Raw genomic sequence first — 55,513 nt, 5'->3', positions numbered from 1 at the left:
ATAAACCGCACCTTACAGCGCGCCGACCAGATCGAGACTTCGGAAGGCAACGGGCTGTCGGTCGGCACCTGGTTCGCGCCGATCGTCGCCGACGCGGAAGCCGGCTTCGGCGGGCCGCTCAACGCCTTCGAGATCATGAAGGCGTTCATCGAGGCGGGTGCGGCCGGCGTCCATTACGAGGACCAGCTGGCTTCGGAGAAGAAATGCGGTCATCTCGGCGGCAAGGTACTGATCCCGACCGCCGCACACATCCGCAACCTCAACGCCGCGCGGCTTGCCGCCGACGTCATGGGCACGCCGACGCTGGTCGTGGCGCGCACCGACGCTGAAGCGGCAAAGCTCTTGACCTCCGACATCGACGAATGCGACCGGCCCTTCGTCGATTATGGCGCCGGCCGCACGGCGGAGGGCTTCTACCATGTCAGCAACGGCATCGAGCCCTGCATCGCCCGCGCCGTCGCCTATGCGCCCTATGCGGACCTGATCTGGTGCGAGACTTCCAAGCCCGATCTGGCGCAGGCCAGGACGTTTGCCGAGGGTGTGCGCAAGCACCATCCTGGCAAGCTGCTTGCCTATAATTGCTCGCCGTCTTTCAACTGGAAGAAGAATCTCGACGACGCGACGATTGCGAACTTCCAGAAGGAACTCGGCGCCATGGGTTACAAGTTCCAGTTCATTACGCTGGCAGGTTTCCACCAGCTCAACTTCGGCATGTTCGAGCTCGCCCGCGGCTACAAGGAGCGGCAGATGGCCGCCTATTCGGAACTGCAGCAGGCGGAATTCGCCGCGGAAGCCAATGGCTATACCGCCAGCAAGCACCAGCGCGAGGTCGGCACCGGCTATTTCGATGCCGTCTCGATGGCGATCACCGGTGGCCAGTCTTCGACCACGGCCATGCAGGGATCGACCGAGCGCGCCCAATTCAGGCCGGCGGCGGAATAGCAGACAAACAGAGGGAACGCCCAAACGGGCATGGCAACACAACAGTCATGGCAACACAGGGAGAAGACCAATGGCTTCGATAAGCCGCGTCAAGGAACGGGCCGAAGAGCAGGCCACCAGCATGAATGTCGACCAGCAGGCGACCATCCGCATGCTGGCGAACGATCTGCACAGGCTCAATCAGTCGGTGATGAAGGCGGTCGAGGCAGGCGTCTCGGTCGAACTGGTGCGCTCGGCACGACACCATGGCGGCGACGGCAACTGGGGCGATCTGCTGATCCCGGTCATCGTCACACAGCGGAGCCACGACAGACAAACTCGATAGCACCGCGCCTCTTTTGAGCGCATGCTATCGCACCTTGCACGCCGCGGCTTTGCCTAATCCGGCAGAGCCGCTAATGCAACGATTTCAATGACAAGATCAGGCTGCGCAAGCGCTGCAACGCCAATAACTTCCGAGGGCGGCGGGTTGTTGTAGCTGCAGTGCTTCGGGCAGTGCACGGCAAAGAATTCGTCCAAGACGTCCAAGCGAAAATTGGGCGAGCTCAGCACGCCGCCATCTGGAAATGGCCCCTTAACAAAGAAGGTCAGCCGGATGAGATGCTCGAGCGCACTGCCAAGCTCCTCCAGATCTGATTTGATATTGGTGAGAATTGCGCGCCACTGTGCCGCTGCATCGCCAATGGCGGCGCCGCCGCTTTTGCCGATCGGATCGTAGTCCTCGGCCGTCGCGGTGTTTCCGGAAAGGTAGACAAACCCCTTTGCGCCGGTAACGACCGTACCCTTTCCCCATGGCATCAACCGGCCATTTTTGAATTTCTTGTGAGTCACGAGTTCCATCGTCATCTCCCGTCGGTCAAAGAGACGTGCTTAGCCAACGAGGAAGGGTAGTTCGGCGAGGCGATACGACAAGCTCGCGACAGGCCTGACTCGCCTTCGTCCAACCTTACGTCAACCCGGCTACGGCTGCGAGTTGGTGCGTTCGCGCTGCAAAGCCAAACTTAGCTGAGCCTGCCCGGTTGTGGTGGCAACTTCTTCTTCGGGCGGCGGCAAAGAAAAGCACTTAATTTTAATTTTAATGTTTCTTGCGATATTCTCCTGATACGCCATTTGAGCTTGACATGAGCAGTGATCTCACGCCAATTACCTCTCGAGTTTCAACCCTGCATTGAAACATTGAACAACGGCCTGCCCCGCCATGTGCCCAGCGAATCGCGATATCGAGACTGCAAAACAGCTGCCTTTCGTTAGCCGGGACATGGAGACGCGGATGCTCCCGGATTTTTCGCGGGTGCTGGTGGTCGGAAAATCACCGATCAACCGCGTCGTGGTTTCAAAAATAGTGGAGCGGTCCGGCCTCAAACCGATCTCGGAAACTCCCGAAACCGCGGCAAAGGCGTTGCACGCGCTGATTCCCGGGACTGTCGTTCTCGACGGCGGTGCGGAGAATGGGGACTGCGACGCCTTGCTGTCGGGTATCGATGCACTGCGAAGGGCGTCAGGCAGATCGCTTCCGTCGGTGATCCTGCTTTCAGTCAAGACCGGCACGCCGGAGAGCCTGGGCCTGTCCAGCGTCATCGATGCAGTGGTCGTCAAGCCGATCACCACCGAACGGCTGCAGCCGGTGATCGACCGGCTGATCGCAATTAGCCGCAATTGACGCCTACCGTGATGCCTCGGCTGCAGACCTGATCAATCAATCTCGCCGATACGCTCGATCAAGCCCGGCAGTTCACCGAGATTGGCTATCTGGCGAAAGCGTGGTGCCGAGACCGGCGGCTCGACATGTTCCAGCACCCAGGTCAGATCATGCGGAACGTGGATGCCCCAACTGCCGGCTTCGATGGCCGGCACGACGTCCGATTTGAGCGAGTTGCCGACCATCATGCCCTTTTCCGGGCCGTCGCCGTGGCGGCTGAAGATGCGGCTATAGGTGGCCGCGCTCTTGTCGCTGACGATCTCGACGGCATCAAACAGCTCGCCCAGCCCGGATTGCGCGAGCTTGCGTTCCTGGTCGAACAGGTCGCCCTTGGTGATCAGCACCAGGCGGTAGGCGCCGGCCAGCTTTTCCACGGTTTCGCGCGCATGCGGAAGCGGCTCGATCGGATGGTTGAGCATCTCGCGGCCCGCGGCGAGAATTTCGGCGATAGTCGAGGCCGGCACCTGGCCGTTGGTGACCTCAATCGCCGTCTCGATCATCGACAGCGTGAACCCCTTGATGCCGAAGCCGTAGACCGCGAGGTTGCGCTTCTCGGCCTCCAGCAATCTTGCTGAAATCCGGTCCTCCTCGGCGTGATCGGCGAGCAGTGCGGCAAAGCGCTTCTCGGTCACGCGGAAGAACTGTTCGTTCTGCCACAGCGTGTCATCGGCGTCGAAGCCGATCGTCGTCAGTTTGCGGCTGTGTTGCATGGGGACCATTAATTGCAGCGTTGCGGGAGGCCGACCCTAGACCAGGAGGCTTTTATCCGGAAGTCGTTGTGTTCCCCCGGTTATCGAGGCGCACGCCAGCCGGCTCCCCTTCCCTTTCGTCGTCGGCAACGGCTATACTCCACAATCTGCAACAAATCTGGTGATTGATGCCGCCTGCAAAAAAGGAAGTCCGTCCGTCGAGCCGCGGAGGACGCGCCCGCACGCCTGCCTTCGTGAAAAACCAACGTGGCGTCAAGAACTGGAAGGAAGTCAGCGCCTGGCTGGAATGGCGCGGCATCGAAGATATCGAATGCATCACACCCGACCAGGCCGGGGTTGCGCGCGGCAAGATGATGCCATCGAAGAAGTTCACCTCCAACACCTCGCTGGCGCTGCCTTCGGCGGTGTTCATGACAACGATTTCCGGCGGCTATCCGGAGGACGGCAACGGCTTCCACTATCCGGAGGACGACGGCGACCTCAAGCTGATGCCTGACCTCTCGACGCTGACGGTGGTGCCGTGGGAGGAGGACCCTACCGCGGCGGTTATCTGCGACCTCGTCCACCAGGACGGCCGCTCGGTCGAGTTCACGCCGCGCAACGTGCTGAAGCGCGTGCTTGCCGCCTATGACAAGCGTGGGCTGAGGCCGGTCGTGGCACCCGAGATCGAGTTCTACCTGGTGCGCAAGAACCCCGATCCGGACTATCCGCTGACCCCGCCGGTAGGTCGATCGGGACGGCCGATCGGCGGCGGCGCCGGCTATTCGATCGCCGGGGTTAACGAATTCGACGAATTGATCGACGACATCTACCATTTCTCCGAAAGCCAGGGCCTGGAGATCGACACGCTGATCCACGAGGAGGGCGCCGGCCAGCTCGAAATCAATCTGCGTCACGGCGATCCGATCGAGCTCGCCGACCAGGTGTTCATGTTCAAGCGAACCATCCGCGAGGCGGCGCTCAAGCACGAGATCTACGCCACGTTTATGGCCAAGCCGATCCAAGGGCAGCCCGGTTCGGCCATGCATATCCATCAGTCGATCATCGACAAGAAGACCGGCAAGAACGTTTTTTCGGCGGAGGACGGCTCGGAGACCGAGGCCTTCTTCCATTTCATCGGCGGCATGCAGAAACATGTGCCGAACGCGCTGGTGATGTTTGCGCCCTACGTCAATTCCTACCGGCGGCTGACGCAGTCGGCCTCGGCGCCGGTCAACAACAAATGGGGCTACGACAACCGCACCACGGCCTTCCGCGTGCCCCGCTCCGACCCGGCGGCGCGGCGCGTCGAGAACCGCATCCCCTCCTCCGACGCCAACCCCTATCTGGCGCTGGCGGCATCGCTTGCCTGCGGGCTGATCGGCATGACCAACAAGATCAAGGCCGAGCCGCCGGTTCTGACGACCGCCAACGAGGACCAGATCGACCTGCCGCGCAGCCTGCTCGAAGCCGTCGACCTGTTCGAGGCTGACGAAGAACTCGGCGCGATGCTCGGCAAGTCATTTGCCGCCACCTATGCGGCGATCAAGCGAGCGGAATTCGAGACCTTCATGGAAGTGATCAGCCCGTGGGAGAGGGAGTATTTGCTGCTGAATGTGTAGTAGGGGAGTAGGGGAGTAGGGGAGTAGGGGAGTAGGGGAGTAGGGGAGTAGGGCAATATGGCAGTAGGGCAGTAGGGCAAGGATGACGGACAAGATCGCATCGTACAGGGATCTGATCGTTTGGCAGCAAGCCATGGACCTAACAGTTGCAATCTACCAAGTAACAAGGACTTGGCCGAAAGACGAGATCTACGGGCTGACGAGTCAGGTGCGTCGGGCAGCAACGTCGGTGCCCGCCAACATCGCCGAGGGTTACGGCCGAGAAAGCCGAGCTTCCTACCAGCAGTTTCTCAGGATCGCCCAGGGATCACTCAAGGAACTGGAGACACACCTTTTAATCGCGCAAAGGGTTGGAATTACCTCTCGCGAGGCGGTCGAGTCATTGATGCCCCACAGCGAGAGCGTAGGAAAGCTCTTGCGGCTTCTGATCCGCAAGCTGTCGGCTGAATAGACACCTACTGCCCTACTGCCCTAGCCGAGCATCATGACTTACCAATCCCCAATCTCCCCCGGCCGCTCCTGGTACGAAGACACGGCCGGGCCAAGGCCCGAATATCCGACGCTCGACGGCGACCGGACATGCGATGTGGTGATCGTCGGCGGCGGCTTTACCGGCCTGTCGGCGGCTGCTCATCTCGCCAAGACAGGCGCGGATGTCGTGCTGATCGAAACGCATCGTTTCGGTGACGGCGCATCGGGCCGCAATGGTGGCCAGCTCGGCACCGGCCAGCGGGCCTGGGCAGAGGAGCTTGAGGCGGAATACGGCTTTTCCCGCGCCAAGGCGCTGTTCGACCTGGCCGAAGAGGCCAAGGCGCATCTCCTCGACTTCGCCGCGGTGCACCAGATCGAGATCGACTATATGCCCGGCCAGATGTCGGTGGCGCACAAGAAGCGCTATGTCGACGACTACAAGGCGCATGCCGAGATCATGGCAAACCGGTTCGGTTATCCGCACATCTCATTCATGGATGCCGCGGAGACAGCCGAGCGGCTGGGCTCGACGCATTATTTCGGCGGCACCCGCGACACCGGCACCGGCCACATCCATCCGCTGAAACTGGTCATCGGCACCGCAAAGGTGGCGGCAGAGGCCGGCGCAAAGCTATTCGAGCAGACGCCGTCGACCGGCATCACCTCCGGCGGCGGCAAGGTGAGGGTTGTGACGCCGAAGGGCACGATCACCGCCGCTAAATGCCTGATCGGGGTCAATGCCTATGGCGGCACGCTCGAACCGGCGAGTGCCGCGCATATCATGCCGATCGGCTCCTTCATCGGCGCAACGGTGCCGCTGGGAGCCGATTCCAAAGTGTTGCCGGGTGGCGAGGCGGTCGATGATTCGCGCTTCGTCGTGCGCTATTTCCGCAAATCGAAGGACGGGCGGCTGCTGTTTGGCGGGCGCGAGATCTATGCGGTCAACGATCCCAAGGACATCCACATCCACATCCGCCGGCAGATTGCCGAGATTTATCCGGCACTGAAGGACGTCGAGATCACCCATGGCTGGGGCGGCTATGTCGGCATCACCGTGCCGAGAAAGCCGTTCGTGCGCGAAGTGATGCCCAATGTGACCTCGATCGGCGGTTATTCCGGCCACGGCGTCATGCTGTCGAACTTTTTCGGCAAGCTTTATGCCGAGACGGTCGCCGGCAACCGCGACCGGCTGAAGCTGATCGAGGACCTGAAAATTCCACCCTTCCCCGGCGGCCGGCGTTTGCGCGCGCCACTGCTCTTTCTTGCGCTCAACTGGTACGCGTTGCGGGACAGGATTTAACCAGACGTTGCAGAATCCTTAACCAGGGCGCAGAATTCCCGCCAAGGGCGCAGTGATGCCACAATCGCGGGCGAAAGATGATGCTCGTGGGCAGCTGAACGGGGAATTTTTGCGGGCCTGCCCGCTTTTGGTTTGGGACCGATGCCGATCGAAATGCCGGCTCTCCGGCATGGGTCGTAAGAACATCGGCCCGCAAATGGAGGTGGCAAGTGTGAGAGAGCCCTTCAGTTTCGGCGCGCCGGAACGACGGCGCCTTGCGATGCAATTCGGTTACGATATGCGGCCGACGTTCTGGCACGGGGTCCGGTCGAACGCGCATCTGGTGATAGCCGCGCTTGGCACGGCCGCACTGCTCGGCGTTGCCGCGGTGGCACTGTGGCTGGCATTGCCGGCAAATGAGCGACAAGCGGCCGCAAGTCCTGAGCAGATCGTTCCGACCATCCCGGTCAAGACGACGAAGATCATGCCTGCCAAGCTTGCTGCGGCGCCGCGGACGACGGGCAAGGCAGATGCGGTTTCCCCAGCGGTGGCCGCAGCGGAAGCCGAGATACCAGCGCTGGCTCCCAACGATCCGCGCTGGACGGGGCCAAAGACGGCATCGGCCGCCGCCACGGCAGCATCCGACCAACTGGCAAGCCAGACCGAGCAGGCGACCGATAAATCGTCTGCTTCGGTGGCATTCGCCGACCCGGCAGCAAAACCCGACGCTGCGGCATTGTTTGCCAAGGTAGCGGCTCCCGGCAGCTCAACGAAAAACAGCGGGCCCGATGGCGCGCAGACCGCCGCCATCCCCACGCCCAAGCCGCAACTGCCGACGCAGACCGCGAGCGAAGACGACAACAGCACCAAGGCAAAATCCGGAAGAGCCAATACTGCCGGTACCGGACGCATCCTGAGATCCGTCACCATGCGCACCGGCCCAAAAAAGAATGCGGCCGCCATTCTCACCGTGCCGGCCAAGACATCGGTGCAAGTGATGAGCTGCAAGCAATGGTGCCAGATCGTCTACAACGGCAAGCGCGGCTGGATCTACAAGAGCTACGTCAAAACCGGGGCGTAGGCCGGCAGAGCGATTGCGGGTCGCTCGCCATCAGCCGGTCCTCCGCCGGATAACCGGACCGTTCAAATACAACGCCCGCCGTCGACTTCCAGCGCCACGCCGGTGATGAAAGCCGCCTCGTCCGAAGCGAGCCAAAGCGCGGCATTGGCTATGTCGAGCGGCGTCGAAAGCCGGCCGAGCGGGATCGACGCGCGGAACTTCTCGCGGATCTCGGGTGTGTCGGCGCCCATGAATTTCGCGAGCATGCCGGTCTCGCCGGCAACTGGGCAGAGGCAGTTGACCCGGATGTTCTTCGGCGCGAGTTCCACCGCCATCGATTTGGTCGCGGTGATCGCCCAGCCCTTCGATGCATTGTACCAGGTGAGGCCGGGCCGCGGTCTGATACCGGCCGTGGAGGCCGTCGTCAGGATGACGCCACCGCCTTGCCGCTCCATCACCGGTACCACGGCAAGCGCTGCGTGGTAGATCGCCTTCATGTTGACTGACGTGATCAGGTCGAAGGTCGCCTCGTCGACTTCCAGCATGTCACCGTTGCGATGGGTATAACCGGCGTTGTTGAGCATGATGTCGATGCGGCCGAAGGCGCTCATTGCAGCATGGACCATGTCGTCGAATTCGGACCGCAGCGAGACGTCGGTCTGGGTCCAGATCGCCTTTTCGCCGATCTCGCCGGCAACGCGCTCTGCGCCCTTGGCGTTCAGATCGGCGACGACTACGCGCGCGCCCTCCTCGGCAAAGCGCCTGGCCATCCCCTCGCCAAAACCCGAGGCAGCGCCGGTGATGATGGCGACCTTGTTTTTGAGGCGCATGCTTTTCTCACTCATCGTTGAAGACGATCGAAAACGCGTTTGGCCATGGCCATCGAAAGATGTGTGTCCATTGCCGATTTCTCCTTTGGCTTTCGCCTTGATCCCGCTCTATGCTGCACCTGCGAACGCTCCCGGAAGCATCGCTTGCCGACAAGCCTCCGGCCAGCGCCGGTGTCAAGAGCACACGCGGATGTGACGCAATGGCACTGGCAAGTTTAAATCGATTAGATTATATCAGCCGCGTTATCGCGACCGGCGTCAGAGCGGACAGACCATGACCAGCCAGATCATCCCCGTCGATCCTTTCGACTTCATCATTTTCGGCGGCACCGGCGATCTGTCGGAACGCAAGCTTCTGCCGTCGCTATACTACCGCCAGCGCGACCACCAGTTTTCCGAGCCGACGCGCATCATCGGCACATCGCGTTCGAAGATGACAGACGAGGAGTTCCAGTCTTTCGCCAAGCAGGCGATTGCCGACCACGTGAAGCCGGAAGATATCGACGCCACGGAACTGAAGACGTTCCTCGCACGGCTTTCCTATGTCCCGGCAGATGCAACCACAGGTGCCGGCTTCGACAGGCTGAAGCAGGCGATCGGCGACAGCGAACACATCCGCGCTTTCTATCTGGCGGTGGCGCCGGCACTGTTCGGCGACATCTCGCACAAGCTGAAGGAGCACGGGCTGATCACGCCGAATTCGCGCATCGTGCTGGAAAAGCCGATCGGCCGCGATCTAGCTTCGGCGCGCGCGCTCAATGACCTGGTCGGCGACGACTTCCATGAAAGCCAGATTTTCCGCATCGATCACTATCTCGGCAAGGAGACGGTGCAGAATTTGATGGCGCTGCGCTTTGCCAACGCGCTCTACGAGCCGCTCTGGAATTCCGCCAATGTCGATCATGTGCAGATCACCGTGGCCGAGACAGTCGGCCTGGAAGACCGCGTCACTTATTACGACAAGGCCGGCGCATTGCGCGACATGGTGCAGAACCACATGCTGCAACTGCTCTGCCTCGTCGCCATGGAGGCGCCGTCGTCGATGGACGCCGATGCCGTCCGTGACGAAAAGCTGAAGGTGCTGCGGGCGCTGAAGCGCATCAACGGCAACGAAGCGCCGAAGCACACGGTGCGCGGACAATACCGTGCCGGCGCCTCGGCCGGCGGGCCGGTGAAAGGCTATGTCGAGGAGCTCGGCAAGAACAGCAACACCGAGACTTTCGTTGCGCTCAAGGCCGAGATCGGCAACTGGCGCTGGGCGGGCGTGCCGTTCTACCTCCGAACCGGCAAGCGGCTGGCGACCCGCGTTTCGGAGATCGTCATCGAATTCAAGCCGATCCCGCATTCGATCTTCGGCGAGAGCGCCGGGCCGATTTCCGCCAACCAGCTGGTCATCAGGCTGCAGCCCGACGAGGGCGTCAAGCAGTTCATCATGATCAAGGATCCGGGGCCGGGCGGCATGCGGCTGCGCCAGATTCCGCTCGACATGAGTTTTGCGCAATCCTTCGACGGCCGCGCCCCCGATGCCTATGAGCGGCTGATCATGGACGTCATCCGTGGCAACCAGACGCTGTTCATGCGCCGCGACGAGGTCGAGGCGGCGTGGAAATGGATCGACCCGATCCAGGACGCCTGGGAAAGCGGCAGGCAAGAGGCGCAAGGCTACACCGCCGGCACATGGGGCCCCTCGGCCTCGATTGCGCTGATCGAACGCGACGGGCGGACATGGCACGAGAGCAATTAGGCGGCGCCTACAACTGGCACGAATTTGCCGGACGCCAGGAGTTGGCGACAGCGCTTGCCGGCCACGTCGCCGGCCGTCTCTCAAAGGCGATCGCCGAGCGCGGCATGGCGCTGCTTGCGGTCTCGGGCGGCACGACGCCGGCGAAATTCTTCGCGGCGCTTTCGACCGTTCCGATCGCCTGGGAAAAGGTGACGATAACATTGGTCGACGAGCGCTTCGTGCCGCCCTCATCGCCGCGCTCCAATGCCGGCCTGGTTGCCGCCAACCTGCTGCAGAACGCGGCCGCCGCCGCGAATTTCGTGCCGCTCTACCACGCCGCGGCAACGATCGAGGGTGCAGCGGTCTCCGACAGTGAGGCGCTGCAAGTGCTGCCCTGGCCACTCGACGTTGTTGTGCTCGGCATGGGAACTGATGGCCACACCGCCTCGTTCTTTCCGGATGCCGACAACCTGGCAAGATTGCTCGATCCGTCGTCGCAAAAGATCGTGCTTCCGGTTCACGCGGCAAGCGCCGGCGAGCCACGGCTGACGCTATCACTGGCGCGGATCATCAATGCCGCCTTCATCGCGCTGCATATCGAGGGCGCGGAAAAACGCACCGCATTCGAGGCCGCGCTTGGAACTGGAGCACGAAAGCCCATTCGCGCCGTGCTCGATGCCACTCAAAAGCCCGTAGAGGTTTTCTGGGCACCCTGATCTCAACTTGGCTGCAGGTCCCGGCAATAGCCGGAAGGTGTTTGCGGGACCTCGCCTGAAAGGACCGACCGCCATGACCGCAAGACGCGATATCGAAGCCATCACCCAGCGCATCCGTGAGCGCTCCAAGCCCGGTCGCGAGGCCTATCTCGGCCGCATCACCGAAGCCTCGAACCGCACCGCCAACCGGGCCGTGCTGTCCTGCGGCAACCTGGCCCATGGCTTTGCCGTCTGCAGCCCTTCCGAAAAGGTAGCGCTTGGCGGGGACCGGGTGCCGAATCTCGGCATTATCACCTCCTATAACGATATGCTGTCGGCACATCAGCCTTTCGAGACGTTTCCGGCGCTGATCAAGGATGCGGCGCGCGAGGCCGGCGGCATCGCCCAGGTGGCCGGCGGCGTGCCGGCGATGTGTGACGGCGTCACCCAGGGCCAGCCCGGAATGGAGCTGTCGCTGTTCTCGCGCGACGTGATCGCCATGGCCGCGGCAATCGGCCTGTCGCACAACATGTTCGATGCCGCCGTCTATCTCGGCGTCTGCGACAAAATCGTGCCCGGGCTGGTGATCGCGGCGCTGACCTTCGGCCATCTGCCGGCGGTCTTCATCCCGGCCGGGCCCATGACGACCGGCATTCCGAACGACGAAAAGGCCAAGATCCGCCAGCTCTATGCCGAGGGCAAGGCCGGGCGGGCCGAACTGCTCGAAGCCGAATCAAAATCCTATCACGGGCCGGGAACCTGCACTTTCTACGGTACCGCCAATTCCAACCAGATGCTGATGGAGATCATGGGCCTGCACACGCCTGGCGCTTCCTTCGTCAATCCCGGCACGCCGCTGCGCGACGCGCTGACCAGGGAAGCGACGAAGCGGGCGCTGGCGATCACCGCGCTCGGCAACGCCTACACGCCGGTCGGGCGGATGATCGACGAGCGCTCGATCGTCAACGGCATCGTCGGCCTGCACGCCACCGGCGGTTCGACCAACCACACCATCCACCTGATCGCCATGGCAGCGGCGGCCGGCATCGCCATTACCTGGCAGGATATTTCCGACATCTCGGAAGCCGTGCCGCTGCTGGCGCGAGTCTATCCGAACGGCCTTGCCGATGTGAACCACTTCCACGCCGCCGGCGGGCTCGGCTTCCTGATCCGCGAACTGCTCGACGCAGGCATCCTGCACGAGGATGTGCAGACGGTGTGGGGCGAAGGGCTGCGCCCCTACGCGGTCGAGGCCAGGCTCGGCGCCGACGGCGGCGTCGTGCGCGAGGCTTCGCCGCGCGAGAGCGGGGACGAGAAGGTGCTGGCGCCGTTCAAGAAGGCGTTCCAGCCGAGCGGCGGTCTGAAAGTGCTTTCGGGCAATCTCGGCCACGCCGTCATCAAGACATCGGCGGTCAAGCCGGAGCGGCGCGTCATCGAGGCGCCGGCCAAGGTGTTCGACAGCCAGCAAGGCCTGAACGAGGCGTTCAAGGCGGGGTCGCTGACCGGCGACTTCATCGCCGTCATTCGGTTCCAGGGACCGAAGGCCAACGGCATGCCGGAATTGCACAGGCTGACCACCGTGCTCGGCATCCTGCAGGACCGCGGCCAGCATGTGGCGTTGGTCACCGACGGCCGCATGTCGGGCGCTTCAGGCAAGGTGCCAGCGGCGATTCACGTGACGCCGGAAGCGGCGGAGGACGGGCCTATCGCCAGGATCCATGACGGCGATATCATCAGGCTCGACGCCGAGGCCGGGACGCTGGAGGTACTGGTGCCAGCCGGCGATTTCGCACTGCGCCGCCCCGCGGACAGCGACCTCATAGGCAATGAATTCGGCTTCGGCCGCGAGCTTTTCGCCGGGTTCCGGCAGTTGGTGGGACGCGCCGACCATGGCGCCAGCGCCTTCGGTACGGCGTGACTTTTCGACCATGGAAGAGCGGCTGGCGGCCCCCTTAGATCTACTGAACGGTCAGCTCGGCTCGCGCGCCGGCCCTGACCGTTACCGTGCCTTCCCTCGAGCTGTTGTCCGATTTCTCCGAAACCACCGCGTAGTCGCCGGCCGACAGAGTAGCTTGATACTTCTGGTCGTAGGCGTAGCCGACCGACTTGCGGGTTCCGTCGATGGCCTTCCTGGCCTCGAATATCTCGATCTTCGAGGCCCCTGGCGCGGTTATCGTCAGCATGCCGGCGTTCATCGCGATCTTCAGATCCTGATGGTCGCCAACCTTGACGCTGAACGGCTGCTCGGCCACCGCAAGGTCGACCGTCGCGACCATTACATAATCGTCGGGCGGCAGATCGAACTTGCTGTCCGGACCGTAGGCATAAGTCACCTCCTGCCTGGTTCCGTCGACGTTCTTTTTCGCCTGGAGCACTTTGAAGCCGACGCCCGAACCCTCGGCCTTGTCGCCGCCGGCAGCATAATAGGCGTTGGCGACGATACGCCCGACGCCGACGATGATGTCCTTGTCGATGACCCTGCCGGCGGCAAGCGGGATCGTCTCGATAACCATGCCCTGGCCGATCGTGACCGTCACCTTCTGGTCACCGGCCGGCAGCACGACTTTCGTGTCACCGTAATAGGTCGGCGGGGTGTCGACGCCGGGATAGCCAATTACGACAGCCGCGCCGTCATCAACGTCCGCTCCTTCGCTTGGCCGCGGGTGGATGACCAGCGTGCCGGCATTCAAGTTGAAGTGCGGTTTGGCGACCTGGCCAGGCTCTATCTTGATCTTCTGTTCGGCCCTGGCCTCGCCGGCACGCGCGACGACGATATAGTCGCCCGGCTCCAGATTGCCCTTGTAGGTGCCATATTCGGTGGTGACGGGATCGCCGCGCGTGCCGTCGGAATTCGCCTTGTAGATCTCCCAGGCATTGCCGTCGGTGACGGGATCGCCACCCTCGGCAAGCACGACGGTGGGCACGAAATTGGACTCCGCCGGCTGGGCGGGCGCCGGCTGGGGAGCAGGCTGCGGGGCGGGAGTCGGTTCAGGGGCGGGTGGCGGAGGCGCAACGGTCTCGACGAGGGCGTCCTGCAATGCCTTTTCATCCGACGCTTCGATATATTTGCCGCCGGTATTGTCGGCGAGGCAACCGACCTGCTTGCCCTCGGCCGCCGTCAGGCCGAAGCCGACGACATTGACGGTGAAGTCGACGCCAGCAGCCTCCAGTTCCTTGCCGAGCGCACAGGGATCGCCGCTACATGTCTCGATGCCATCGGTGATGAGAACGACCGTCGCCTTGTCCTCGGTGTATTTCAATGCTTCCGCCGCTTGCTTGACCGCAGCGGTCAGCGGCGTCTTGCCCTGAAATTTCAAGCTGTCGGCCGCGGCTGAGATCGCACTTGCCGAGCCTGCCTGCGGTGGCACGATGAGTTCGATGTCGTCGCAACTGGCCTTCTCGCGATGGCCATAGGCCATGAAGCCTATTTCCTCCTCGGCCGGGACCGATTGCAGCACGTTCCGCAGCGATTGACGGGCGATTTCGAGCTTGGGCTTGCCGTCGATCTGCGCCCACATCGAGCCGGAGGCATCGAGAATGACGATGACGCGATCGGCGGCGAAGCCGAACCCCGTCGTCCACAGCAAGGCCGCCGCAGCGACGCTCTGCACAAATCCCGCCATCAAAAATCTCCCCCGTCAGTCGCCGCCGCTCGGCGCCGGAAAGCTATTTGACGCCGGGTCGCGACACAAGCCCGGACGGAGTACGAAGCTGCGTCGCCTCTCTGCCAAACCCTCAATAGGCCGTGCGGCGTTCCTCGGAAGGCGGCCGGCCGAATTGCAGCCGGTAGCTCTGGGCAAAATAGGAATGCGAGGTGAAGCCGGTGGCGATTGCCACGTCGAGGATCGGCATGTTTGTCTGGCGCAGCAATTCGCGCGCCCGCTCGAGCCTGAGCCGCATATAATAGCGCCCGGGCGTCACACTGAGATGGCGCAGGAACAGGCGCTCGACCTGGCGCACCGACAGGCCCGCCGACTTGGCGAGCTGCACCGCCGACAGCGGCTCGTCGAGATGGTCGGCCATCAGCTCGACGATGCGGCGCAGCTTCTCCGACTTGCCGGTGAGGTCGCGTTCCGGGCCGACGCGCTGGCGGTCCCCGGCCGAGCGGATGCGCTCATGCTGGAACTGGTTGGCGACGCCATTGGCGAGGCTCGAGCCGAAATCACCGCGCACGATCTCCAGCATCAGGTCGATCGATGTGGTGCCGCCGGCGCAGGTGTAGCGCTTGCGGTCGATCTCGAAGACGTTGCCGGTGCAGTTGATGTCCGGAAAGCGTTCGAGGAAGCCGGCGCGGTTTTCCCAATGGATGGTGCAGCGATAGCCATCGAGCTGGCCTGCTTCGGCAAGCAAATAGGAGCCGACCGAAAGCGCGCCGAGCGCATTGCCGCGCCGGCCCCAACTGCGCAGCGCTGCCAGCACCTTGCTCTTGCCGGGAAATTCCGTCGTCAGCCCGACCGAGACGAACAGGATATCGACCGGCGGCAGATCGGCAACCGCGTAGTCGATCTTGAGCGGCAGGCCGTTGGACGCCATGACGGCGTCGCCGTCGGCCGACACCGTAGTCCAGCCATAGAAATCGCGGCCGAGCAGCCGGTTCGCCGACCGGAACGTGTCGATTGCCGCGGCCAGCGAGAACATGGAGAACTTGTCGACCAACAGAAACCCGAACTGCCGCCCGCCCTGAACGGGATCATTGGTGACCGGCCGTTCTAAGGGAACAGTGAGGTTCGGCAAGGACGCTGCTTTCTGGTCAGAAGGAAGGCCGTTTCAATCCGGCTGCGAGATAGGCGGAAGCTAGCGTGTTGGCCATCAGCATGGCAATGGTCATCGGTCCGACGCCGCCAGGCACCGGCGTGATGGCGCCGGCCGCCTTCGCTGCTTCGGCAAAGGCGACGTCGCCGACGAGGCGCGTCTTGCCTTCGCCCTTTTCAGGTGCGGCGACGCGGTTGATGCCGACATCGATGACGGTGGCGCCAGGCTTGACCCAGTCGCCGCGGACCATTTCAGACCGGCCGACGGCGGCGACCAGAATATCGGCGGTGCGGGCAAGCGCCGGCAGGTCCCTGGTCCGGCTGTGTGCGATGGTGACGGTGCAGTTGGCGGCAAGCAGAAGATTGGCCATCGGTTTGCCGACGATGTTCGAACGCCCGACGACGACCGCATTGAGACCGGACAGGTCCTTGCCGCGCACGCGTTCGATCAGCAGCATCGAGCCGGCCGGCGTGCAAGGCACGAAGGCGGTCTCGAGTTCGCCGGTGCCGAGCTTGCCGACATTGATGAAGTGGAAGCCGTCGACATCCTTCTCCGGCGCGATGGTCTGGATGATCTTGCCGGAATCGATATGGCCGGGAAGCGGAAGCTGCACGAGGATGCCGTTGATGGCCGGATCGGCGTTGAGCTGGCCGATGATCTTCAACAGGTCCGGCTCGGAGGTTTCGGCCGGCAGCGTGTGCTGAACCGAATGGAAGCCGCATTCCTTGGCGGTGCGGGATTTGGAGGCGACATAGACCTGGCTCGCCGGATCCTCGCCGACGATGACCACGGCGAGACCGGGCTGCCGTCCGCCCTTTTCCGCCAGTTCGGCGGTCAGGGCCTTGACCCGCCGCACCACGTCTTCGGCGACGCTTTTTCCGTCAATCAACTCAGCCATGAACCACCCTCGACGCCTATCGCGCAAGCCTGCCGCGTTAAAACATCCATGCGGCGCGCTCCAGATATCTTTTATGCAGGCCGTTGCCCAGAACCATGCGCTGCGGGCGGACATGCAGCGCGGCATTTTCACGAAAATCGAGCCGGGCAATCCCGTCAATGCGCCGTCCCATGCCGTTAACTCGAAACCGGCATGTTTTATTCGACGCTCAGAAATAGCGGCGGCGCGCGCGGTTTTCGGTGAGCTCGCGAACGACCTCGCGGAATTCGCGCAGGCTGGCGCGGATTTCCTCGATCTGGCTTTGCTGATCGGCGGCTTCCGAGGCCTGATTTGCCTTCCTCGACCAGGCCTGAGTACGGGCCGAATGCGGCGGCGGGGGTTGCTGCGGATAAGGTGCCCGACCGGCATAGAACGGCTGCGGGTGGAACGCAGGCGGCATCGCTGCGGTGGAATTTGTCGCGGCGGAAGTCTCACCGGACGCCATCTCCTCCGGCGCTCTGCCAGGCACGAGCCGGCGCAGCGCCGACAACACGGCACCGATCGCGCCTGGACGTTTGGTGCGCGCGACCTCGACCGACGGAGCGGCAGGCGGTGCTGCCCGGTACGCGGCGCGATCGGCGGAACCGGCATCGGGGCCGCCATGGGAGCCAGCGGGGTCGAAAAACCCATCGGCAGCTGCAGCCTCTTCCATCAGTATGGTGCCGCCCTTTGGCTCATCAGGATCGGGCTGGCTTATGCCGGCGGCTGCCAACAGGATCGGACTGGCACACGCTTCGCGGCGCGAGCGGGCAAGACGATGGCGTGTGGCGGCATCCTCGCGCCATGACGGGCCTGCGCGGTCCTCTAGCAAAACCAGCGATGCTTCGTCCTCGCCGCGCACCGCCTCGACGAGCGACAGCAAGGACTGCTCGTTCCTCCAGTGTTCACGATTTTTCCTATAAGCCATGGTTTCTGGAGCCTTCCCCTCGGGCTGGGACCTAGCGACCGCCACTGGTTAGGCGATGCTAAACAGGCATAGGAAATAAAAGGTTAATTTGGTCGCCGCGCGGCTGCGCGACTACATGCGCATCCAACCGCAAGGTCGGGGTTTCCGCCTGATCACGGTCCCAACAGGGCTTCCCCGCCCTGCCGCGAACGTCTATGGGGAAGCCATCTCTATGGGAGGCTTTCGATGACGATCAGGCTTGTTCTCGCCGGTTGCGGCAATATGGGCTATGCCATGCTCTCGGGCTGGCTGAAAGCCGGCAAGCTCGCTCCGGCTGCGGTGTTCGTGGTCGAGCCCAATGCCGAGTTGCGCAAGCGTGCCGAAGCACTGGGCTGCGCTGCTGCCGCGGATGCCGGCGCCATCCCGGCGGACGCCGTGCCGACCGTCGTCGTCATTGCGGTGAAGCCGCAGGTGATCCGCGACGTGACGGCTGGTTACATCCGCTTCAACGATGGCCGGACCACCTTCCTCAGCATCGCCGCCGGAGCGCCGGTGGCCACGTTTGAAGGTATTCTCGGCGACCGCGCGCCGATCGTGCGCTGCATGCCCAACACGCCGGCGGCGATCGGCAAGGGCATGATGGTGGTGTTTTCCAACAGGCTGGTTTCCGACGAGACTAAACGCTTCGTCGCCGACCTGCTTTCGGCGGGCGGGCAAGTGGCCGATATCGACGACGAAGCCCTGATGGATGCGGTGACGGCGGTTTCCGGGTCGGGGCCGGCGTATATCTTCCATTTCATCGAAGCGCTGACCGTGGCCGCCGAGAAGGCCGGCCTGCCGACCGGGACTGCCAAGCTCTTGGCCATGCAGACGGTCTACGGCGCCGCCTCGCTGGCCGCCGAAAGCGGCGAGGAGCCGGGCGTGCTCAGACAGCAGGTGACCAGCCCCAACGGCACCACGGCTGCGGCCCTTGCAGTACTGATGGGCGAGGACCGGCTGACGCGCCTGCTCACCGAGGCGGTGGAAGCGGCGCGGCTGCGGTCTATCGAGCTGGGGAAGTAGGGCTTCTGGGGGAGCCGGTCGGCGGTGATGGCCGACCGTTCCTTTCGGCAATAGCAACCGGTAGAAACGTTACGCGGCGTTCCTTCGCGCCCTCCACTGTCCTGCCGACATCAAAATCGCGATAGCCTAGAATGTCGACAGATATCAGCGATGTCCCCACAAGTCGTCGATCTCGTCCTTGTTCACGGGCCGCCCGTCTTTGCCGGCTTTGGCTTTGAGATCATCGGCAATGGCCGCGAGCCGCTCTGCCAGAGAAGGGCGTCCATTTTCCCGCTTCAACTCGGATTCACGGACCTCAGCCATCACCAAGATTCCCATACAGCATCTCGTCCTGCAGCCGGCGCAAGGCGAACAGCCCGGTCGTCGGGTCGGGCGCGGCATTGTCGGCGGTGAGCAATTCGCCTTTCCTCACCGGTTTCAGCACCTTGCCGCCTTCGAGCAGACCGACCGGCACGGCGCGATGGGCGCGGGCCTGTTCGACGGTCATGGTCCAGGAGCGGTAGCAGGTCTCGCCGATCGCATCGAAAACCTCGCCTGCCGCCAGATCGCGCTTGGCCACGGCGCAGACCTCGGCCACCGGCCGCGGCAGCGGCACCATGTCGGGCTTGCCGTAAAGCGCGATGCGAGCGGCCGTCAGCGGCACTTCCAGCGAGGTCAGATGGTAGGGCCTGAAGAAGCTGTAATAAGGGCCGTGGCCGATATGCAGATCGTCCATGCGCTCGATGATGCGCGGATGCGTCGCCTCGACGATGACGAAGACACCGGGCGCCACCCCCTTGCCGACGGTGTAGTCGACGACGCCCTTCTTCGACAGGATGCCGCCCTGCTCGCGCGGGATCAGCACCTTGACCAGCTCGTCGCGATCGGCCTTGGGGCCGTGCATGCCGGGAACGTCGGGCACCAGCCCGGTGGCGTTGGCAATGGCGCACATCTCGACCATGGTTTTCGAGCCGTCGACGAACTCGACCAGCATGCGCGGATTCATGTTGCGGCGCAGCGCCTCCTCGCGGTAGTCGTCGGGAACGGCGTCGTGGTTGAGCGGGTTGTTCTTGCCCTTGCCGGCGGAGACGATGGTGTAGCCGAGCGCCGAGGCGAACTCGATCAGCTCCATGCAGCTCGACGGCTCGTCGCCGGCACCGACCGAATAGACGACGCCGAGCCGGTCGGCCTGCTGCTTCAGATAGCAGCCGATGGTGACGTCGGCCTCGACATTCATCATCACCAGATGCTTGCCGTGCTGCATCGCCATCAGGTCGAAATCGGCGGCGACGCCGGGCTTGCCGGTGGCGTCGATGACGACATCGATGAGCGGATTGGTGACCAGCATCTCGTTCGAGGTGATGGCGATCTTGCCGCTTTCGATCGCCTGGCCGACCTTCGAAGCGCTGTCCGCTTCGGCCGCCATCGCCTCATCACCATAGGCGATGCGGATGGCGTCACGCGCCGTATGCGGACGGCGCGTCGAGATCGCGCAAACCGAAATGCCCGGCATCAGCATGCCTTGCGTCACCAGGTCGGTGCCCATCTCGCCCGAACCGATAACGCCGATGCGCACCGGGCGGCCTTCCGCGGCGCGCTTGGCAAGATCGCGGGCAAGCCCGGTCAAGGCGACATTGGTCATACTGGAACGTCCACTGCTTTTTGATTTGAAGCGGGAATAGCAGGGAACGGCAACCCATTGCCAATCGAAACCGGCCGCGGCGGTCTTTTCTTGCGCATGACCCCGGAAACCAGAATTGTTCCTATGAAGACATGCTCCCGGCCGAAGGACTAACGAGGGTCCTGTGGCGCCAAAGGCCCGCGTTGAAGCGGCGGAACGGGCCGTTAAGCCCGGATGGATCGCAGCCAAGAAATGTACGGAAATTCTTAGTCATTCTTTTATGCAATCCTGCTTTAATAGGGAAATGGACTGGCGTGCCCGCATTTTTAGGTGTTTTTTCCGCGCTATGCGACCGATCGGCGAGAGCGGCAACGTTGCTACTATTTTTGCTCTGTCTTTGCCGATTGTCGTCGGCGGTGCGGGCCTTGGTATCGAGACTTCCTATTGGTATTACAGCAGCCTGAAGCTACAAGCGGTGGCGGATGCGGCGGCCTATGCTGGCGCTTTGGAAAAGGTTTCGGGATCCGACACGCCAAAGATTGTCTCCGCAGCGACAGCGTCAGCGACCACGAACGGCTGGGGACCGTCAGCAGGTACAATAGAGGTCTTCTCGCCTCCGTCAGCCGGTCCAAATGTCGGAAAAAAGGCGGTTGAGGTAGTCGTTCATCAGAACCTCGATCGGTTCTTTACGTCGATATTCACGCAAAACGCAGTTGGCGCACAAGCAAGGGCGGTGGCTCTTATTACGGATGCTTCAAAAGCCTGCATTTTGACGGTCGATCCTTCCGCTTCGAAAGCGGCGCTCTTTTCCGGCAGTTCGACCACAAAACTGACAGGCTGCTCCGTCATGTCGAATTCGATAGCTCCGGACGCCATCAAACTTCAGGGATCGGCAAGCCTTGATGTCGATTGCCTGATATCGGCAGGCGGTGTTTCGTTGAGCAACGTCGTGAAGACCGTTTGCGCCAGCCTGATAACTCAGGCGCTGCCCGCTGCTGATCCTTTTGCCGACCTGCCGGCGCCGCCGGCCACGAACCCTTGTCAAAACGGCAATCAGTCAACCTTGCAACCTGGAACATACTGCAAGGGGCTCAGCTTGAGCGGCAATGTAACCCTCTCGCCCGGGATATACGTCATTGAGGGAGGCGATTTCAAAGCGAGCTCGAATGCAAATATTTCCGGCGAGGGTGTCGTCATTTATCTGGCCGATACCTCCGGCGTTAGCATGAACGGCACGGCGACCGTCAAGCTCAGCGCACCGACGTCGGGCACCTATTCAGGTGTGCTGTTCTATGGCGACAGAGCCAACCTGGCGGGATCCAACACGTTTAATGGCACGGCGGATTCGCTATTGACCGGCGCTCTGTATTTTCCAACACAGGGCGTCAATTATCTCGGCAATTTCTCGGGCAAAGGTGGTTGCACGCAGGTCGTCGCAAGTACCGTGCAATGGTCCGGCAACGCAAACATCATTCAGGATTGCACGAGCCTTGGAATGCGAGACATTCCGGCCACGCAAACCGTTCAGCTTGTCGAGTAGTTTTCGTGGATCGGCTACAAGTCCGGATGTTCCGGAGTGATTCGGGTGTTGCCGCGGTAGAGTTTGCGCTGGTTCTGCCCATCCTTTGCCTGGTACTTCTTGGCATCATCGACGGCTGGTCTTTTGTCTCGAGCGCATTGTCGATGCGTGCAGGCGTCAAAACCGCGGCGAACCTCGTGATGCAAGGAGCAGTCGAGGATACGACCATCCAAGCTGTCGCTCTTTCGAGCTGGGAAAACCATCCTGATGGCGCGCAGGTGGCAGTGAGCCGGAAATACATGTGCGGGAACATCGTGGCCGATCCATCGGTCCTGTGCGACACTTTGAAAGCCCCCTCGGTCTTCCTCGTAATACAGGCGACAGCCACCTGGTCACCGCCCTTCAGTTTTGGCGCGTTTTCCCTCTCGCGCGAACTCAGTCATCAACAGGTGATTCGTGTCCGCTAAGTCGAGAGCTTTCACGGGGGATGCATCAGGCGGAGCTGCATTAGAGTTCGCGCTGATCGCGCCTTTTCTGATAATGCTTTTGATCGGCATCTTTGCATTCGGCTGGGCTCTGAACGCTATGTCGAGTGTTCGGTACACGCTGGAAACGTCGTCACGTGCGCTGCAAATGAAGAACTCGCTGACTCAGGCCCAGATCCAAGCCATTGCCACGGAAAAATTACTGGATTTGGGATTGAAAGACGTCGACGTAACAATAGCAATCGACGTCGCCAGCGGCGGCTTTCGCATGGCACATCTGACCGCCCAATATGCGTTCGTGATCGAGTTCCCGTATTTCAACCGATATCCGATACATTATCAGACAACTGTCACAGTTCCCCTGATTGCATCGTGAGCACGTCCCCGGCCAGTCGAGCGGCACCTTTCGCAGGATGTTCGCTGCACGCCGCCTTTATAGGCGATCGCCTTGTACGGCGTGCCGTTGCCGGCTTTGTTCCGGCCGAGCCCCCACCCCTCGCCCAGCGCTGCGCCGCCGCTACTTGTTTGTTGACAGGCATGCGAGGCCTACATGTGGAATTTGGCAGCAGAGGGCTGGAGGCTCCTCAAGCAGAGCGTCATCGGCTTCATCGACGACAATGCGCTGAGCCATGGGGCGGCGATAGCGTTTTATGCCACGACCTCGCTTGCGCCGATCCTGCTCATCGTTGTCGCTATTGCCGGCATGGCCTTCGGGCACGAGGCGGCGCAACTCGCCCTTTCGGCACAGATCGCTGGCCTGATGGGGCCGCAAAGTGCCGAGCTGCTGCGAGCTACGATCGAAAACGCCTCGCAGAAGGAAGCCGGAACCCTCGCCAGCATTCTGGGGCTGGTCACGCTGTTCGTCGCCGCATCCGGCGTGTTCGGCGAGATGCAGCTGGGGTTGAACGAAATCTGGAAAGTCAAACCGACCGGGGCAACGATTTCACGAATGGTTCGGGCACGCATTGCAAGCCTGGGCCTGGTCGCCGCCCTCGGTTTTCTGCTCCTGGTGTCGCTGGTCGTAAGCGCTGCAATTTCGGCGCTCGGAGAAGTCATCAACGCCTACCTGCCGTTCGGCACCATCATCCTGAGCGCCATCAACGGGATCGTCTCGTTTGCCCTGATCACGCTGCTGTTTGCCGCAATCTACAAGGTGCTGCCGGACCGCAGCCTGCAATGGCGCGATGTCGGCATCGGCGCCGTGGTCACCGGGTTTCTGTTCACCATCGGCAAGTCGCTGATTGGCTGGTATATCGGAACCAGCGCCATCTCATCGTCATACGGCGCGGCCGGCGCCCTGCTCGTCGTGCTGTTATGGGTCTATTATTCGGCCGAGATATTTCTGCTGGGCGCCGAATTCACGCGAGCCTATTCGGTTCGACACGGCAGCCGGTCCGATTTGAAGAACAAGGTGGAATCGCATGACAAATGAGTTCACGCCGAAATTCGACCTCGCCGGCAAGGTGGTGCTGGTCACCGGGGCCTCGCGCGGCAGCGGCCGCGCCTGCGCACTCGCCTGCATGTGCTGGCCACATTCCGCTCGGCCGCATCGGCGACCCGATCGACGTCGCGGGCACCGTGGTGTTCCTCGCCTCGCCGCCGGCGTCACTGATCACTGGCGCGAAAATAATTGGTGGATGGCGGTTGGTCGGTAGCGTGATAGGACTCTTTGGCTGGTAGTGCGACACCGCTTCGCGAGCGCCGTCTCCCCACACCAGGAAGAAGCGCGCGGACTTCGCAAGGTTAGTCCAAGAGGTCTTTTATGAGCGAAAAATCTCAATCGAACGGTGAATTCGACGAACCGCGGAATGAGCCACTCTTCGCGGCTATCTCGCAGACAGACCCCGCCTTCCTAGCAGCTTACGATCGCGCGCTTGCGAGTGTGCCGACATTTGTCGAACATATCGAGGGAAATGCAGATGCCTTCTGTTCCGCGAAGCTTCGGTTTCGCGATCCCGACGAGTCCGTACGTCTTCGGGAGGACCACTTTGTTTTCCTTTGGCTTGCCGCTGTGCATTATCATGCTGAGGAGCGGCTATTTTCAGGTGCGTTTTTCGAGGTGCCACCCGAGCTTCAGAAATGGCATCAAGTCGGACAGCGACTTTCGTTTGAAGGCGATGATATTTTCGATTGGATGGTTCTCGACGCGGGGCACTTGCAGGGGGGATTCACATTACGTGTAACCCGAGACAAGCTTCCTGAGAAAGATCGTGGCTCATACGATCGATACATCGGGGTTTCGGTTTATCAGCCACTGCCGTCCTGATTCAACGCATGCTTGATAGCCTGGTCTTTCGTTGGAGGATTGGGCAGCCGCACTGGTCAAACCAGCTTTCTCATCCATCGCCGGCGAGCCAACCGACCATGTTCGCCATCAGTCTTCCGTAGAACGGCCATCCGAGGAAATCCTGCGAGAGCCAATGCGGGCCGATATCGGTTGCCCAGGCAATCGTGCGGCCGCGGCCATGGCTACCGACGGCAAGGAGCGGCCAGTCGGTGCCGCGATGGTGGCAGGTCGCCAGAAGCCGGGACGAACCGTCGCGCCTGAATTCCAGCTTGTTCATGCCGAGAATCGGCGGCAAAGGCCCCTCCACCCCGGAAAAAATCGGATGTGACGACTGCAGGATGGAGGCCTGCACGCCTTGCGGCACCTCCATGCCGTCGCAGTAGGGTAGGCAACGGACCGGCAGAACGTCCTCGACCGGGGTGTCGTGGAAACGCGCCGTCCCGAACATGCCCTGAAAGCCCATGTAACCGCCGGCCAGCATCAGCCCGCCGCCACCTTCGACATAGGCCTTGAGCACATCGAGGCGGTTGACGCCGACACGCCCGGCGCGGGCATCCGGCGTCACCAGCAATGTCAGGGCGCCGACGTCGGAGATCACCACCGCCTGATATTGGGCGAGCCCATCGAGGTCATAGGGAAACGCCGCGCTGCAACGCTCGCCGCCGATCTGCGTGACCGCGATGCCTTCAGTGGCCAGCGCGGCATTGAAGGCCGTCGCACCATTTGTCGAGGCCGCACTTGTAAGCACGTCGCTGCCGATGGCAACCGAGGTCGTCGCTGCAAAGGTTTCGCCTGCAAGCAATATCTTCATTGCCGCCCCGCACTGTTTTCATTCGAGAGGTTTTTAGGAAGGGCGCCGGATGGACCGGCGCCCCCTAGAACTCAAGCTCTATAGGATCAGAATTTGAACTCGGCCAGATTTTCGGGAGTCACGATCTTGGCCGGACCAAGGATCAGTTCGCCGCCGGCGCCAATCGTGTATTCGCCGAGCCTGCCTGCCGTGAACTTCTCACCCTCCTTGCCGGTGATCTTGCATTGCGCAAACGCCTGGGCCGTCTGATAAGTAAGATAGCCAAGATCGGTGACGTTCCACCAGATATCCTGAGCCGCTTCGTCCTTGATGTATTTCGAGATCAGAGTGGCCGGCGCGAGCCCGGTCAGCTTGACCTTGCCGATCATGCCCGCTTCCTCGAGTGCACGCGCGGCCGCCGGAAGGCCGATGCCTGCCGGGACGATGATCACCTTGAGATCGGGAAACGCCTGCACCAGCGCCAATGCCTGCTGCTGGTTGATCTGTTCGCTTTCTTCGCCATAGGCCACCTGCACCAGCTTCATTTTGGAGAACTTCGGCTCGGCCGCCATCTTCGCCTTCATGAAGTCGATCCAGGCATTCTGGTTGGTCGCCGTCGGCGTCGACGACAGGATCGCGAATTCGCCTTCACCGCCGCTGAGGGCGAATGCACTTTCGAGCATCATCTCGGCGAGGCTGTCGCCCTTCACCTGATTGACGAACACCGCACGCGCATCGGCGGCCACATCGGAGTCATACGAAATCACCCTGACCCCCTGCTGAACGGCGCGCTTCAGCGCAGGCGCGACGGCATTGGCGTCGTTGCCGGCAATTGCGATGACTCCGACCTTCTGCGACACGAGGCTGTTGATGAATTCGATCTGCGCCTCGGCGGTCGCCTGCGATGGGGCGACCTGCGTAGCGGTGCCGCCAATTTCCTTGGCTGCCTCTTGTGCGCCTCCGAAGGCCACTTTGAAGTAGGGATCCGTGTCGAGCTTGGGCAGGAAACCGACCGTTACGGGTTCCTTGGCGCACTCCTGGCTGAAGGCCAGCGAGCTTGGCGCAAGCAGAACCGCGGATGCGAGCAGGGCTAATCTAAACGCTTTCATTGTGACTCCTCCGTCAAAATTCGGGCTTGAAGGAAGGGGCCCGAGATCACCCCTTTGTCTCGCGCATTGCGCGGGATCTGCTGAGCATCTCCTGTGTGGAGCGCCAGTAATTGCCGACCAGCAGCGAGCCGATCAGAAGCAGGCCGATGATCATGCCCTGCGCGTCGCCACCGATCTGGTTCAGCGCCAGCACGTTGCGGATGATGGCGATCAGGACCAGTGCCAGCATGACGCCGGTCAGGCGGCCCTTGCCGCCAAAGACGCTGACGCCGCCGAGCAGCACGATGGTGATGACGTCGAGCTCCATGCCGAGCGCATTGTTGGCGCGGGCGTTGGAAAGGCGCGCGGTATAAACGATGCCGGCTATCGCCGCGACGACGCCCGAGACGACGAACAGGTTCAGCACCATCCGGCGCGTGTTTATGCCGGAATAGCGCGCCACTTCGGGGCTGCCGCCGAGCGCGTAGATGCGCTTGCCGGTCGGCGTCTTCTGCAGCACGACCGCAAACACCGGCGCCAGCACCAGGAAGGGCACGATGGTCCACGGTATCTCGGTGCCAGGCAGGTTGTTGATGCCGAAATCGACGAGCGCGGGCGGCAGGATGTTGACCGAGCCGGTGCCGAGCAGGATGTAGCCAATGCCTCGGTAGAGCGCCATGGTGCCGAGCGTCACAACCAACGACTGCAGTCCAAGGCCCGAGACCAGATAGCCGTTGAAGGCGCCGAGCAGGCCGCCGATGACGAGCGTCAGCGGGATTGCGGCAAGCGTCGGCACACCGGCCTGGACCAGCAAGCCAAAGACGACGGAGGTCAGCGCCAGCACCGAGGCGATCGACAGGTCGATCTCGCGGGTGATGATGAGCAGCGTCATCGGCAGGATCAGCAATGCCTTTTCCGAGGCGCTGGCGGCCAGTTGCGAGAGATTGAAGCCGGAAACGAAATTCGGCACGAAGATCGCGGCATAGAGGAAGATGGCCACGCAAGAGGTCGCCAGCAGCAGATCCCAGAAGTCGATCGAACGGAGGAACTTTTTCACCGCGCCCTCGCCTGTCTTGCCTGCTCGGCACGCCGCACGATGAAGGTGTCGATGCCGATGGCCACCAGGATAACCAGGCCGTAGACGCCCTGCAGCCACAGCGGGTCGACGCGCACCAGCGTCAGCCCGTTCTTGATGACGAGCAGCGTGAGCGCGCCGAGGATGATACCGAGCAGCGTGCCCGAACCACCGCGGATGGCGACGCCGCCGACCACCGCCGACGCGATCACGGTGAGTTCGAAGCCGAGCGCGACGCGGGCATCGATGGTCGCATAGCGCGATGCCCACAGCGCACCGCACAGGCCGCCGAGCAGGCCGGCCATGCCAAAGGCCAGCAGAATGCGCCGGTCGACGGGGATGCCGATAAGACGGGCGCCGTCGGGATTGGAGCCGGCGGCGAACAGTTCGCGCCCGATGGCCGTGCGATAGAGCAGCACATAACCCAGGCACAGGATGACGATCGCGATGACGACGATCAGCGGCACGCCGGCGATCTTCAGGCCGGTCATGTCGAGCCAGGCTTGCGTGACTTCGTCGGCGCTGATCTGGTCACCGGCTGCCCAGATCGAGTTGAAGCCGCGGAAGATCGACATCGAGGCCAGCGTGACGACGATCGCCGGGATCTTTCCCCTGGTGACGACGAGGCCGTTGATCAGGCCGGCGACGCCACCGACGGCGCATGCGGTTATCAGGCCAATGCCGATGTCGAGCCCTGGATAGGCCTGGACCATGCTGGCCGCCATGTAAGCCGACAGGCCGATCACCGCAGCGATCGAAAGGTCGATGTTGCGGGTGATCAGCACCAGCATCTGCGCGAGTGCTGCAACGACGAGCAAGGCGGCATCCATCGACACGGCGGTCAGGTTAGCAGCGCTCACCATGCGCGGGTTGATGATGGTGACCGGGATGGCGACCGCCAGCATCGCGGCGAGCAGACCGAACTCCCGCCGCTTCAGTATGTCGAGCGGTCCTTTTCTCTTCTCCTCGCCGGCGGCCTGTGCCGCCGCATCGGCGCTTTCGCCGGCCTTGGTCGCTGCTTCCAGCACCTTTTCCTGAGTGGCTTCGCCCCTGCTGAATTCGGCCGTCCGATGGCCTTCGCGCAGGACGATGACGCGGTCGCACATGCCGATGAGCTCGGGCATTTCGGAGGAGATCAAGATAATGGCCATGCCTTGCGCGGCAAGGTCGGCGATCATCGCATGCACTTCCGCCTTGGTGCCGACATCGATGCCTTGCGTCGGCTCGTCGAGGATGAGGACGCGCGGTTCGGTGCGCAGCCATTTGGCCAACACCACCTTCTGCTGGTTGCCGCCGGACAGTTCCTTTACCGGCTGCGCGTAGCCGGAAAAGCGAAGCTTCATGCGCTTCAGCCAGTCCGAAACCAGATTGATCGCGCGGTTCGTGCCGTAGAAGCCGGAGCGGGCTGCCTTGTCGAGGACTGGCAGCACCGCGTTGTCGAGGATGGAAAAATCCATCACCAGGCTCTGGCCCATGCGGTCTTCAGAGACATAGGCGATACGCGCACCCATGGCGTCGCGTGCCGACGCGAAGCGCACAGCTTCGCCGTCGATCAGGATTTCGCCGGCATCGGGCTGGTCGATTCCGAACAGCACGCGCGCGATCTCGGTCCGCCCGCTGCCGACCAGGCCGCCGAGCCCGAGCACCTCGCCGGCATGGAGCTTGAGGTCGATATTGGAAAAGCCACCGGCGTGCGAAAGCCCCCTCGCCTCCAGCACCAGTGCACCGGTCGCGTGGCTTCGTTGCGGATAGAGGTCGGTGACCTCGCGGCCGACCATCATGCCGATGGCGGCGGCGCGGCCAAGCTCGGCCCTCGGCTTGACGCCAATGAGACGCCCGTCGCGCAGCACGGCGATGCGGTCGGCGATGCGGAAGATCTCGTCCATGCGGTGGCCGACGAACATCATCGCCACGCCGTGCAGCCGCAGGTCGGCGACGACGGTGAACAGCCGCTCGACCTCGCGCTGCGACAGGGCGGCCGTCGGCTCGTCCATGATCAGCACCCGCGCGTCGAGCGACAGGGCGCGGGCGATCTCGACCAGTTGCTGTTCGGAGGTGCGCAACGTTCCGAGCCGGGTTTCGGCCGGCACGTCGAGGCCGGCTGTCGCCAGCACCCTGCGCGCGCCGGCAAGCATGGCGGCGTTGTCGATGCCGCCGAAGCGGTCGCGCGGCATATGGCCGAGATAGATGTTCTCCGCCACCGAAAGATCAGGGAAAAGACCGGGGTGCTGGTGCATGACCGAGATGCCGGCAGCCTGGGCGTCGTGCGGCGAATGGAAGACCACAGGCTTGCCATCGACTTCGACATGGCCGCCGGTCGGGAGATACACGCCGGCCAGCAGCTTTACGCAGGTGCTCTTGCCGGCGCCGTTTTCGCCAAGCAGAGCCAGCACCTCGCCTGAGCGCAATTCGAAGGACGCGTCCTTGAGGGCAATCGTGCCGCCGAAGGCTTTTGTCGCCTGAACCAGGGCAACGGGGACAGCCGCGTCGCTCTTCACCATGGCGTCGGCTTCGCCTAATGCGCCCAAGTGCAGCACCTTTCCTCCCTGGTCCTGTTTTTTCAATTTGCTATATTAAATGGCCGAATGCCGCAACTGGAAAATTGACTTCCATGGCCGCGAAGGGCACTGTCGCGTCGCGCACGGGTGCGATTGGAGTGCTCGACCCCGCGGCAGCCTCAAAGCTGCAAGCGGCTGGAGTGGCTCTGCGGGAATGAATGGGGAGGCGCCGGTTTTGTCCGGAAAAGGCAGCAATTCGGTCAAGGTTCGGCATTATAACGAGCGCTTCGTGCTTGATGCCATTCGCCGCCTGAAGGAGGCATCCAAGTCCGATCTGGCGCGCGCCGCAAATCTGACGCCGGCCGCGGTCGCCACCATTGTCGACGGGCTGGAATCGTCCGGATTCGTAAAGCAAGTGGGGAAAAGGTTCGGGCAACGCGGATCGCCATCCACTCTCTACCGACTTGCACCTGAGCGTATCTACAGCGTCGGCATCAAGATCGGCCGGCGCGCGCTGGAAGCCGTGCTCGTCGACTTTGCCGGCGAGGTCCGCTCGCGCGAGTCGCACGAATATCGCTTTCCGGATCCCGACATGGTGCTCAAGGCCGGCAACATGTCGCTGGCCAATTTCGACAAGCTGGTCGAGGGGCTTGGCGATGCCAGCATCGTCGGCGTCGGCATCGCCTCGCCATATTTCCTCGGCGGCTGGAGCGAAGAGCTCGGCTTTCCCGACGATCTCGGCAGCCGCTGGGAAGCAATCGATCTGACGACGTTCTTCGCCACAAAGCCGAAGACCCCGGTCTTCGTGGAAAACGACGCATCATCGGCCGCACTCGCCGAACTCATCCAGGGGACCGGCGCGCGGTTCCGCGACTTCATGCATATCTCGATCGACACCTTTGTCGGCGGCGGACTGGTGCAAGGCGGCAAGGTCCATACCGGGCCGCACGGCAACAGCGCCGCGCTCGGTCCTTTGCCGGTCTCGCCTTCAAGCCTCGATTCGGTGGCGGCCAAGCCGGCGCGCTACCAGAGCCTGCTGCATCGCGCTTCGATCTATGTGCTGGTCAATCATCTCAAATCGCGCGGCATCGAGATCAACCGTGTGCGCGAACTCGATCCCTTGCCGCCGGGGGCGCGCGAGCCGCTGTCCGAATGGATCGACGATTGCGCCAATGCGCTGGTCGAGGCGATCATCGCCATCACCTCCGTCATCGACATCGAGGCGATCGTTCTCGACAGCATCCTGCCGCGGCCGATTCATCTCGAGCTGTTGGCAAAGGTGCAGACCCAGTTCAACAGGATCAGCGCCATCGGCATCGTGGCGCCGGAAATCGTGTCGGGACAATTCGGCCCCGAGGCTTCGCCGATCGGCGCGGCGATGCTGCCGTTCTCGGCACTGTTGGCGCCCGACAGCGGCGTGCTGATGATCGGCAAGGACAGAACAATGCTGCCGGGTAGCCTTTCGAGGCTTGCCAGCCAAGGCCAACCAGCAAGAAGCTCGGCGACTTCAACGGCATAAGATAGTGCCGCGAAAGAGCATCAAGCTCCGGACATCATCAACATCAGCTCACAGTCAGGCACGGGCACGGCGGGCTTTTTGCGCCGGCACCGGAACTTTTAGCGGCCGCTAATCTTCATTCGTCACCGACATGCAATGCTGATCGGTCCGCGCTCCGCTTTAGTGCGGGCCTAGGAAGCAAGGAGGAACATATGAACTGGGATCAAATCAAGGGAAAATGGACGCAGTTCAAAGGCAAGGCGAAAGAGCAGTGGGGTGACCTCACCGACGATGATCTTGATCGCATCGAGGGCAACCGAGACCAGCTTTTGGGACGCATCCAGGAGCGATATGGCATCGCCAAGGAAGAGGCGGAGCGCCAGGTTGATAACTGGTCCAGAAGCATCAGCTGAGCCTTTGGATGCAATGCCGTTTGCTGCCCACCACCGGGGTGAAACTCTGCGTCGCCCGCCGTGCCGACTGGTGCGGTGGGCTCTTTCGACAGCGAGGCGAGCGAGGAACCTTTAGCCATATCTGATGTTCTACTTGCGTGGCGGGCTTCGCCTCGGCGTGCACCCCACCCGGAGGCGAAGGAGTGCAATCATGAACAACATTATCTGGCTGGTCGGCGCGATCGTGATCGTAATAGCCATTTTGAGCTTTTTGGGTCTGCGATAGGCCTTAGCCCTCTCCTCGACCTCTTCGATTCAGCAACGGCTCCCTCTCGGCGTGGCCTCACTGCCCGTTGCATTCAAGCAGGTCAGACTTAGGTCCCAAGCAAGATACTCCAGGATTGGACCGAAGCCCCGGCTGGGAACGTAGCCGGCTGGCTCACGTTGTGGTGAGCTTTGGCGCGACGAAGATGCGTCCGGGCGGAAGAGTTCAAGCCAGGGAGGAGAGGCCCGACGCTCCGAACGGGCGGCGGGCCTGGGCGTAAATGCAAACGATCAGCAGGCTGTTCAATTCCCATGCCCAGGCAGCACGTGCCGTTGCGAGGCTTCAGGCTGCCGGGATTCGTCGCCGGCAAATCAGCGTGGTCGGATCTTACAACGACAATGATGAACCGATCAGCGTTGCTGGATATTACGACGATGAGATGAGCGCTCTCTGGCGGGGTGCGGTTGCTGGTGCCGCACTTGGCGCCACGGCTGGTCTGTTGGCCGGCTTCAGCGCTTTTGGAGCTCAAGACGTTGATCCTGCGGGGATGACCGGCATGGCCCTGGTCGGTGCGGCTTGGGGCGGCTTTGCCGGCGTGCTTCTCGGAACTTTCGCCAATTTCGCCCAGAAGCCGCGCAAGCCGAAGATCGCAGAAGGTGTCGTACTGGTGATGGCCCGCGTCGATGAAAGGCAGGCCGGCGCCGCGCATACGGTGCTCCGGAGTTTCGCGGAGATGCCTTCCGGGCCGATGAAGAGGAGCGCTTTGCCAAATTCAAGCCGGCTCCGCGTCCGATCTAGTGCCCGATGAAGTTTGTTTCGCGAAACGGGAATTCAAACCGGAGGCGCCCGACGAAAGCTTGGCAAACCAACACTTTGGAAGCATGCGGGCTACTTGCCGTCGTGTTGTCCTTTATTCTTACCGTTCTGTTGGTTGGTCTCATCCTTGGCTGAACCCATGCCCTTGCCAACGGCGACACTATGCCCGGCAATTGGCGAAGGTTATGGCCCGTTCGAAGGATTAAACCATTCGTGCTAAGCGTTAATAGCTTGTAGCCATAGGAGAGGACGCCAACGTGGACAAACGGGCTGAAGGAGACGCGGAGAAATTGGCTCGAGGCGAGTTCGAGCTCAAAGCCGAACGATATGGTGTGAACGCCTTTCTTCTCGTTGTCGAACTCGTAAATCTGCTGGAAAAGCGTGGAACGATCAGCAGCGACGACGTCGCGAAAATAGCCGAAGCCGCCGCACTTGCCGTTGCCGCATCCAGCGAACCCGACGTGAACAGCATCAATCTGTTGCAGGCCATCGCTGCCGCACGCCGGCCCAAATAGGCTTATATCAAACCCGCCAGCAATCGGCGCCCACCGATAAACGCTATGTTGAACTGATCTCGGTCGAGCGTACGGAGCCTTTCCATGTGCAATGACTACGAGCAGCACATCGCCTGGGCCGAATACTGCCGGATGATGGAATCGCTGGCGCTCAAAATCCCCAGCCATCAAACCGAACTGGATCTGCCGCAGGCGGATGACATCCACATCAACGACCCCGCGCCTGTAATGCGCGCCGCCGGCGACGCAATCGAACTGGCGTCGATGACATTCGGCTTTCCCCCGGCCGGGCCAAAAGGCGGACCTGTATTCAACTTTCGCTCGGAGGGCCGGCAGTTCGGCAACAGCAAGCGCTGTCTCGTTCCGGCGTCGGCATTCTTCGAATTCACGGGAACGAAATATCCAAAGACCAAGCACAGGTTCTCGCTGAATGGCCATTCGTTCATGGCGATTGCCGGGCTGTGGCGCGAGGGTGTCGGCAACAAGCCGCCGACGTTCACGATGCTGACGACCGATCCGGGGCCGGACGTCGCGCCATATCACAATCGGCAAGTGGTTGTGCTGCGGCCATCGGACTGGGCGGCCTGGATCCATCTCACGAGGTCCGAGGCTGAACTCCTGCGGCCGCTGCCGGAGGGGTCGCTCAGTGTGGAAACAGCTCGGGCAGGTTTGGAGTAGGAACCATCGGATAATTGCGCGCTGAGCTGCGGCCGCGCCGCATAGTCACGGCGACGCGCGCCATGTTCAGAACGAATGCCCATACGATATAGACGCTTCAGCCCGGCTTGACGTAGCCAGCGGTGACCTCGTTCTTGTGGGCGGCGAAAGCTTCCAGGACTTCGGTTTTCTCAGGCTTCGGAATCTTGAAATGATCCAAGGTCCGCCCGAGTTCGGCTGCGACCTCATCGAATTCCGCGGGGGCAATCCGCAGGTCGCGATGCGCCTCCTCGAGGCCGAGCGGCGTCGTGCCGGGCTTGGTGGCGACGAACTTGAAGGGCCCGCCAGAAACGTCGCAGACCCACAGCGTGCGCATGAACTTGAGGCCGGGCAACCTTTCCAGGTTCTTGGTGTGCCATTTGCGCAGCTGCGGATTCTTGGATTTCTTGCCGACGATCGGGTTCTTCACGACGGCGTCGCTGAAGTGATCGATCACCGCTGCGATGGCAAACACGCCGCCCAGCCGCTCATACAGACTTTTCTCAGCTGTGGTTTTCTTGGCCTGGGCGAGCGCGTTGTCGGCAGGCAATACCGCCGTCGATGCCGCGGTCAGCGCCAGCGCGGCGACAACACTTCGTCTTGTCAAAGAGGTCGAAACAGCCGTTTTCATTCCTGGTTCCCTTCGCGGTTAGGCCAGAGCGAGCGGCAGCCTGTCTGGCGGGCTTCATGAAATGACATTCGGACACTTTGCCGTATTTTAGCACCGTCTAACGAACTAACGAGCCGTTCGCCCGAATTATTCCGATTGGGGCGCATTGTCATGGTCAACATGCGTCAAAAGGGGCGAAGGCCGCGCGGATGAGGAAGGCTTAGCAGGCGTCGCTGCACGCGAAGCCACTTCGGCCGCATCTGTGCCCCTGACCTTGGGCACTTTCCTTCTGTGTCGTGTTGTCGGCGGCAATCAGCCCCGGTAGGGGGCGTACAATCGCTTCCCGCGGCTTTGCCGGCTGCTTGCGGCCAATAGCTTGTGCTTTTCGAAGATCGCGAGCTTCTGCGGATAGGTCATCCGCACCTTGGCGTTGCACCCGTCGCATCTGAAGTGCGCGATTGTTCTTAGTGCGGAGCCCTTTCTTACCGCCGGGTGTGAGCAATCCGGACATTCGAATGTGAGCGCGACATCAGATAAGTCTTCGGCCAAACCCATTTCTATCCCCTTCGCAAGCTCGGTGGCTACACTCTGGCGATCATCAATGGGCAATTCAGATGCCAATCCGATTGTGCCAATGCGGGACTAGAACAATTCGCCCCGGAACGCCGCCAAGCTAGTGCGCCTTCTCTGCGCCTTTTGAGCGACGAAGAGACCTAACTTCCTCCAGCAGTTCGCGCTCATTGGTAGTCACGTTTCGGAAGATTGCGACAATCATCACCGCCAAGGCTTCGGCATCCAGGCTTAGAGGGTCAATGTGCTCATCTGCGCAAACCTGATCAAACACGCGTTCACAAATAGCCAAATCGTGAGGGCTGAGGCGAGTGCGATTGAAACGCCGGCGCGACATTTGCGAGCCTTCGAGGCCCGCTGCCCGTGCAAAAGAAGCGGGCCTTGGCAAGAAACGCGAGTCATTGAGCGATTGTTCCCGGCTGCAAGCTTTGTTAAGCAGCCTGCAGCAGGGCAGACTAGAACGCTTTCCCCGCGCGCATCATGGCGCGTGCGAGCGCCGGGAGGTGCGCGTGCAAGACCACTGTTTCGACGAGCTTGTGCGCGTGGCACTCGGCAGGTCGCGGGGCGCCATATTTTTCGGCAACCTCGCCAACCGCGCACAATCACCATCGAGCAGGTCAAGGAGGCCTTGGAAGATGCGCCAGCGAAACAATCTGGTGCTGCGAGAGAGGATTGAACTCTCGACCTCTCCCTTACCAAGGGAGTGCTCTACCACTGAGCTACCGCAGCCGCCGATGGCGGGGCTTCTGCCATATCGAACCGGCAAGCGCAAGGCCAAGACAAAGACGGGTTGAAAGGCCGCACCGGGCGATCGTTGCGGACATGGCCGTGCCACAATGTTGGCTATCCCTTGATACGCACCGGCGGGTCGCCGGCCGGGGACAGAACGATGAACGGCACGACAGTTTCTCCGAACAAGGATGGATCACCGAAGAAGGATGGTTCAGCGAAAAAGGCCGGAACGGGCCGCAAGGACCGGCTTGCCGAGCAGTTGCGCGCCAACCTGCAGAAGCGCAAGGCGCAATCGCGCTCACGAAGGACCGGCGACGCCGACAAGCGGCTCGCTGGCGAGGCCGACGAGCGGCCGGAGGGGCTGCAGGCGGCGATGAAAAAAGATTAACGCGAATCGGCTATGTTGGTCGCCGGTACTTTGGCCAAGTCGGCCTGGGCCAAAGTGGGGAGTAGCCTGTTTCTTGAACCAAGCCGGCCAATGGTCTAGATGGCCGCAACAGACTCAACCGATTTAAACCGGCCTTGGCGCCGAGGGGACGCTCTTCATGGATCGCATCAGAATTGTCGGCGGCAACAAGCTTGCCGGAAGCATTCCGATCTCGGGCGCGAAAAACGCTGCGCTGCCGCTGATGATCGCCGCGCTTTTGACCGATGACACGCTGACGCTGGAAAACGTGCCGCATCTGGCCGATGTCGAGCAGCTGATCCGCATCCTCGGCAATCACGGCGTCGACTATTCGGTCAATGGCCGCCGCGAAAAGCAGCAGGAAGGCTATTCGCGCACCATCACTTTCTCCGCCCGCAACATCGTCGACACGACGGCGCCTTACGAGCTGGTGTCGAAGATGCGCGCGTCGTTCTGGGTGATCGGCCCGCTGCTGGCCCGCATGGGCGAAGCCAAGGTATCGCTGCCCGGCGGCTGCGCCATCGGCACACGGCCGGTTGACCTCTTCCTGGAAGGCCTGCAGGCGCTGGGCGCCGATATCGACGTCGACACCGGCTATGTCATTGCCAAAACCAGGAACGGCCGGCTTGTCGGCAACCGTTATGTGTTCCCGAAAGTCTCGGTCGGCGCCACCCATGTGCTGATGATGGCGGCCTCGCTGGCCAAGGGCGAGACGGTGCTCGAAAACGCCGCGCGCGAGCCGGAGATCGTCAACCTCGCCGAATGCCTCAACGCCATGGGCGCGAAGATCTCCGGCGCCGGCACGGCGACCATCACCATCGACGGCGTCGAGGCGCTGTCGGGCGCCCGCGTGAGGGTGATCCCCGACCGTATCGAGACCGGCACCTATGCGATGGCGGTGGCGATGACCGGCGGCGACGTCGTGCTGGAAGGCGCCCGGCCCGACCTGTTGCAGACGGCGCTCGACATCATTTCGCAGACCGGCGCCGAGATCACGCAGACCAATTCCGGCATCCGCGTCAGGCGCAACGGCGCCGGCATTTCGCCGGTCGACGTGACGACGGCGCCCTTCCCGGCTTTCCCGACCGATCTGCAGGCGCAGTTCATGGGCCTGATGACGATGGCCAAGGGCAAGTCGCGCATCACCGAGACGATCTTCGAAAACCGCTTCATGCACGTCCAGGAACTCGCCCGGCTCGGCGCCCACATCACGCTGTCCGGCCAGACGGCGATTGTCGACGGCGTAGCGAAGCTGAAGGGCGCGCCAGTCATGGCGACCGATCTTCGGGCCTCGGTGTCGCTGGTCATTGCCGGCCTTGCTGCCGAAGGCGAAACCACGGTCAACCGCGTCTATCATCTCGACCGCGGCTTCGAGCGGCTGGAGGAAAAGCTGTCCGGCTGCGGCGCGGAAATCGAGCGCATTTCGGGGTAATGATAGCAGGCTCAGGTCGGCGCTGCCCCTCACCTGCCTGCCGGCATCTTCTCGCCGTATAGGGACGGGGAGTAGGACCGCCTCGCGAAGGATTTCGCCAATCTCCGGCGTTGCGGAGAGGGTGCCGAGGTTGCGGCCAGCCCCTACACCCGTCCCTATACGGGAGAAGGTCCCGGCAGGAGGATGAGGGGCGGCGCCGACCGGAGCGATTGCCTGGCCAAGACCTCCGGCGCGGTTGCACGAGCCGGAAAGACCGCCTAACAGAAGGTCGAATAATCAACTCGCAGGTGCGAATTCCGCATGAATGGCCTCAAGCTTGTCGCGCTCGACGATCAGGATCTGAGCATCATCTCGGCGCATGTCCAGGATGCCGTCATGAAGGTCAGCGATCTCGAATACCTGCCTTCTGTAAAGCGCTTCGTGCTGACCATGAACCGCTTCGTGTGGGAGGCGAAATCCGGCTTCTTGCGCCAGCACAATGAGCGGCGGCAGGCCGTGCTGCATTTCGACCGGGTGCTCGGCGCCAAGACCGGCGGCATTGCCCGCGACAAGCCGGACGAAGTGCTGTCGTTGCTGGCGATCAGCTTTCTCGCGCTCGACAAGCCGGCCGGCATCGTCGAGCTGATCTTTTCGGGCGGCGGCGCGATCATGCTCGATGTCGAATGCATCGAGGCGCGGCTTGCCGATGTCGGCGGCGCCTGGGAAGCGACGTCGCGCCCGGTCCACAGGGTCTGATGTGATGGCCATCACGCTTCGCCAGTCCGACGCCGATTTCGAGCAGCGCTTTGCCGCGTTCCTGCTGACCAAGCGGGAAGTCTCGGCCGATGTCGACGCCGTGGTGCGCGAGATCATCGCCAAGGTGCGTGCCGAGGGCGACGCGGCGCTGGTCGGGTACACGCAGAAATTCGGCGGCGGCGACCTGGCCAGGCTCGGCATCGCCGTCTCCAGGGACGACATTGCCAAGGCTTACGAGGCCGCCGATCCGCAGACGGTCGAGGCGCTGAAATTCGCGCGCGAGCGCATCCGCGCTCATCACCAGCGGCAGCTGCCGCAGGACGACCGCTACACCGATGCCGCCGGCGTCGAGCTCGGCTCGCGCTGGACGGCAATCGAGGCCGTCGGGCTCTACGTGCCGGGCGGCACGGCGAGCTATCCGAGCTCGGTGCTGATGAACGCGGTACCGGCCAAGGTCGCCGGCGTCGAGCGCATCGCCATGGTGGTGCCGGCCTCCGGCGGCGAGGTGCCGCCGCTGGTGCTGGTGGCAGCCGACCTTGCCGGTGTCTCCGAAATCTACCGCGTTGGTGGCGCCCAGGCGATCGCGGCCCTTGCCTATGGTACCGAAACGATAAAGCCCGTCGCCAAGATCGTCGGCCCCGGCAATGCCTATGTCGCGGCGGCCAAGCGCCAGGTGTTCGGCACGGTGGGCATCGACATGATCGCCGGGCCGTCGGAAGTGCTGATTGTCGCCGACGGCAGCAACGATCCGGACTGGATCGCCGCCGACCTGCTCGCCCAGGCCGAACACGACGTGTCGGCGCAGTCGATCCTGATCACCGACGACCGTGCCTTTGGCGTAGCGGTCGAACAGGCGGTGGAGCGGCAGTTGCAGAACCTGCCGCGCGGAGAAACGGCGGCGGCGAGCTGGCGCGATTTTGGCGCCATAGTCCTGGTGCCGACGATCGAGGCAGCACTGCCGCTGGTCGACCGCATCGCGGCCGAACATGTCGAGCTTGCCATCGACGACCCAGAGGCCTTCCTGGCGCGGATGCGCAATGCCGGTGCGGTGTTTCTCGGCCGTCATACGCCGGAAGCCATCGGCGACTATGTCGCCGGCTCCAACCACGTGCTGCCGACGGCGCGCTCGGCGCGCTTTTCGTCCGGGCTTTCGGTGCTCGATTTCGTCAAGCGCACCTCGGTCCTGAAGCTCGGGCCGGAGCAGTTGCGGGCGCTGGCGCCGGCGGCGATCACGCTCGCCAAGGCGGAAGGGCTCGATGCACATGGACGCTCCGTCGGCATTCGGCTGAACATGTAGAAATGTCCGACTACGACCAAACCCGCGCCAGGCTGATCGATGTCGAGCTCGACGAGACGATCGGCCGCTCGACGCCCGATGTCGAGCATGAGCGGGCGGTGGCGATCTTCGACCTGATCGAGGAGAACCGCTTCCAGCCGGTCAATGACGACGGCGCCGGCCCGTACCGGCTGAAACTGTCGCTGGCCGAATCCCGGCTGGTGTTTGCGGTGGCGCGCGAGGACGGCGCAGCCGTGGTCACCCACATCCTGTCGCTGACGCCGCTTCGGCGCATCGTCAAGGATTACTACATGATCTGCGAAAGCTATTACGATGCCATCCGCACCGCGACACCCAGCCACATCGAGGCGATCGACATGGGCCGGCGCGGCCTGCACAATGAAGGCTCGCAGACGCTGATGGACCGGCTTGCCGGCAAGATCGAGATTGACTTCGACACGGCGCGCCGGCTGTTCACGCTGGTTTGCGTGCTGCACTGGCGAGGCTGAACTGGCCGCCCCGCTGCCCCGCCCGATCCTGCCCCGCTCGATCCTGTTTGTCTGCGGTATGAACGCCGTGCGCTCGCCGATGGCCGAATTGCTGGCGCGCAAGGTGCTTCCGCCCACCACCTTCGTCGCCTCGGCCGGGGTGCGCGGCGGCGAACGCGATCCGTTCGTCGATGCCGTGCTGGCCGAAGAAGGGCTGTCGCTGGGCGAACGGCACCCGAGAACGATGGACGACCTCGAGGACGACTATTTCGACCTGATCGTGACGCTGGCGCCGGAAGCTCACCACACCGCGCTCGAGCTCACCCGCTCGCTGGCCGTCGAGGTCGAGTATTGGCCTATGCCCGACCCGACCGGCGTCAGCGGCACGCGCGAGCAGATCATGGCCGCCTACCGCGACGTGCGCGAGCGGCTGAAGGCGCGGATCGGCCGCCGTTTTCTCGGCACCGGGGCTGAAAACGCCGCGGATTAAGCATGTTCACAAGCGGACGTTTATCATATAGGTTCCGCGCAACTTTCCGGCCGGGGCGCTGGAAGTACCCATCCAAGCAAAGGTATCGAATGCCGAAGGAAGAAGTCCTCGAGTTTCCGGGTGTCGTGACGGAACTGCTGCCCAACGCGATGTTCAGGGTCAAGCTCGAAAACGAACATGAAATCATCGCCCATACGGCCGGCCGCATGCGCAAGAACCGCATCCGCGTTTTGACCGGCGACAAGGTCCTGGTCGAGATGACGCCCTACGACCTGACCAAGGGCCGCATCACCTACCGCTTCAAGTAAGTTCAAGAACCCGGCCGGGATCGCGATGGGCATTTTGCAGAAGCTCGTGCTTGCCTCGGGTTCGCCGCGCCGGATCGAGCTGCTGCAGCAGGCCGGCATCGAGCCGGACCGTGTGCTGCCGGCCGATGTCGACGAGACGCCGCTGCGCGCCGAACACCCGCGCTCGCTGGCCAAGCGCCTGGCAACACAAAAGGCCGAGAAGGCGCTGGCTTCGCTGAAGACCGAAGCCGACTACCTGCCGAGCTTCGTGCTGGCCGCCGACACGGTGGTTGCCGTCGGGCGGCGCATCCTGCCCAAGGCCGAGACGCTCGACGACGCCGCCAACTGCCTCGGGCTTTTGTCCGGCCGTTCGCACCGGGTCTATTCCGGCATCTGCCTGATCACGCCGGGCGGCAAGCAGCGCTTGCGGCTGGTCGAGACCAGGGTGCGTTTCAAGCGGCTGCCGCGCGAGGAGATCGAGGCCTACATCGCATCGGGAGAATGGCGCGGCAAGGCCGGCGGCTATGGCGTCCAGGGGCTCGCCGGCGCCTTCGTCGTCAAGCTTGTCGGCTCCTACACCAACGTCGTCGGCCTGCCGCTCTACGAGACGGTAGCGCTTTTGAGCGGCGAAGGGTTTAAGGTGCACGCCAACTGGCTGTCGGGTGCGCGGATATGAGCCCGGACGACAAGGTCACGCCATTGCGGCCCAAGCGGCCCTGCCCCGAATGCGGCAAGCCATCGGCGCGCGAAACCTACCCGTTCTGCTCGACGCGCTGCAAGGACATCGACCTCAACCGCTGGCTGAAGGGGGTCTACGTCATCCCGGGACGCGACGACGAGGACGAGAACGACGACCAGAAATAGCGCCGTCCACCTGCGGTTTTCCACAGGCTTGGGACGGTTTCGCAGCCGCGATCGTGACCGATGATCGGCCTTGCGGACTGCCTGTCGTTTCGCGCCTGAAATCAATGTCCAGAACTTGTTCCATCCGGGCACTGTCGGACGGAACAGGTTCTGGCGTTTTGTTTGAGCATAATCTTTTCCGAAAACCGGATTCCACTTTTCGGGATCATGCTTTTTGTTTGAGCATGATCTTATCCGAAAACCGGATTCCACTTTTCGGGATCATGCTCTAAGCGCTGGACAGGCCGAATTCCCGTGCTATAACCCACGCGCTTTCAAGGGGTGCCGACGGCGCTTTCATGAACCCGGTGTGCAGATTGCCGCCCGCCGGAGCAGGCCCAGATAGCTCAGTTGGTAGAGCAGCGGACTGAAAATCCGCGTGTCGGTGGTTCGAATCCGCCTCTGGGCACCACTACTTCCTCATATAAAATCAACGGCTTGCGGTGTCGCCAACTTGGCGACTTACGGCATTTCATGTCGCGCCGTGTTGCGAACTGTTACCGTTGATTTTCAAGGGTTTCCTGCGACTGTCGGCAACTCCACGCGACATGAACGCGACATGAGCACGCGTAAAGCGCGCCGATGTTGCCGTCCGATCAATCGGCTGCTCGATGAGCGAGCACGGACTGTAGGAAGCGAAGCGAATGAGGTCTGGTATGACTTTTGTACGCGGGGCAAAGGCCATACCAGAGGATTCGGTCAGGCCGCCTCAACAGGGCGAACGATAGAGGTCAGCGACGAAGACGTCTCTCAATTCTGGGATGCGATAGGTGTCGCCGACCGCAAAAGGCAGATCCTCATCGCTGCATACACGCAATCCATGCCGAAATCCGCTGAGGAAGAGGCGCTTGAGGCGGATCAGCAGGATATTGCCGATGGCTTCGAGAGGCGGTTCGCCAGCGCTGAGCTAAGGCCCGAGCAAGCCGCTTTCAGACGTTCTCTCATGCGTTTCTATGGTTCGAGATGCGTGAGCACTGGTTACGAGAGGCTTACAGGCCGGCAGGTGCGGCATCGGGCCAAACCGGAGTTCATACGCAGGCATTACGAGGAATTCGCGTCCCGCAATCGGCAGGGAGATACTTGAACCTCAAGACGTCTGGAAATTACAGCGCGAACCCGCGTTGCGTTGCCGGAATCCCCCAATCTACGAAAGTACCTCGCGACGTCTGGATGCTTGCGATCGTCCTGCCTCAAAAGGGCAAGTGCATCGTTGGTCACCGGCGAGCGCCGTCGCCAAAGGCACTGATGAGCAGAGGCGAGCAGCGCTTTGTCCGATTGAGCCAAGCGAAGCGCAGCCAAAACCGACACTCGATACTTTCCTGCCATAGCTTCAACAAAGACCAGCCTCATGGCAAATGCTCGGTTTCAAATTTCATGTGCCCGCCGGCTTTACCGCTTTCTGGCAACCACCAGGAAATTCTGCGCAAGCTCCGCCGGAATCCTGGCACTTGCGCAGATCCTTTCAAACGGCACGATCAATATTTCGCAGAGTCTTGGCAGCAATTTCCCGGGTCGCGGCAAAAAACCGTACCCAACTATCCGCTCGACAATAAAGCCATTTGCAATGAGCGTCTGCTCGTATCCTTTAATGCTCAAAGTGTGGCGGACTGTCCCTCCTGCATAACGGTTCAGAATGCGGCAGACCAGCCCTATTGGCGAGGTCGCATTCATGTGGATATTCGAGATTAGCAATCCACCTTCGTTCAAATGCGCGCTGATGGCCGACAGTGCATCCTTCCTGAGCTCATCTTCAGCATTGAGGAAGAATCTGAATGCCGTGACCACGTCGAACCTTTCGGCAAGCGGAGAGAGCGTAATATCAGCGCGGACCAATTTCACGTTCTTCGGAACCCGTGCGCTAGCCAGCATAGATTGGGAGATGTCAACGCCGACGACTTCACCAAAAAATTGAGCTGCGATATTTGCTATGCGGCCTGTGCCGCATGCGAAGTCCAGGCATTTCCGGTTCGGCCCGCCGACAGGCAGGAGAATACGTTCGACCAAGGGCTTTTCGATACCCGACCACAGAGCTGCATAGTAGCCGGACCGGAACGTGTCGGAGTAATGGGCACCGTACCCATCCGTCTGGTGGCTTGCTCGGTAATCCCGACGAGCGGGTGCACGGTTCTCATGGACGCTGCCTAACGGTCGCCGCTGCGCCCGCAGAAATCTGCGAATGCCAACGAACGATCTCACCGTGAGCACCATGCAACTCGCGCCTCTAGTCTGGCCCGACGCATGCCGTCGCGGGCAATCCGTGCCCCACGATGCGCGCGACGACCTGTTCGAAATTGCGTGGGTCGAGGCCGTCGACACGCATCAGCGGCCATTTGTCTTGCAGGCATTGGCCGATCTCCCTCGCTATATCCGCTTGCTTCAGGCCCCTGACCACTCCGACTTCGAGAAGGCGCTCGAGGTACGGCTGCCGCGCATACCGCTCAATGAGGCGGTGGCGCAGCGTTTCCCCGGGCGCGTCGACTTGAATGAGGAGATCCGGTCGCGGCAGGAACGTCATGCAATTACGAACCATGTCGATACTTGGATTTCGTGCCAACAGGACGAGCGCACACAACGCCTGAACGATGCCCTCTTCGAAAATGAAGTACCCTTCTGAGGCCTGCGCCGTATTCCAGGCTTCGAAGAGCAAAACGACGTCGATCTTCAGACGCAACGCCCATATTCGACTTTTTGGAGGGATCGATGCCAAAAGCCGCGCAGCGGCCCCCTCGCTCGGCGGGGTCGAGAACAAGACCGGACTCGCGGTGGCGAGCTTGTGCACCAGACGCTGGATGCCATGGCGTGTCTCCGGGCCTTCATCCTCGACCGAATCGACTTCGCTGCCGAAAGACACAAAATCAATCCGGCGATAGCCATTGACTGTCTTCACACGGATGTCGCGTTTCGCCAGCTCACGGCAAAGGGCGCGGAGAAGGGTCGTCTTGCCTGCACCAGGCGGACCGAACAACTCGATGATCATGTAGGGATCTCCCGAACAGGAAGCACAAAGATCGGATGAAGCGAGCTCGCCCGCTCCGGCGGTGTGGCGAGCGTAAACACTCTGGCATCCGCCTGGCCGAGTTGACCCCGCTCGCTGGCATCCTGCTGACGCCGCAAAAAGATTTGGAGGAGATGCGATGCGGCGGGAACTGCCTTTCCATGACGTGCAGTCCCGCCTGTTGAGCCGCGACAGCGTTGCCGGTTGACTTGAGAACTTGCAATTGCTTCTCGATCGCCTGCGCTTGCGGCTGGTTGACACGCCTGTCGCTGTCGAACTGGCTCGTCGCCCGTGCCATCTCCTGATCGATCGAGCGCCCCACGGTTGCCCGTTGGTCGACGTCGGTCGTCGTGGCTTCCAGGCGTGCGAGCCTCGACGACGCCGACCCCGCCGCCTGCGCCAACACCTCCGTCGTCGCGCCGCTTGCGCCCATAGGAACATGGACCTCAGAAAGTCTCTAAATTGCCTGGTGATCGGAGCTTACTAGGAGTGCCGAACCATACCATCATCCATCTGAATGACTGTCGGCACCACGGCACGCGTGTTTGGACGCTGAACAGGGCAACGAGTTCAGGCCGAGCGGGCGCTTTTGGCTTGACGCGACACAAACGCGACATTCGGCCTAAAATCTGAACAATATCAATCACCGACAGCGGACTGAAAATCCGCATGTCGGTGGTTCGAATCCGCCTCTGGGCACCATTTTTCCCTGTACGGCCCGGAGACATGGGTAACAGTTTGTACCTAAGACATGGGTGACAACCTCGCGCCGATCGGATTGTCGATGGCGTGCAAGAATTATCTGGACCATGGCGCCAGCGCTCCTGCTCGCCGGCCAAATGTCGATGAAGAGCATCTTCGGCATCTTGGATCCCGCTCTGGCCATAACCGGTCTACAGACCGAGGGCGCAGCCGTCCTTGCGCGGTTCAGAACCGCCCAGCAGGGTCCCGTTTGCCCAATCGATGCGAATGGCCTGCGCACCGCCGATCGGGTCCGTGGCGGGAATGATTTCGAAACCGCGTCGGCTAAGTTCAGCTACGGTTTCGCCAGCGAGCCCGTGTTCGGCCTGGACGTTCATGGTGCCGCTGACGGGGGCGACCCGCGGCAGATCAATTGCCTCCTGCAGATCCATCCCGAAGTCGAGCACCTTCGTCAGCAGGTGCGCGTGGCCCATTGCCTGGTAGTAGCCACCCATAACGCCGAAAGGCATTTCTGCCCGGCCGTCTCTCGCAAGCATCCCGGGTATGATGGTATGCAAAGGTCGCTTGTTCGGCGCCACTGCATTGGGGTGCTTGGGGTCAAGCGAAAAGCTTTGCCCGCGATTGTGCAAGACGACACCGGAGCGTGGCGAGACCAGGCCCGAGCCAAAGCTGTCGAAGACCGAGTTGATGAAACTGACCGCATTGCGATCCTTGTCGACAACGGAAATATAGGCCGTGTCGCTGTGCAGCGGCATATCGAACGCCGGCAGGTCCGCGCGGGCGCGCTTTAGGTCAATCATGCCGGCCAGACGATCGGCCCAGGCATTCGACAACATGTCGGCCACCGGGACCTCGGACGCATCAGGATCGGCGACGAGCAGGTCACGCGCGGCGTAAGCGAGGCGTGTTGCTTCGATTTCCAGGTGAAGCCGGTCCGCGGATTGCGGGTCGCCGTGCGCTTCGAAGCGCGAGAGGATGTTTAGAATGAGCAGCGCGATCACACCCTGGCCATTCGGCGGACATTCGAACACATCGCAGCCTCGGAACGCCGTGCTGATCGGGGTCACGTATTCGCCTGTTGCCGAGGCGAAATCTTCGAGTGTGTGCAATCCGCCGAGCCCACGAAGATAGGCGACCATGTCGTCGGCCACAGGGCCAGTGTAGAAGGCCTCTCGTCCCTTCTTGGCGATCAGCCGCAGCGTTGCAGCCAGCTCAGGCTGGCGATGCACTTCGCCAACGCCTGGCGCGCGGCCGTTTGGCAGGAAAATCCGTTTCGCGGCTACATCGGAGGCCAGAAGTTCTTCTTCCAACGCCCAGTCACGATGGACCCGCGGTGAAATGGCGTAGCCTTCCTCGGCGAAGCGTATAGCAGGGGCCAGGATTTGATCGAAGGGCATATGCCCGTGATCAGCGTGCAATCTGGTCCAGGCATCGATCGCTCCCGGGATGGTGACGGAGCCAGGAGAATTGCGGGCCACCTCCGCCATGCCACGTTCGAGGAACCAGTCAATTGTGAGGGCGGCGGGTGTCCTGCCCGATCCGTTGTAGGCGATGACTTCGCCGGATCCGTTTCGCGACAGAAGAGCGAAGCAGTCGCCCCCGATGCCGGTCGAGGCTGGCTCGACGACACATTGCACCGCGCAGGCTGCGATGGCGGCATCCATGGCGTTGCCGCCGGCCGCCATGATCTCCACCGCCGTCAGGGTCGCCGACGGATGAGAGGTGGCGGCCATGGCCTCGCGTGAAACGACGACCGAGCGCGTTGGTTTCTCAAAATTTCGCATGCTATGCCCTTCTGATCGTGCTCAAGAGGCGGCGTCGCTCATCGTCGAGGGGCGGTGCCGCAGATGCCGTGACATCCAGTATTCGAGTGCCGCCAAGGCACGGATGATCGCGAAGTTCAAAGTGAGATAAATGGCGCCCGCGCAGATGAAGACTTCAAAGGCGCGGTAGGTCTGGGAGATCAATCCCTGGGCAATTCCAGTCACCTCCATCAAGGTCACGATGGAAGCCAGAGACGTGCCCTTGATCATCAGGATGATTTCATTGCCGTAACTCGGCAGCGCCTGGCGAAAGGCCAGCGGCAGGATAACGTGCCGATAGGTCAAATAAGTGGACAGGCCGACAGACCGGGCCGCCTCGACAAGGCCGCGTGGCACCGATTGAATCGCGCCGCGGAGGATTTCGCTGCCATAGGCGGTGGTGTTGAGTGTCAGCGCGATGATTGCGCACCAGTAGGGTTCGCGGAAAACGGCCCATAATCCAATTGCCGACAGTTGGTGCCGGAACTGACCAAGGCCATAATAGGTCAGAAAAATCTGCACCAGCAGAGGCGTGCCCCTGAACACGGCAACGAAGCCACGGATCGGCAAGACGACGAAGGGCGATTCCGATTGCTGGGCAAGCGCCAATGTGACGGCAAGAACGAAGCCGGCAACGATGGAAGTCAGGGCCAGTTCCATCGTGAGCGGCAGGCCGGCGAGTAGCTTCGGCAGGATTTCGAGGAAAAAACCGAAATCTATCATGCCGACCGGACGCGCCACGGCGCCTTCCGTTCCAGACGGTAAAAGGCGTGGCCCGTGACGGAAGCGATAGCCAGATAGAGCAAGGCTGCAGCAATGTAGAAGATAAACGGTTCACGGGTCGAACCTGCAGCGATCTGTGCCTGGCGCATCAGTTCAACGAGGCCTATTACCGATATCAGCGAGGAGTCCTTCAGAACCAACTGCCACACATTGCCGAGACCTGGCAGCGCGTATCTCAGGAGCTGGGGAAAAATAACCTGTCGCAGCCGCTGCAGCCGGTTGAGACCAAGCGCGCAAGCGGCATCGTGCTGTCCCTGGTCGATGGCGAGGTAAGCCCCTCGATAGACCTCGGCTTGATAGGCGCCCGAGATGATCGCGATAGCCAAGGTTCCAGTGGCAAAGGCCGGAACGCCGACGAATCCGGACCCGCCCAGGCTATGACCAAGCGAGGTCAGGGCGACGCTTCCTCCATAGTAAAGCAGATAAATGGTCAGAAGGTCGGGCACGCCCCTGAAAACCGTGCAATAGCCAAGGGCCAAGAACCTCAATACCTTGGAGTTGCGGAGACGCCCGGCCGCTGCCAGCCCGCCAAAGACAGCGCCAAGCGCAAAGCCCAGCACAGACAGGAGCACTGTGACCGAGGCCGCCATGAGAAGAGCAGCCCCCCAACCTCCGTGCTGGAAACCAAGCAGCCGGAATGCGTCAACCATTGATACCCCCGGCATTGATACCCCCGGCAGGACGAACGGCTCAGCTCCGGAACGTGGTCAGGAATGGCCGTTCGCCGGCAAGCGCTTACTTGACTGGAGTGACGTCGCTCTTGAGCCATTTAAGCGACAGGGTTTTGATCGTGCCGTCGGCGGTCGCGGCGTCGATGGCGCCGTTGAGCATGTCTTTCAGCTTGGTGTCCTCTTTGCGGATACCGGCCCCGGAGCCAAGACCGAAGAGACCCCCGACAAATCCTGGTCCTGCAAGCGTATAATCGCTGAACTCCGGCTTGCTCAGCGTGGCGGCCAGCGCTGTCTGTTGCGCGAAGAGCGCGTCGATGCGACCCGCGGCAAGATCGAGATCGTGTTGCTCGGTGGTCTTGTATTCGCGAATCTCGGCGACGTCCGAGAAGTATTTTTTCACAAATTCCAGGTTCGCCGTTGCAGCCTGAACTCCAATGATCTTTCCCTTCAGCAATGGCTTGAGCCGGTCGATTGCCGCCTGCGCAGAGGGTTCATTCTCCAGCTTCAACCGCTCGTTGGAGATGCCGAGCTTGCCCAGTTCGCTATCCTTGGCGACCGCGAAACCTGAGGGATCCACCGCATATGGCTGGGTAAAGTCAATGATCTTCAGACGTTTTTCAGTGATGAACATGCTCGCCATGATCACGTCGAACTTGCCGACGGTCAGCGCGGGGATCATGCCGTCCCAGTCCTGTGCGACGATCTTGCACTCGATCTTCATTCGCCCGCACAGATCATTGGCGAGATCGACTTCGAAGCCGTCCAGCTTGCCGTCGGCTGTTGTGAAATTCCAGGGCGCGTAGGCTCCTTCGGTGGCAATGGTAATTGCCTTTGGTGTTTCTTGTGCAACGGCGGCCTGGACCAGGCCGAACAGGACCGACGCAATGGCTGCGATGCGGCTAATTTTCATATCATTCTCCTCTTTTTGCCGGTATGGCAGTTCCCTTTCGTCGTGCCGGATTATCTTCCGGCTTCAATGAGTTAGATGGTATTCCCTAGCGGCGGCCGGGACTTGCGAAGTTGGCCAGAAGCGGCGCCGTCTCGACGATATGATCCCGCATGACGATCTCAGCCTTGCCGGCATCACCTGACCGCAGCACGTCGATCAGGATCTCGTGCTCGGCACGCGCGCTGGCGGGTTTGTCGACATAGTCGAACCAGATGCGCAGGTAGGGCTCGATCACGACGTGCAGGCTGGCGATCTGCCGGACCAGCTTGGGTCTGTTGCTCAATTGGCAAATCTGCAAATGGAAGGCCTGATGGCGCACGACCCAGTCGCTGCTGCCGGTCTGGCTGGCGCGCTCCATCCGGTCAAGCTGGCGTTCCAGTTCTTCAAGCACTTCGACATCGATGTGCGGCATGGCAAGCCTCACCGCCAGCCCTTCGAGCACCGAGCGTATTTCAAATGTTTCGTAGATCTCATCGAGGGTAAGCCCAGCGACGATGCAGCCACGGTTCGGGCGAATGACCACAAGACCTTCCGCGGCCAGTTGGCGGAATGCTTCGCGAACCGGCATGCGGCTCATGCCGATTTCCGTCGCGATCTCTTCCGGGATCAGCCGGTCCCCGGCCCGATAACGCCCCATCCTCAGGGCCCGCTGAATGTGGCGATAAGCTTCCTCCTCGGCGGTCGTGATGCCCAACGGCTCGATTGCGTCAGCTGCCATGTCCCTGGTCCGATCAGAGCGTATCTGTGTATCCACTTATCCAGTTGTCGAAACCTGTGTCAAGCACCGATGCTTGGGCGCTTTAGAATTTCTCTTGTGAGAATAAGCACTTGGTAGGGGAAATCGGGCTAAGCACACTGTGATCAGCTAAGCCGCTGATCGGCCTACTTTTCAACATCCGGCAAAAAGGCCCGCCGCTCCATTTGCGAAGCGGCGAGGCCCCATATTCGGGGACGATTGCCGGGATTCCCCGGCATTGCCTACAGTGCAATTCAGGTGCCAGAATTGTTGACCCAAAACGGGTCACCGCACCGGAGGCGCGAGCGCGGACCTTCCGCGATCACGCTACTGCCGCGCATTGCCGTTCCTGCTATGTTACTTTGCGGCGGACGTAATTTTTCCGCCTGGCCGGCGCCCCATCAGGCAACTTACCCCAACGCGCCCCCCAAGTGGCGCCGGCCATTTTCCCCTTATTGGGGCACGGGCGCGCCGATTCCGTTATGCGCTTTCGAGCTATGGCAATCCGCCGGCGAGCCGCTTTGTCCAGCCTGCAACCATCAGTCCGCACGCGATTCCCGCGCAGTCGGCCACCCAGTCGAATAAATCCGGGTCGCGCCCTATCAGTTGCACGGCCTGAAGCCCCTCGATCGCCGCACCCGTGAGAACGAGGAGTACGATCAGCTTCGCCTTGCGTTCCGGCCAGCCGAGACTTCCGAGAGCCGCCAGGACGACGAAGGCGGCGGCGTGATTGAGCTTGTCGTGATCAAACGTGAAAGCCAGGCCAAGACCCTGCAAGAGCCGCTCCGGCAGAAGGGCGAACAGCAGAACGCCGGCAAACGCGGCCGGAAAGGCAATCCTTGCCACGATCTGATAAGAATCCAGGCGCAACAAGGGTAGAATGGCCTTTCGTCCGAAATCTGCAGGGAATACCGCCGGCCGCCATAGTCGCGAGCGAGCGCGGCGTCCAATTTCCGCCGTCGGGGCGTCCGGTGCATCGTCAGAATGAATGAATGCCTCGGGTCAGCCGCTGGGCAGGCCGAACTGCTGGGGAGGGCTCTGCAATGGTGCGGCTTCCGCGATCACGCAATTACCTGCTGCGCCAGCGCGGCTACTATCTGGCTGCGGCGGACCTGATTTCCGCTTGGCCGGCGCTGCGTCAGGGCACCTTACCCCATGCCACACGAAGCGGCGCCGGCCAGAATTCCATCGATTGCGTGATGACCGACCCGCGTCAAAAAAGCCCGCCGCCCTGTCGGACGACGGGCTCCGTTGCCTGGGCGCCAGGGCGCCGCGGTAGCGACAGATGCTACTACTGCTCCCGCAGGTCTCCAATATGCTGCCGCCGAACGGCGTTGCGCATCGGCTAAACAAACGAAGCCCGCGCCTCTGGCGGAGGGCGCGGGCCGATCGGATTGCACCCGATCTGCAGCAGAATCCTGGGAGGTTCCCGCTGCTTAAGATAACAATTAGAGACTTCTAATGTTCCGTGCCAGGGGAAGATGCCGCTGCACCAGAAATCTGATGATGGACGGCGCGATGATGATCGAGCCGTCAGTTCGTGCGCAAGTCGATCTGGAAAATCCGCTCGTCGAAGTGCCGCGTTTCAACGGCAAAGGTCAAAGCCACTTCAAGGACCAGACCGCCACGGTCGTCCCGGACCTTGACTGCAATCCTGCGATGAGGAAGGCCATCCCTGGCCATCTCGGCCAATGTGCGAAGGGCTTCTTTCCTGACCAGCGGGAGATCGTCATATAACGTTCCCTGATCGTCGGAATAGACGATTCCGTCTTCATCGGAATCGAAGAAGTAGCGGGGCATTGCGCTTGGCCGAAGCGGCGGCATCCGGGCACGTTGTCGATAGCTGGCCTGATCTCGGCCGATCGCGATCAGTGCCTCTCCACCGTTGGCTTCGCCGCCAGCTCACTTGCGCTCGCGCAATGCCTTCACCGCCTGCGAGAGGATCATCCGGTCGCCGCCGGTCCTTTTGATCAGCTTGCTCACCTGGCTGGGCGAAACACCATTTTGCCGCGCGAAATGTTCGACCTCATAATATTCATCCGCCGAAACGCGATTGCGGTCGCTGAAGTCTCGCTTGCTCTTGTCGTCGGGCATTTCCGCTCTCCTCGCCCCTTCTCTTCGCTTCAGGGGGTCAACTTTGGTGCACGCAGCAATTTGAGGGTTCGCCCGCCACAAAGTGACGCGCGAACCCTTATCGGCGCAGGAAGGGACAGGGCTGCGCAGATGCCGGGTTCGATCGGAATGGAAACAGCCAGGATCGGTGCGAGCAACCGTCGACCTTTTCCATGGAATCCTCCCGGAACGTGCAGCCAGCAACGGCTAGGTGCCGCGGCGGTTCCGGATCACGCGGCAAACCCACCCTTTGCGCGCAAGGATCAGACTTAGGTCCTGCGGCAACACGTCGGTTGGTCCCTGCCGGGCGGGACCGAAGCCCCGTCGACGGAACGTTTTCAGCTGCCTTCCGTTCGAGTGAGCCTTGGCGCGAAGAGCGGACCGAGTTCGCAAAGGAGACGACCATGAGAATGCATCTTTCCACCGCGGTGGCGGGATTTTTGCTGCTGGCAGGCATCGGCGCCGCTGCGGCGCAAGACGTTGTCATCGAACCGCAGCAGGAAACGGTCATCAAGGAGTACGTGAAGAAGCAGCCGCTGGCCTCGGTGAAAATCCCTGGGGTGGAGCTCAATATCGGCTCAACGCTTCCCGATACCGTCGAGCTTCATGAAGTCCCCAGCGTCAAATACCGCTATGTCATCGTCGACAACCGCACCGTCGTCGTCGACCCAGGCACGCGCAAGATCGTCAAGATCATCGAGTGACGTGAAAGCTCGGGCAGTCGTCGCCGGCCGCTCGTAAATGAGCGGCGGGCGACGTATGCGTTAGGCGGTTCCTCGGCGTCGTCGCTCAGCAGGAACCCGCCGTACCGTCGAGGGCCGGGGGGCCTCACAGGCAGTTTCAATGCGAACAATCAGCAGACTTTTTGATTCCCATGACCAGGCGGCGCGTGCCGTCGAAGCACTTCAGGCGGCAGGAATTGCGCGCCACCAGATCAGTATCATCGGACCCTATGATGACGAAATCGGCGCCGTCTTGCGCGGTCCAGGCACCGGTGCCGCCCTTGGCGCGGCGGCGGGTTTGTTGGCCGGCCTCGGCGCCTTCGATATCCCCGGTATTGATCCCCTCGGCGCGGGATGGCTGGCATCGGCCCTCGTCGGTGCAGCCTTCGGCTGCGTTGCCGGCAGGCTTTTCGGGACATCGTCCGGTACCGGCAAGCAGCCAGGCCAGACGAATGCCGCACAAGGTGTGATCCTGGTGCTGGCGCATGTCGATGAAAGGCAGGCCGACTCCGCACAGGCGGTGCTTGGGGCTTCCGTTCAGGCAACGCGGTCTTTGGCCAGGGCGGCATGAAGATTCAGCTCGGGCAAAGCGCTTGACCAGGCCGCGCAGCGGGGCGGCGATCCAAGCGCGAATTCAAAAATCTCTGGCAAGCCGCCGCCAGAAAGTGTTGAACACCGTGCCGATCACATTCGGCGAGCGGTTGCGCTCGGCGAGGCTTGATGATTTGCTGTCGGTTTGCGGAGAACGAATAATGCATGAGCCTGTCGGTCAAGACGAATATGGGTCGACCAGCCCGTTCGATCCGGACGATCTGTCGAGGTTGAACGCAATCGGCCCGAGCGCCGGCAGCAACGATTTCGAAAAATACGCAGTCGCCGTGATCATCGTGTTCGGCGCCCTGATCATCGGTGGCCTGATGGCTGCCGGCTTGAGCTTCGGGCGCCGCAGCACCTTCTTTTTCGCGCTTGGTGGCGCCACTGCAGCATGGATATCCGGCAATGCGCTTCTGCTCGACCGGCCGCGCATCTACGCGCTGTTCGTCGGCATCGCGGCGCTGATGCTGATTGCGTCGACAATCGCGCTGGTCACCTGAAGCAAGGCGCAATCTTCTTGTTGACCATGATCTTATCCGAAAACCGGTTCCCACTTTTTGGGGTTTAATACCCGATAGCCTTGCCGGCTGCGGCGCGGCTGTCGATGGCGCCATTGTAGCGGGCGCCGCCACCCTTCTCGATTTCCGCCAGGCTCTTGCCGCCGACCAGGATGCCGGCCGCCTGGCCCCAGGTCGTGTCGGCAAGATCGAGGCGGTAGCCCATGCCGGTAAGCAGCTTTTCGGTATCGGGCGACAGGCCGAAGGGTTCGATATAGACCGTGTCAGGCAGCCACTGGTGATGGATGCGCGGTGCGTCGATGGCCTCCTGGATGTTCATGCCGTGATCGACGACGTTGACGATCGCCTCCAGCGTGATGGTGATGATGCGTGAACCGCCGGGGCTGCCGATGACCATGAACGGCTTGCCGTCTTTGGCGAGGATGGTGGGGCTCATCGACGACAGCGGCGTCTTTTTCGGCGCAATCGCATTCGCCTCGCCCTGGACGAGGCCATAGAGATTGGGCACGCCGGGTTTCTGGGTGAAATCGTCCATCTCGTTGTTGAGCAGGATGCCGGTGCCGGCGGCGACAACGCCGGCGCCGAAAGAGCCGTTCAGCGTGTAGGTTACCGCGACGGCATTGCCGTCATTGTCGATGATCGAAAAATGCGTCGTCTCGTTGCTCTCGCCAAAGCCCTTCGGCATCAATTCCTGCGAGACGCCGGCCCGGAACGGATCGATCTTTTCGCGAATTTCCCTGGCGTAATTCTTGTCGAGCAGTTTTGCGACCGGATTGTCGATGAAGCCGGGATCGCCGAGCGCCGAATTGCGGTCGACATAGGCGTGGCG

The 55,513-nt window shown here is 61.9% G+C and carries 60 protein-coding genes, 2 tRNA genes and 1 pseudogene (2 of these 63 running past the window's edge); 36 read left to right on the top strand and 27 right to left on the bottom strand.

What is annotated here, in order from left to right; all coding sequences use genetic code 11:
* Both aceA and NKI47_RS08880 read left to right on the top strand, forming a co-directional pair.
* Window positions 1-942, top strand: partial view of an isocitrate lyase gene (gene aceA, locus NKI47_RS08885; RefSeq protein ID WP_352589277.1) — the 3' portion only. Its footprint begins 348 nt before the window's first position; 942 of the gene's 1,290 nt are visible here — the last part of the coding sequence; its start codon lies beyond the left edge, outside the window; it ends in the stop codon at window positions 940-942.
* 70 nt (window positions 943-1,012) lie between these two features.
* Entirely contained in the window at window positions 1,013-1,267 is a 255-nt protein-coding gene (locus NKI47_RS08880) for an SMc00767 family acetate metabolism repressor (protein ID WP_023677446.1), read from the top strand.
* 53 nt (window positions 1,268-1,320) lie between these two features.
* Here the strand turns inward: NKI47_RS08880 and NKI47_RS08875 are convergent, their stop codons facing one another.
* Window positions 1,321-1,782 carry a RidA family protein gene (locus NKI47_RS08875; protein WP_352589275.1) on the bottom strand — a complete coding sequence of 154 codons (462 nt, stop codon included), beginning with the start codon at window positions 1,780-1,782 and terminating at the stop codon, window positions 1,321-1,323.
* A 430-nt stretch (window positions 1,783-2,212) separates the two neighbouring features.
* On the opposite strand from NKI47_RS08875, the gene NKI47_RS08870 reads away from it, so the two are divergent.
* Window positions 2,213-2,602, top strand: coding sequence for an ANTAR domain-containing protein (locus NKI47_RS08870; protein ID WP_245274728.1), 390 nt, complete (start codon window positions 2,213-2,215; stop codon window positions 2,600-2,602).
* 32 nt (window positions 2,603-2,634) lie between these two features.
* On the opposite strand, the gene NKI47_RS08865 is transcribed toward NKI47_RS08870, so the two are convergent.
* A complete protein-coding gene (locus NKI47_RS08865; protein WP_352589273.1) occupies window positions 2,635-3,351 on the bottom strand; it encodes an HAD family hydrolase in 717 nt (238 codons plus the stop codon).
* Window positions 3,352-3,518: 167 nt separating this feature from the next.
* Between NKI47_RS08865 and NKI47_RS08860 the strand changes: the two genes are divergently transcribed.
* The 4 genes from NKI47_RS08860 (at window position 3,519) to NKI47_RS08845 (ending at window position 7,783) form a co-directional block, all read left to right on the top strand.
* A complete protein-coding gene (locus NKI47_RS08860) occupies window positions 3,519-4,952 on the top strand; it encodes a glutamine synthetase family protein (protein ID WP_352589271.1) in 1,434 nt (477 codons plus the stop codon).
* A gap of 82 nt (window positions 4,953-5,034) precedes the next feature.
* A complete protein-coding gene (locus tag NKI47_RS08855; protein WP_023677441.1) occupies window positions 5,035-5,403 on the top strand; it encodes a four helix bundle protein in 369 nt (122 codons plus the stop codon).
* A gap of 33 nt (window positions 5,404-5,436) precedes the next feature.
* Window positions 5,437-6,723 (top strand): NAD(P)/FAD-dependent oxidoreductase, encoded by a 1,287-nt coding sequence (locus NKI47_RS08850; RefSeq protein ID WP_352589268.1) that lies wholly within the window; start codon window positions 5,437-5,439, stop codon window positions 6,721-6,723.
* 259 nt (window positions 6,724-6,982) lie between these two features.
* Entirely contained in the window at window positions 6,983-7,783 is an 801-nt protein-coding gene (locus NKI47_RS08845) for an SH3 domain-containing protein (protein WP_352589266.1), read from the top strand.
* A gap of 62 nt (window positions 7,784-7,845) precedes the next feature.
* On the opposite strand, the gene NKI47_RS08840 is transcribed toward NKI47_RS08845, so the two are convergent.
* On the bottom strand, window positions 7,846-8,592 hold the full coding sequence (locus NKI47_RS08840) for an SDR family oxidoreductase (protein ID WP_352589263.1): 747 nt from the start codon (window positions 8,590-8,592) through the stop codon (window positions 7,846-7,848).
* A 274-nt stretch (window positions 8,593-8,866) separates the two neighbouring features.
* On the opposite strand from NKI47_RS08840, the gene zwf reads away from it, so the two are divergent.
* The 3 genes from zwf to edd all read left to right on the top strand — a co-directional run bounded on the left by zwf (window position 8,867) and on the right by edd (window position 12,928).
* On the top strand, window positions 8,867-10,336 hold the full coding sequence (zwf, locus tag NKI47_RS08835) for a glucose-6-phosphate dehydrogenase (RefSeq protein WP_352589261.1): 1,470 nt from the start codon (window positions 8,867-8,869) through the stop codon (window positions 10,334-10,336).
* Window positions 10,318-11,031, top strand: coding sequence for a 6-phosphogluconolactonase (gene pgl, locus NKI47_RS08830; RefSeq protein ID WP_023677436.1), 714 nt, complete (start codon window positions 10,318-10,320; stop codon window positions 11,029-11,031). Before zwf ends, pgl begins: the two co-directional genes overlap by 19 nt.
* A 73-nt stretch (window positions 11,032-11,104) precedes the next feature.
* Window positions 11,105-12,928 (top strand): phosphogluconate dehydratase, encoded by a 1,824-nt coding sequence (edd, locus tag NKI47_RS08825; protein ID WP_352589258.1) that lies wholly within the window; start codon window positions 11,105-11,107, stop codon window positions 12,926-12,928.
* 40 nt (window positions 12,929-12,968) lie between these two features.
* Here the strand turns inward: edd and NKI47_RS08820 are convergent, their stop codons facing one another.
* The 5 genes from NKI47_RS08820 to NKI47_RS08800 all read right to left on the bottom strand — a co-directional run bounded on the left by NKI47_RS08820 (window position 12,969) and on the right by NKI47_RS08800 (window position 17,606).
* Window positions 12,969-14,633, bottom strand: a complete 1,665-nt coding sequence (locus NKI47_RS08820) for a vWA domain-containing protein (RefSeq protein WP_352589255.1) — start codon at window positions 14,631-14,633, stop codon at window positions 12,969-12,971.
* Between the two features lie 112 nt (window positions 14,634-14,745).
* The gene (locus tag NKI47_RS08815; protein ID WP_023677433.1) at window positions 14,746-15,744 is read right to left on the bottom strand and encodes a GlxA family transcriptional regulator; all 999 of its coding nucleotides are present in this window, start codon (window positions 15,742-15,744) and stop codon (window positions 14,746-14,748) included.
* A 16-nt stretch (window positions 15,745-15,760) separates the two neighbouring features.
* Window positions 15,761-16,660, bottom strand: a complete 900-nt coding sequence (gene folD / locus NKI47_RS08810; protein ID WP_023677432.1) for a bifunctional methylenetetrahydrofolate dehydrogenase/methenyltetrahydrofolate cyclohydrolase FolD — start codon at window positions 16,658-16,660, stop codon at window positions 15,761-15,763.
* A 37-nt stretch (window positions 16,661-16,697) separates the two neighbouring features.
* Window positions 16,698-16,832, bottom strand: a complete 135-nt coding sequence (locus tag NKI47_RS08805) for a hypothetical protein (RefSeq protein WP_023677431.1) — start codon at window positions 16,830-16,832, stop codon at window positions 16,698-16,700.
* A 36-nt stretch (window positions 16,833-16,868) separates the two neighbouring features.
* On the bottom strand, window positions 16,869-17,606 hold the full coding sequence (locus NKI47_RS08800) for a hypothetical protein (protein WP_352589252.1): 738 nt from the start codon (window positions 17,604-17,606) through the stop codon (window positions 16,869-16,871).
* A gap of 225 nt (window positions 17,607-17,831) precedes the next feature.
* On the opposite strand from NKI47_RS08800, the gene proC reads away from it, so the two are divergent.
* Entirely contained in the window at window positions 17,832-18,647 is an 816-nt protein-coding gene (proC, locus tag NKI47_RS08795) for a pyrroline-5-carboxylate reductase (protein ID WP_352589249.1), read from the top strand.
* A 144-nt stretch (window positions 18,648-18,791) separates the two neighbouring features.
* Here proC and NKI47_RS08790 read toward each other — a convergent pair whose 3' ends face one another.
* Together NKI47_RS08790 and NKI47_RS08785 are read right to left on the bottom strand one after the other, a co-directional pair.
* On the bottom strand, window positions 18,792-18,950 hold the full coding sequence (locus tag NKI47_RS08790; protein ID WP_352589246.1) for a hypothetical protein: 159 nt from the start codon (window positions 18,948-18,950) through the stop codon (window positions 18,792-18,794).
* A complete protein-coding gene (locus NKI47_RS08785; protein ID WP_352589243.1) occupies window positions 18,943-20,268 on the bottom strand; it encodes an NAD(P)H-dependent oxidoreductase in 1,326 nt (441 codons plus the stop codon). Before NKI47_RS08785 ends, NKI47_RS08790 begins: the two co-directional genes overlap by 8 nt.
* A gap of 163 nt (window positions 20,269-20,431) precedes the next feature.
* Between NKI47_RS08785 and NKI47_RS08780 the strand changes: the two genes are divergently transcribed.
* The 6 genes and pseudogenes from NKI47_RS08780 to NKI47_RS08755 all read left to right on the top strand — a co-directional run bounded on the left by NKI47_RS08780 (window position 20,432) and on the right by NKI47_RS08755 (window position 24,517).
* Complete coding sequence (locus NKI47_RS08780) at window positions 20,432-21,787, top strand: pilus assembly protein TadG-related protein (protein ID WP_348625932.1); 1,356 nt, start codon at window positions 20,432-20,434, stop codon at window positions 21,785-21,787.
* Window positions 21,788-21,813: 26 nt separating this feature from the next.
* Window positions 21,814-22,233 (top strand): TadE/TadG family type IV pilus assembly protein, encoded by a 420-nt coding sequence (locus tag NKI47_RS08775; protein WP_352571642.1) that lies wholly within the window; start codon window positions 21,814-21,816, stop codon window positions 22,231-22,233.
* The gene (locus NKI47_RS08770; protein WP_352571643.1) at window positions 22,223-22,627 is read left to right on the top strand and encodes a TadE/TadG family type IV pilus assembly protein; all 405 of its coding nucleotides are present in this window, start codon (window positions 22,223-22,225) and stop codon (window positions 22,625-22,627) included. Before NKI47_RS08775 ends, NKI47_RS08770 begins: the two co-directional genes overlap by 11 nt.
* Before the next feature lie 174 nt (window positions 22,628-22,801).
* Window positions 22,802-23,683: a YihY/virulence factor BrkB family protein gene (locus NKI47_RS08765; protein ID WP_352571644.1), complete on the top strand. Its 882-nt coding sequence runs from the start codon at window positions 22,802-22,804 to the stop codon at window positions 23,681-23,683.
* Between the two features lie 86 nt (window positions 23,684-23,769).
* Window positions 23,770-23,911: pseudogene (locus NKI47_RS08760) on the top strand (SDR family oxidoreductase); the annotation flags it as partial.
* Between the two features lie 102 nt (window positions 23,912-24,013).
* On the top strand, window positions 24,014-24,517 hold the full coding sequence (locus NKI47_RS08755; RefSeq protein WP_352577524.1) for a DUF2314 domain-containing protein: 504 nt from the start codon (window positions 24,014-24,016) through the stop codon (window positions 24,515-24,517).
* Between the two features lie 70 nt (window positions 24,518-24,587).
* Here the strand turns inward: NKI47_RS08755 and NKI47_RS08750 are convergent, their stop codons facing one another.
* The 4 genes from NKI47_RS08750 to NKI47_RS08735 form a co-directional block, all read right to left on the bottom strand.
* A complete protein-coding gene (locus NKI47_RS08750) occupies window positions 24,588-25,349 on the bottom strand; it encodes a glutamine amidotransferase (protein ID WP_023677421.1) in 762 nt (253 codons plus the stop codon).
* Window positions 25,350-25,435: 86 nt separating this feature from the next.
* Window positions 25,436-26,437, bottom strand: a complete 1,002-nt coding sequence (locus tag NKI47_RS08745) for a rhamnose ABC transporter substrate-binding protein (RefSeq protein ID WP_023677420.1) — start codon at window positions 26,435-26,437, stop codon at window positions 25,436-25,438.
* Between the two features lie 46 nt (window positions 26,438-26,483).
* Window positions 26,484-27,473, bottom strand: a complete 990-nt coding sequence (locus tag NKI47_RS08740) for an ABC transporter permease (protein ID WP_023677419.1) — start codon at window positions 27,471-27,473, stop codon at window positions 26,484-26,486.
* On the bottom strand, window positions 27,470-30,028 hold the full coding sequence (locus NKI47_RS08735) for an ATP-binding cassette domain-containing protein (RefSeq protein WP_352691075.1): 2,559 nt from the start codon (window positions 30,026-30,028) through the stop codon (window positions 27,470-27,472). Before NKI47_RS08735 ends, NKI47_RS08740 begins: the two co-directional genes overlap by 4 nt.
* A 196-nt stretch (window positions 30,029-30,224) precedes the next feature.
* Here NKI47_RS08735 and NKI47_RS08730 point away from each other — a divergent pair, with 196 nt between their 5' ends.
* The 5 genes from NKI47_RS08730 (at window position 30,225) to NKI47_RS08710 (ending at window position 34,153) form a co-directional block, all read left to right on the top strand.
* Window positions 30,225-31,508: an ROK family transcriptional regulator gene (locus NKI47_RS08730; RefSeq protein ID WP_352577521.1), complete on the top strand. Its 1,284-nt coding sequence runs from the start codon at window positions 30,225-30,227 to the stop codon at window positions 31,506-31,508.
* Window positions 31,509-31,699: 191 nt separating this feature from the next.
* On the top strand, window positions 31,700-31,900 hold the full coding sequence (locus NKI47_RS08725) for a CsbD family protein (RefSeq protein WP_023719429.1): 201 nt from the start codon (window positions 31,700-31,702) through the stop codon (window positions 31,898-31,900).
* A 620-nt stretch (window positions 31,901-32,520) separates the two neighbouring features.
* Entirely contained in the window at window positions 32,521-32,952 is a 432-nt protein-coding gene (locus NKI47_RS08720; RefSeq protein WP_352589235.1) for a hypothetical protein, read from the top strand.
* 265 nt (window positions 32,953-33,217) lie between these two features.
* A complete protein-coding gene (locus tag NKI47_RS08715; protein WP_352589232.1) occupies window positions 33,218-33,475 on the top strand; it encodes a hypothetical protein in 258 nt (85 codons plus the stop codon).
* Window positions 33,476-33,559: 84 nt separating this feature from the next.
* Window positions 33,560-34,153 carry an SOS response-associated peptidase gene (locus tag NKI47_RS08710; RefSeq protein WP_352589229.1) on the top strand — a complete coding sequence of 198 codons (594 nt, stop codon included), beginning with the start codon at window positions 33,560-33,562 and terminating at the stop codon, window positions 34,151-34,153.
* A 97-nt stretch (window positions 34,154-34,250) separates the two neighbouring features.
* On the opposite strand, the gene NKI47_RS08705 is transcribed toward NKI47_RS08710, so the two are convergent.
* Entirely contained in the window at window positions 34,251-34,802 is a 552-nt protein-coding gene (locus NKI47_RS08705) for a globin domain-containing protein (RefSeq protein WP_352589226.1), read from the bottom strand.
* Between the two features lie 1,203 nt (window positions 34,803-36,005).
* Window positions 36,006-36,080: transfer RNA gene (locus NKI47_RS08700), tRNA-Thr, on the bottom strand.
* A 160-nt stretch (window positions 36,081-36,240) separates the two neighbouring features.
* Here NKI47_RS08700 and NKI47_RS08695 point away from each other — a divergent pair.
* The 11 genes from NKI47_RS08695 to NKI47_RS08645 all read left to right on the top strand — a co-directional run bounded on the left by NKI47_RS08695 (window position 36,241) and on the right by NKI47_RS08645 (window position 43,184).
* Window positions 36,241-36,471, top strand: a complete 231-nt coding sequence (locus NKI47_RS08695) for a hypothetical protein (RefSeq protein WP_352589223.1) — start codon at window positions 36,241-36,243, stop codon at window positions 36,469-36,471.
* Between the two features lie 157 nt (window positions 36,472-36,628).
* Entirely contained in the window at window positions 36,629-37,921 is a 1,293-nt protein-coding gene (gene murA / locus NKI47_RS08690) for a UDP-N-acetylglucosamine 1-carboxyvinyltransferase (protein WP_023677408.1), read from the top strand.
* A gap of 300 nt (window positions 37,922-38,221) precedes the next feature.
* Window positions 38,222-38,656: a DUF2948 family protein gene (locus tag NKI47_RS08685; protein WP_352589220.1), complete on the top strand. Its 435-nt coding sequence runs from the start codon at window positions 38,222-38,224 to the stop codon at window positions 38,654-38,656.
* A 4-nt stretch (window positions 38,657-38,660) separates the two neighbouring features.
* Window positions 38,661-39,953, top strand: a complete 1,293-nt coding sequence (hisD, locus tag NKI47_RS08680; protein WP_352589217.1) for a histidinol dehydrogenase — start codon at window positions 38,661-38,663, stop codon at window positions 39,951-39,953.
* A gap of 2 nt (window positions 39,954-39,955) precedes the next feature.
* On the top strand, window positions 39,956-40,441 hold the full coding sequence (locus NKI47_RS08675; protein WP_292663977.1) for a UPF0262 family protein: 486 nt from the start codon (window positions 39,956-39,958) through the stop codon (window positions 40,439-40,441).
* A 1-nt stretch (window position 40,442) separates the two neighbouring features.
* On the top strand, window positions 40,443-40,910 hold the full coding sequence (locus NKI47_RS08670) for an arsenate-mycothiol transferase ArsC (protein ID WP_352571660.1): 468 nt from the start codon (window positions 40,443-40,445) through the stop codon (window positions 40,908-40,910).
* 89 nt (window positions 40,911-40,999) lie between these two features.
* Complete coding sequence (gene infA / locus NKI47_RS08665; protein WP_006200926.1) at window positions 41,000-41,218, top strand: translation initiation factor IF-1; 219 nt, start codon at window positions 41,000-41,002, stop codon at window positions 41,216-41,218.
* A 25-nt stretch (window positions 41,219-41,243) separates the two neighbouring features.
* Entirely contained in the window at window positions 41,244-41,873 is a 630-nt protein-coding gene (locus NKI47_RS08660) for a Maf-like protein (RefSeq protein ID WP_352457706.1), read from the top strand.
* Window positions 41,870-42,061: a DNA gyrase inhibitor YacG gene (gene yacG, locus NKI47_RS08655; RefSeq protein WP_023677402.1), complete on the top strand. Its 192-nt coding sequence runs from the start codon at window positions 41,870-41,872 to the stop codon at window positions 42,059-42,061. Before NKI47_RS08660 ends, yacG begins: the two co-directional genes overlap by 4 nt.
* Window positions 42,062-42,436: 375 nt before the next feature.
* Window positions 42,437-42,512 (top strand) — tRNA-Phe (locus NKI47_RS08650).
* 147 nt (window positions 42,513-42,659) lie between these two features.
* A complete protein-coding gene (locus NKI47_RS08645) occupies window positions 42,660-43,184 on the top strand; it encodes a hypothetical protein (RefSeq protein ID WP_352589213.1) in 525 nt (174 codons plus the stop codon).
* A 305-nt stretch (window positions 43,185-43,489) separates the two neighbouring features.
* Here NKI47_RS08645 and NKI47_RS08640 read toward each other — a convergent pair whose 3' ends face one another.
* The 10 genes from NKI47_RS08640 to NKI47_RS08595 form a co-directional block, all read right to left on the bottom strand.
* Entirely contained in the window at window positions 43,490-44,104 is a 615-nt protein-coding gene (locus NKI47_RS08640) for a class I SAM-dependent DNA methyltransferase (RefSeq protein WP_352589210.1), read from the bottom strand.
* A gap of 217 nt (window positions 44,105-44,321) precedes the next feature.
* A complete protein-coding gene (locus tag NKI47_RS08635; protein WP_051406149.1) occupies window positions 44,322-45,077 on the bottom strand; it encodes an AAA family ATPase in 756 nt (251 codons plus the stop codon).
* 911 nt (window positions 45,078-45,988) lie between these two features.
* Window positions 45,989-47,581, bottom strand: coding sequence for a gamma-glutamyltransferase (ggt, locus tag NKI47_RS08630; protein WP_352589207.1), 1,593 nt, complete (start codon window positions 47,579-47,581; stop codon window positions 45,989-45,991).
* Window positions 47,582-47,602: 21 nt separating this feature from the next.
* Complete coding sequence (locus NKI47_RS08625; protein WP_352453426.1) at window positions 47,603-48,322, bottom strand: ABC transporter permease; 720 nt, start codon at window positions 48,320-48,322, stop codon at window positions 47,603-47,605.
* On the bottom strand, window positions 48,319-49,032 hold the full coding sequence (locus NKI47_RS08620; protein ID WP_023677395.1) for an ABC transporter permease: 714 nt from the start codon (window positions 49,030-49,032) through the stop codon (window positions 48,319-48,321). The genes NKI47_RS08625 and NKI47_RS08620 overlap by 4 nt, the downstream gene beginning before the upstream one ends.
* Before the next feature lie 85 nt (window positions 49,033-49,117).
* Complete coding sequence (locus NKI47_RS08615) at window positions 49,118-49,963, bottom strand: transporter substrate-binding domain-containing protein (protein WP_352589201.1); 846 nt, start codon at window positions 49,961-49,963, stop codon at window positions 49,118-49,120.
* 85 nt (window positions 49,964-50,048) lie between these two features.
* Entirely contained in the window at window positions 50,049-50,720 is a 672-nt protein-coding gene (locus NKI47_RS08610) for a GntR family transcriptional regulator (protein WP_352589198.1), read from the bottom strand.
* A 513-nt stretch (window positions 50,721-51,233) separates the two neighbouring features.
* Window positions 51,234-51,611, bottom strand: coding sequence for a VanZ family protein (locus NKI47_RS08605; RefSeq protein WP_352571657.1), 378 nt, complete (start codon window positions 51,609-51,611; stop codon window positions 51,234-51,236).
* 660 nt (window positions 51,612-52,271) lie between these two features.
* Window positions 52,272-52,538: a DUF6894 family protein gene (locus NKI47_RS08600; protein ID WP_352448669.1), complete on the bottom strand. Its 267-nt coding sequence runs from the start codon at window positions 52,536-52,538 to the stop codon at window positions 52,272-52,274.
* A 102-nt stretch (window positions 52,539-52,640) separates the two neighbouring features.
* Entirely contained in the window at window positions 52,641-52,832 is a 192-nt protein-coding gene (locus tag NKI47_RS08595; protein WP_352589194.1) for a DUF3606 domain-containing protein, read from the bottom strand.
* Between the two features lie 422 nt (window positions 52,833-53,254).
* Here NKI47_RS08595 and NKI47_RS08590 point away from each other — a divergent pair, with 422 nt between their 5' ends.
* The 3 genes from NKI47_RS08590 (at window position 53,255) to NKI47_RS08580 (ending at window position 54,666) form a co-directional block, all read left to right on the top strand.
* Entirely contained in the window at window positions 53,255-53,554 is a 300-nt protein-coding gene (locus NKI47_RS08590) for a DUF1236 domain-containing protein (protein WP_352457747.1), read from the top strand.
* A gap of 139 nt (window positions 53,555-53,693) precedes the next feature.
* Complete coding sequence (locus NKI47_RS08585) at window positions 53,694-54,143, top strand: hypothetical protein (RefSeq protein WP_352589188.1); 450 nt, start codon at window positions 53,694-53,696, stop codon at window positions 54,141-54,143.
* Window positions 54,144-54,324: 181 nt separating this feature from the next.
* Window positions 54,325-54,666 (top strand): hypothetical protein, encoded by a 342-nt coding sequence (locus NKI47_RS08580; RefSeq protein ID WP_292663955.1) that lies wholly within the window; start codon window positions 54,325-54,327, stop codon window positions 54,664-54,666.
* 64 nt (window positions 54,667-54,730) lie between these two features.
* Here the strand turns inward: NKI47_RS08580 and ggt (NKI47_RS08575) are convergent, their stop codons facing one another.
* Window positions 54,731-55,513, bottom strand: partial view of a gamma-glutamyltransferase gene (ggt, locus tag NKI47_RS08575; RefSeq protein WP_023677383.1) — the final stretch only. The gene runs 954 nt beyond the window's last position; 783 of the gene's 1,737 nt are visible here — the last part of the coding sequence; its start codon lies off the right edge, out of view; it ends in the stop codon at window positions 54,731-54,733.

This window comes from Mesorhizobium sp. M0633 (assembly GCF_040320645.1).
Classification (GTDB): Bacteria; Pseudomonadota; Alphaproteobacteria; order Rhizobiales; family Rhizobiaceae; genus Mesorhizobium.
This window is presented reverse-complemented; position numbering and strand designations above follow the sequence as displayed.

Excerpts from the sequence above, each read along its gene's own strand:
- zwf (WP_352589261.1), top strand. The coding sequence starts at position 8,867 with ATGACCAGCCAGATCATCCCCGTCGATCCTTTCGACTTCATCATTTTC.
- NKI47_RS08615 (WP_352589201.1), bottom strand. The coding sequence starts at position 49,963 with ATGAAAATTAGCCGCATCGCAGCCATTGCGTCGGTCCTGTTCGGCCTG.
- NKI47_RS08820 (WP_352589255.1), bottom strand. The coding sequence starts at position 14,633 with ATGGCGGGATTTGTGCAGAGCGTCGCTGCGGCGGCCTTGCTGTGGACG.
- NKI47_RS08880 (WP_023677446.1), top strand. The coding sequence starts at position 1,013 with ATGGCTTCGATAAGCCGCGTCAAGGAACGGGCCGAAGAGCAGGCCACC.
- NKI47_RS08845 (WP_352589266.1), top strand. The coding sequence starts at position 6,983 with ATGCAATTCGGTTACGATATGCGGCCGACGTTCTGGCACGGGGTCCGG.
- edd (WP_352589258.1), top strand. The coding sequence starts at position 11,105 with ATGACCGCAAGACGCGATATCGAAGCCATCACCCAGCGCATCCGTGAG.
- yacG (WP_023677402.1), top strand. The coding sequence starts at position 41,870 with ATGAGCCCGGACGACAAGGTCACGCCATTGCGGCCCAAGCGGCCCTGC.
- NKI47_RS08695 (WP_352589223.1), top strand. The coding sequence starts at position 36,241 with ATGAACGGCACGACAGTTTCTCCGAACAAGGATGGATCACCGAAGAAG.
- NKI47_RS08610 (WP_352589198.1), bottom strand. The coding sequence starts at position 50,720 with ATGGCAGCTGACGCAATCGAGCCGTTGGGCATCACGACCGCCGAGGAG.
- murA (WP_023677408.1), top strand. The coding sequence starts at position 36,629 with ATGGATCGCATCAGAATTGTCGGCGGCAACAAGCTTGCCGGAAGCATT.
- NKI47_RS08870 (WP_245274728.1), top strand. The coding sequence starts at position 2,213 with ATGCTCCCGGATTTTTCGCGGGTGCTGGTGGTCGGAAAATCACCGATC.
- NKI47_RS08800 (WP_352589252.1), bottom strand. The coding sequence starts at position 17,606 with ATGGCTTATAGGAAAAATCGTGAACACTGGAGGAACGAGCAGTCCTTG.
- pgl (WP_023677436.1), top strand. The coding sequence starts at position 10,318 with ATGGCACGAGAGCAATTAGGCGGCGCCTACAACTGGCACGAATTTGCC.
- NKI47_RS08785 (WP_352589243.1), bottom strand. The coding sequence starts at position 20,268 with ATGACCAATGTCGCCTTGACCGGGCTTGCCCGCGATCTTGCCAAGCGC.
- NKI47_RS08755 (WP_352577524.1), top strand. The coding sequence starts at position 24,014 with ATGAGCGAAAAATCTCAATCGAACGGTGAATTCGACGAACCGCGGAAT.
- NKI47_RS08580 (WP_292663955.1), top strand. The coding sequence starts at position 54,325 with ATGCATGAGCCTGTCGGTCAAGACGAATATGGGTCGACCAGCCCGTTC.
- NKI47_RS08645 (WP_352589213.1), top strand. The coding sequence starts at position 42,660 with ATGAGCACGCGTAAAGCGCGCCGATGTTGCCGTCCGATCAATCGGCTG.
- NKI47_RS08750 (WP_023677421.1), bottom strand. The coding sequence starts at position 25,349 with ATGAAGATATTGCTTGCAGGCGAAACCTTTGCAGCGACGACCTCGGTT.
- NKI47_RS08710 (WP_352589229.1), top strand. The coding sequence starts at position 33,560 with ATGTGCAATGACTACGAGCAGCACATCGCCTGGGCCGAATACTGCCGG.
- NKI47_RS08790 (WP_352589246.1), bottom strand. The coding sequence starts at position 18,950 with ATGGCTGAGGTCCGTGAATCCGAGTTGAAGCGGGAAAATGGACGCCCT.
- NKI47_RS08840 (WP_352589263.1), bottom strand. The coding sequence starts at position 8,592 with ATGCGCCTCAAAAACAAGGTCGCCATCATCACCGGCGCTGCCTCGGGT.
- NKI47_RS08805 (WP_023677431.1), bottom strand. The coding sequence starts at position 16,832 with ATGGGACGGCGCATTGACGGGATTGCCCGGCTCGATTTTCGTGAAAAT.
- hisD (WP_352589217.1), top strand. The coding sequence starts at position 38,661 with ATGGCCATCACGCTTCGCCAGTCCGACGCCGATTTCGAGCAGCGCTTT.
- NKI47_RS08860 (WP_352589271.1), top strand. The coding sequence starts at position 3,519 with ATGCCGCCTGCAAAAAAGGAAGTCCGTCCGTCGAGCCGCGGAGGACGC.
- NKI47_RS08675 (WP_292663977.1), top strand. The coding sequence starts at position 39,956 with ATGTCCGACTACGACCAAACCCGCGCCAGGCTGATCGATGTCGAGCTC.
- NKI47_RS08600 (WP_352448669.1), bottom strand. The coding sequence starts at position 52,538 with ATGCCCCGCTACTTCTTCGATTCCGATGAAGACGGAATCGTCTATTCC.
- proC (WP_352589249.1), top strand. The coding sequence starts at position 17,832 with ATGACGATCAGGCTTGTTCTCGCCGGTTGCGGCAATATGGGCTATGCC.
- infA (WP_006200926.1), top strand. The coding sequence starts at position 41,000 with ATGCCGAAGGAAGAAGTCCTCGAGTTTCCGGGTGTCGTGACGGAACTG.
- folD (WP_023677432.1), bottom strand. The coding sequence starts at position 16,660 with ATGGCTGAGTTGATTGACGGAAAAAGCGTCGCCGAAGACGTGGTGCGG.
- NKI47_RS08865 (WP_352589273.1), bottom strand. The coding sequence starts at position 3,351 with ATGCAACACAGCCGCAAACTGACGACGATCGGCTTCGACGCCGATGAC.
- NKI47_RS08745 (WP_023677420.1), bottom strand. The coding sequence starts at position 26,437 with ATGAAAGCGTTTAGATTAGCCCTGCTCGCATCCGCGGTTCTGCTTGCG.
- NKI47_RS08765 (WP_352571644.1), top strand. The coding sequence starts at position 22,802 with ATGTGGAATTTGGCAGCAGAGGGCTGGAGGCTCCTCAAGCAGAGCGTC.
- NKI47_RS08855 (WP_023677441.1), top strand. The coding sequence starts at position 5,035 with ATGACGGACAAGATCGCATCGTACAGGGATCTGATCGTTTGGCAGCAA.
- NKI47_RS08620 (WP_023677395.1), bottom strand. The coding sequence starts at position 49,032 with ATGGTTGACGCATTCCGGCTGCTTGGTTTCCAGCACGGAGGTTGGGGG.
- NKI47_RS08875 (WP_352589275.1), bottom strand. The coding sequence starts at position 1,782 with ATGGAACTCGTGACTCACAAGAAATTCAAAAATGGCCGGTTGATGCCA.
- NKI47_RS08625 (WP_352453426.1), bottom strand. The coding sequence starts at position 48,322 with ATGATAGATTTCGGTTTTTTCCTCGAAATCCTGCCGAAGCTACTCGCC.
- NKI47_RS08725 (WP_023719429.1), top strand. The coding sequence starts at position 31,700 with ATGAACTGGGATCAAATCAAGGGAAAATGGACGCAGTTCAAAGGCAAG.
- NKI47_RS08775 (WP_352571642.1), top strand. The coding sequence starts at position 21,814 with ATGTTCCGGAGTGATTCGGGTGTTGCCGCGGTAGAGTTTGCGCTGGTT.
- NKI47_RS08635 (WP_051406149.1), bottom strand. The coding sequence starts at position 45,077 with ATGATCATCGAGTTGTTCGGTCCGCCTGGTGCAGGCAAGACGACCCTT.
- NKI47_RS08585 (WP_352589188.1), top strand. The coding sequence starts at position 53,694 with ATGCGAACAATCAGCAGACTTTTTGATTCCCATGACCAGGCGGCGCGT.
- ggt (WP_352589207.1), bottom strand. The coding sequence starts at position 47,581 with ATGCGAAATTTTGAGAAACCAACGCGCTCGGTCGTCGTTTCACGCGAG.
- NKI47_RS08590 (WP_352457747.1), top strand. The coding sequence starts at position 53,255 with ATGAGAATGCATCTTTCCACCGCGGTGGCGGGATTTTTGCTGCTGGCA.
- NKI47_RS08660 (WP_352457706.1), top strand. The coding sequence starts at position 41,244 with ATGGGCATTTTGCAGAAGCTCGTGCTTGCCTCGGGTTCGCCGCGCCGG.
- NKI47_RS08705 (WP_352589226.1), bottom strand. The coding sequence starts at position 34,802 with ATGAAAACGGCTGTTTCGACCTCTTTGACAAGACGAAGTGTTGTCGCC.
- NKI47_RS08850 (WP_352589268.1), top strand. The coding sequence starts at position 5,437 with ATGACTTACCAATCCCCAATCTCCCCCGGCCGCTCCTGGTACGAAGAC.
- NKI47_RS08685 (WP_352589220.1), top strand. The coding sequence starts at position 38,222 with ATGAATGGCCTCAAGCTTGTCGCGCTCGACGATCAGGATCTGAGCATC.
- NKI47_RS08595 (WP_352589194.1), bottom strand. The coding sequence starts at position 52,832 with ATGCCCGACGACAAGAGCAAGCGAGACTTCAGCGACCGCAATCGCGTT.